53 protein-coding genes are annotated in these 56940 nt (G+C 70.5%); 26 read left to right on the top strand and 27 right to left on the bottom strand.

The features are described from left to right. Positions 1 to 201 precede the first annotated feature (201 nt). From E1288_RS29190 to E1288_RS29175, 4 genes are all read left to right on the top strand, one after another. On the top strand, positions 202 to 645 hold the full coding sequence (locus E1288_RS29190; RefSeq protein ID WP_165968299.1) for a nucleotidyltransferase domain-containing protein: 444 nt from the start codon (positions 202 to 204) through the stop codon (positions 643 to 645). Between the two features lie 350 nt (positions 646 to 995). Further along, positions 996 to 1763 carry a VOC family protein gene (locus E1288_RS29185; RefSeq protein WP_132490584.1) on the top strand — a complete coding sequence of 256 codons (768 nt, stop codon included), beginning with the start codon at positions 996 to 998 and terminating at the stop codon, positions 1761 to 1763. Between the two features lie 197 nt (positions 1764 to 1960). After that, on the top strand, positions 1961 to 2218 hold the full coding sequence (locus E1288_RS29180) for a PLD nuclease N-terminal domain-containing protein (protein WP_132490582.1): 258 nt from the start codon (positions 1961 to 1963) through the stop codon (positions 2216 to 2218). Positions 2219 to 2385: 167 nt separating this feature from the next. After that, the gene (locus E1288_RS29175) at positions 2386 to 3171 is read left to right on the top strand and encodes an IclR family transcriptional regulator (RefSeq protein ID WP_132490580.1); all 786 of its coding nucleotides are present in this window, start codon (positions 2386 to 2388) and stop codon (positions 3169 to 3171) included. Between the two features lie 91 nt (positions 3172 to 3262). On the opposite strand, the gene E1288_RS29170 is transcribed toward E1288_RS29175, so the two are convergent. The 5 genes from E1288_RS29170 to E1288_RS29150 all read right to left on the bottom strand — a co-directional run bounded on the left by E1288_RS29170 (position 3263) and on the right by E1288_RS29150 (position 7524). Next, positions 3263 to 4219 carry a beta/alpha barrel domain-containing protein gene (locus E1288_RS29170; protein ID WP_132490578.1) on the bottom strand — a complete coding sequence of 319 codons (957 nt, stop codon included), beginning with the start codon at positions 4217 to 4219 and terminating at the stop codon, positions 3263 to 3265. After that, positions 4216 to 5433 (bottom strand): CaiB/BaiF CoA transferase family protein, encoded by a 1218-nt coding sequence (locus E1288_RS29165; RefSeq protein WP_132490576.1) that lies wholly within the window; start codon positions 5431 to 5433, stop codon positions 4216 to 4218. Before E1288_RS29165 ends, E1288_RS29170 begins: the two co-directional genes overlap by 4 nt. A 307-nt stretch (positions 5434 to 5740) precedes the next feature. Continuing rightward, the gene (locus tag E1288_RS29160; protein ID WP_132490574.1) at positions 5741 to 6232 is read right to left on the bottom strand and encodes a hypothetical protein; all 492 of its coding nucleotides are present in this window, start codon (positions 6230 to 6232) and stop codon (positions 5741 to 5743) included. Between the two features lie 84 nt (positions 6233 to 6316). Further along, entirely contained in the window at positions 6317 to 6910 is a 594-nt protein-coding gene (locus E1288_RS29155; protein ID WP_132490572.1) for a GNAT family N-acetyltransferase, read from the bottom strand. Then, positions 6907 to 7524, bottom strand: coding sequence for a TetR/AcrR family transcriptional regulator (locus tag E1288_RS29150; RefSeq protein WP_132490570.1), 618 nt, complete (start codon positions 7522 to 7524; stop codon positions 6907 to 6909). Before E1288_RS29150 ends, E1288_RS29155 begins: the two co-directional genes overlap by 4 nt. A 165-nt stretch (positions 7525 to 7689) precedes the next feature. On the opposite strand from E1288_RS29150, the gene E1288_RS29145 reads away from it, so the two are divergent. Together E1288_RS29145 and E1288_RS29140 are read left to right on the top strand one after the other, a co-directional pair. Then, positions 7690 to 8364 (top strand): TetR/AcrR family transcriptional regulator, encoded by a 675-nt coding sequence (locus E1288_RS29145; protein ID WP_132490568.1) that lies wholly within the window; start codon positions 7690 to 7692, stop codon positions 8362 to 8364. Continuing rightward, positions 8361 to 9734, top strand: coding sequence for a phenylacetate--CoA ligase family protein (locus tag E1288_RS29140; protein ID WP_132490567.1), 1374 nt, complete (start codon positions 8361 to 8363; stop codon positions 9732 to 9734). The genes E1288_RS29145 and E1288_RS29140 overlap by 4 nt, the downstream gene beginning before the upstream one ends. A 63-nt stretch (positions 9735 to 9797) precedes the next feature. Here E1288_RS29140 and gndA read toward each other — a convergent pair whose 3' ends face one another. From gndA to E1288_RS29090, 10 genes are all read right to left on the bottom strand, one after another. Further along, on the bottom strand, positions 9798 to 11246 hold the full coding sequence (gndA, locus tag E1288_RS29135) for an NADP-dependent phosphogluconate dehydrogenase (RefSeq protein ID WP_132490565.1): 1449 nt from the start codon (positions 11244 to 11246) through the stop codon (positions 9798 to 9800). 388 nt (positions 11247 to 11634) lie between these two features. Beyond that, the gene (locus E1288_RS29130; protein WP_132490563.1) at positions 11635 to 12390 is read right to left on the bottom strand and encodes a succinate dehydrogenase/fumarate reductase iron-sulfur subunit; all 756 of its coding nucleotides are present in this window, start codon (positions 12388 to 12390) and stop codon (positions 11635 to 11637) included. 15 nt (positions 12391 to 12405) lie between these two features. Then, positions 12406 to 14337: a fumarate reductase/succinate dehydrogenase flavoprotein subunit gene (locus tag E1288_RS29125; protein ID WP_132490561.1), complete on the bottom strand. Its 1932-nt coding sequence runs from the start codon at positions 14335 to 14337 to the stop codon at positions 12406 to 12408. An 8-nt stretch (positions 14338 to 14345) separates the two neighbouring features. Continuing rightward, on the bottom strand, positions 14346 to 15101 hold the full coding sequence (locus E1288_RS29120) for a succinate dehydrogenase cytochrome b subunit (protein ID WP_235883868.1): 756 nt from the start codon (positions 15099 to 15101) through the stop codon (positions 14346 to 14348). A 307-nt stretch (positions 15102 to 15408) separates the two neighbouring features. Then, entirely contained in the window at positions 15409 to 16356 is a 948-nt protein-coding gene (locus E1288_RS29115; RefSeq protein ID WP_132490559.1) for a LysR family transcriptional regulator, read from the bottom strand. 185 nt (positions 16357 to 16541) lie between these two features. After that, complete coding sequence (locus tag E1288_RS29110; protein WP_165968298.1) at positions 16542 to 17348, bottom strand: ABC transporter permease; 807 nt, start codon at positions 17346 to 17348, stop codon at positions 16542 to 16544. 151 nt (positions 17349 to 17499) lie between these two features. Next, complete coding sequence (locus tag E1288_RS29105) at positions 17500 to 18390, bottom strand: ABC transporter permease (protein WP_132490557.1); 891 nt, start codon at positions 18388 to 18390, stop codon at positions 17500 to 17502. A 72-nt stretch (positions 18391 to 18462) separates the two neighbouring features. Next, a complete protein-coding gene (locus E1288_RS29100; RefSeq protein WP_132490555.1) occupies positions 18463 to 19668 on the bottom strand; it encodes an ABC transporter substrate-binding protein in 1206 nt (401 codons plus the stop codon). Positions 19669 to 19694: 26 nt separating this feature from the next. Then, the gene (locus E1288_RS29095) at positions 19695 to 20786 is read right to left on the bottom strand and encodes an ABC transporter ATP-binding protein (RefSeq protein ID WP_132490553.1); all 1092 of its coding nucleotides are present in this window, start codon (positions 20784 to 20786) and stop codon (positions 19695 to 19697) included. 239 nt (positions 20787 to 21025) lie between these two features. Beyond that, complete coding sequence (locus tag E1288_RS29090) at positions 21026 to 22444, bottom strand: gamma-aminobutyraldehyde dehydrogenase (protein ID WP_132490552.1); 1419 nt, start codon at positions 22442 to 22444, stop codon at positions 21026 to 21028. Between the two features lie 127 nt (positions 22445 to 22571). Here E1288_RS29090 and E1288_RS29085 point away from each other — a divergent pair, with 127 nt between their 5' ends. Beyond that, positions 22572 to 23315: a FadR/GntR family transcriptional regulator gene (locus E1288_RS29085; protein WP_132490550.1), complete on the top strand. Its 744-nt coding sequence runs from the start codon at positions 22572 to 22574 to the stop codon at positions 23313 to 23315. A 141-nt stretch (positions 23316 to 23456) separates the two neighbouring features. Continuing rightward, complete coding sequence (locus E1288_RS29080) at positions 23457 to 24203, top strand: cache domain-containing protein (RefSeq protein WP_132490548.1); 747 nt, start codon at positions 23457 to 23459, stop codon at positions 24201 to 24203. An 18-nt stretch (positions 24204 to 24221) separates the two neighbouring features. Here E1288_RS29080 and E1288_RS29075 read toward each other — a convergent pair whose 3' ends face one another. From E1288_RS29075 to E1288_RS29060, 4 genes are all read right to left on the bottom strand, one after another. Continuing rightward, positions 24222 to 26810: a sensor histidine kinase gene (locus E1288_RS29075; RefSeq protein WP_132490546.1), complete on the bottom strand. Its 2589-nt coding sequence runs from the start codon at positions 26808 to 26810 to the stop codon at positions 24222 to 24224. Between the two features lie 77 nt (positions 26811 to 26887). Continuing rightward, the gene (locus E1288_RS29070; protein WP_132490544.1) at positions 26888 to 27400 is read right to left on the bottom strand and encodes a hypothetical protein; all 513 of its coding nucleotides are present in this window, start codon (positions 27398 to 27400) and stop codon (positions 26888 to 26890) included. 154 nt (positions 27401 to 27554) lie between these two features. After that, positions 27555 to 28688, bottom strand: a complete 1134-nt coding sequence (locus E1288_RS29065; RefSeq protein ID WP_235883867.1) for a threonine synthase — start codon at positions 28686 to 28688, stop codon at positions 27555 to 27557. 47 nt (positions 28689 to 28735) lie between these two features. Next, positions 28736 to 29254, bottom strand: a complete 519-nt coding sequence (locus E1288_RS29060; protein WP_132490542.1) for a LysR substrate-binding domain-containing protein — start codon at positions 29252 to 29254, stop codon at positions 28736 to 28738. Positions 29255 to 29740: 486 nt separating this feature from the next. On the opposite strand from E1288_RS29060, the gene E1288_RS29055 reads away from it, so the two are divergent. The 5 genes from E1288_RS29055 to E1288_RS29035 all read left to right on the top strand — a co-directional run bounded on the left by E1288_RS29055 (position 29741) and on the right by E1288_RS29035 (position 34233). Continuing rightward, positions 29741 to 29896 carry an aldo/keto reductase gene (locus tag E1288_RS29055; protein ID WP_408014028.1) on the top strand — a complete coding sequence of 52 codons (156 nt, stop codon included), beginning with the start codon at positions 29741 to 29743 and terminating at the stop codon, positions 29894 to 29896. Between the two features lie 264 nt (positions 29897 to 30160). Continuing rightward, positions 30161 to 30733: a hypothetical protein gene (locus E1288_RS29050; protein WP_207954609.1), complete on the top strand. Its 573-nt coding sequence runs from the start codon at positions 30161 to 30163 to the stop codon at positions 30731 to 30733. Positions 30734 to 30880: 147 nt separating this feature from the next. Then, entirely contained in the window at positions 30881 to 32227 is a 1347-nt protein-coding gene (locus tag E1288_RS29045) for a Dyp-type peroxidase (protein WP_132490540.1), read from the top strand. A gap of 141 nt (positions 32228 to 32368) precedes the next feature. After that, complete coding sequence (locus E1288_RS29040) at positions 32369 to 33490, top strand: catalase family protein (protein ID WP_132490538.1); 1122 nt, start codon at positions 32369 to 32371, stop codon at positions 33488 to 33490. Between the two features lie 86 nt (positions 33491 to 33576). Continuing rightward, positions 33577 to 34233, top strand: coding sequence for a GAP family protein (locus E1288_RS29035; protein ID WP_207954608.1), 657 nt, complete (start codon positions 33577 to 33579; stop codon positions 34231 to 34233). 124 nt (positions 34234 to 34357) lie between these two features. Here E1288_RS29035 and E1288_RS29030 read toward each other — a convergent pair whose 3' ends face one another. Then, the gene (locus E1288_RS29030) at positions 34358 to 35056 is read right to left on the bottom strand and encodes a GntR family transcriptional regulator (RefSeq protein ID WP_207954607.1); all 699 of its coding nucleotides are present in this window, start codon (positions 35054 to 35056) and stop codon (positions 34358 to 34360) included. Positions 35057 to 35144: 88 nt separating this feature from the next. Beyond that, positions 35145 to 36335 carry an alpha/beta hydrolase family protein gene (locus E1288_RS29025; RefSeq protein WP_132490532.1) on the bottom strand — a complete coding sequence of 397 codons (1191 nt, stop codon included), beginning with the start codon at positions 36333 to 36335 and terminating at the stop codon, positions 35145 to 35147. Positions 36336 to 36532: 197 nt separating this feature from the next. Here E1288_RS29025 and E1288_RS29020 point away from each other — a divergent pair, with 197 nt between their 5' ends. Continuing rightward, the gene (locus tag E1288_RS29020; protein WP_132490530.1) at positions 36533 to 37309 is read left to right on the top strand and encodes an SDR family oxidoreductase; all 777 of its coding nucleotides are present in this window, start codon (positions 36533 to 36535) and stop codon (positions 37307 to 37309) included. 259 nt (positions 37310 to 37568) lie between these two features. Here the strand turns inward: E1288_RS29020 and E1288_RS29015 are convergent, their stop codons facing one another. Next, positions 37569 to 39032: an MFS transporter gene (locus E1288_RS29015; RefSeq protein WP_132490528.1), complete on the bottom strand. Its 1464-nt coding sequence runs from the start codon at positions 39030 to 39032 to the stop codon at positions 37569 to 37571. A 299-nt stretch (positions 39033 to 39331) separates the two neighbouring features. Here E1288_RS29015 and E1288_RS29010 point away from each other — a divergent pair, with 299 nt between their 5' ends. Further along, the gene (locus tag E1288_RS29010; protein WP_132490526.1) at positions 39332 to 40081 is read left to right on the top strand and encodes a glucose 1-dehydrogenase; all 750 of its coding nucleotides are present in this window, start codon (positions 39332 to 39334) and stop codon (positions 40079 to 40081) included. Positions 40082 to 40292: 211 nt separating this feature from the next. On the opposite strand, the gene E1288_RS29005 is transcribed toward E1288_RS29010, so the two are convergent. From E1288_RS29005 to E1288_RS28995, 3 genes are read right to left on the bottom strand one after another with little or no spacing between them, the layout of a single operon-like run. Further along, positions 40293 to 40700, bottom strand: a complete 408-nt coding sequence (locus E1288_RS29005; RefSeq protein ID WP_132490524.1) for a nuclear transport factor 2 family protein — start codon at positions 40698 to 40700, stop codon at positions 40293 to 40295. Then, the gene (locus E1288_RS29000) at positions 40697 to 41206 is read right to left on the bottom strand and encodes a nuclear transport factor 2 family protein (protein ID WP_132490522.1); all 510 of its coding nucleotides are present in this window, start codon (positions 41204 to 41206) and stop codon (positions 40697 to 40699) included. The genes E1288_RS29005 and E1288_RS29000 overlap by 4 nt, the downstream gene beginning before the upstream one ends. Positions 41207 to 41221: 15 nt before the next feature. Then, positions 41222 to 42079, bottom strand: coding sequence for a TIGR03619 family F420-dependent LLM class oxidoreductase (locus tag E1288_RS28995; protein ID WP_132490520.1), 858 nt, complete (start codon positions 42077 to 42079; stop codon positions 41222 to 41224). A gap of 229 nt (positions 42080 to 42308) precedes the next feature. On the opposite strand from E1288_RS28995, the gene E1288_RS28990 reads away from it, so the two are divergent. Then, entirely contained in the window at positions 42309 to 43196 is an 888-nt protein-coding gene (locus E1288_RS28990; RefSeq protein WP_207954606.1) for an IclR family transcriptional regulator, read from the top strand. A 65-nt stretch (positions 43197 to 43261) separates the two neighbouring features. On the opposite strand, the gene E1288_RS28985 is transcribed toward E1288_RS28990, so the two are convergent. Then, positions 43262 to 43843, bottom strand: coding sequence for a flavin reductase family protein (locus E1288_RS28985; protein WP_328592498.1), 582 nt, complete (start codon positions 43841 to 43843; stop codon positions 43262 to 43264). Between the two features lie 215 nt (positions 43844 to 44058). Between E1288_RS28985 and E1288_RS28980 the strand changes: the two genes are divergently transcribed. The 9 genes from E1288_RS28980 (at position 44059) to E1288_RS28940 (ending at position 54209) form a co-directional block, all read left to right on the top strand. Beyond that, on the top strand, positions 44059 to 44925 hold the full coding sequence (locus E1288_RS28980; protein WP_132490518.1) for an alpha/beta fold hydrolase: 867 nt from the start codon (positions 44059 to 44061) through the stop codon (positions 44923 to 44925). Continuing rightward, positions 44922 to 46574 (top strand): FAD-binding protein, encoded by a 1653-nt coding sequence (locus E1288_RS28975; protein ID WP_132490516.1) that lies wholly within the window; start codon positions 44922 to 44924, stop codon positions 46572 to 46574. The genes E1288_RS28980 and E1288_RS28975 overlap by 4 nt, the downstream gene beginning before the upstream one ends. Before the next feature lie 13 nt (positions 46575 to 46587). After that, positions 46588 to 47631: a ferredoxin--NADP reductase gene (locus E1288_RS28970; protein WP_132490514.1), complete on the top strand. Its 1044-nt coding sequence runs from the start codon at positions 46588 to 46590 to the stop codon at positions 47629 to 47631. Positions 47632 to 47803: 172 nt separating this feature from the next. Continuing rightward, the gene (locus E1288_RS28965) at positions 47804 to 48589 is read left to right on the top strand and encodes a 2-keto-4-pentenoate hydratase (protein WP_132490512.1); all 786 of its coding nucleotides are present in this window, start codon (positions 47804 to 47806) and stop codon (positions 48587 to 48589) included. An 86-nt stretch (positions 48590 to 48675) separates the two neighbouring features. Beyond that, the gene (locus E1288_RS28960) at positions 48676 to 49527 is read left to right on the top strand and encodes an acetaldehyde dehydrogenase (acetylating) (RefSeq protein WP_397526936.1); all 852 of its coding nucleotides are present in this window, start codon (positions 48676 to 48678) and stop codon (positions 49525 to 49527) included. A 7-nt stretch (positions 49528 to 49534) separates the two neighbouring features. Beyond that, positions 49535 to 50581, top strand: a complete 1047-nt coding sequence (dmpG, locus tag E1288_RS28955) for a 4-hydroxy-2-oxovalerate aldolase (RefSeq protein WP_132490508.1) — start codon at positions 49535 to 49537, stop codon at positions 50579 to 50581. After that, positions 50581 to 51765 carry an acyl-CoA dehydrogenase family protein gene (locus E1288_RS28950; RefSeq protein ID WP_132490506.1) on the top strand — a complete coding sequence of 395 codons (1185 nt, stop codon included), beginning with the start codon at positions 50581 to 50583 and terminating at the stop codon, positions 51763 to 51765. The genes dmpG and E1288_RS28950 overlap by 1 nt, the downstream gene beginning before the upstream one ends. Positions 51766 to 51808: 43 nt before the next feature. Further along, entirely contained in the window at positions 51809 to 52729 is a 921-nt protein-coding gene (locus tag E1288_RS28945; protein WP_132490504.1) for a VOC family protein, read from the top strand. Between the two features lie 7 nt (positions 52730 to 52736). Beyond that, on the top strand, positions 52737 to 54209 hold the full coding sequence (locus E1288_RS28940; RefSeq protein WP_132490502.1) for an FAD-dependent oxidoreductase: 1473 nt from the start codon (positions 52737 to 52739) through the stop codon (positions 54207 to 54209). Positions 54210 to 54508: 299 nt separating this feature from the next. Here the strand turns inward: E1288_RS28940 and E1288_RS28935 are convergent, their stop codons facing one another. Beyond that, positions 54509 to 55441: a helix-turn-helix transcriptional regulator gene (locus tag E1288_RS28935; protein WP_132490500.1), complete on the bottom strand. Its 933-nt coding sequence runs from the start codon at positions 55439 to 55441 to the stop codon at positions 54509 to 54511. Positions 55442 to 55607: 166 nt separating this feature from the next. Here E1288_RS28935 and E1288_RS28930 point away from each other — a divergent pair, with 166 nt between their 5' ends. Continuing rightward, a complete protein-coding gene (locus tag E1288_RS28930; RefSeq protein WP_207954605.1) occupies positions 55608 to 56867 on the top strand; it encodes an MFS transporter in 1260 nt (419 codons plus the stop codon). Positions 56868 to 56940: the final 73 nt, after the last annotated feature.

The raw sequence follows: 56940 nt of genomic DNA, 5'->3' as shown, positions 1-56940 counted from the left end.
GGTCAGGCAGCGGCGGCCTCCTTCCGGTCCACGGTAGTGCCGTTCCGCGACGGCGGTTTCGCGGCGGTGGGAAGGCCCCTGGCCGCCTCAACCGGGATCCCGGTTGACGGTGAGTGGAGAACCGGGTTCGGGCGGTTTGCTTTCCGCATAGGCTGCGCAGTGGCCGGAATGGGTGCCGCATCGGATCTCATGGGAGGTGCCATGGACGACGGCAGCGCCGACCGGAGCGCCCAGGTCGAGGAGGTGACGGCGGAACTGCGGGCCTGGGCTGACGGGCGGATCGATGTCCAGGCGGTCGCCCTAGTGGGCTCGTATGCGCGAGAACCCGGTGCTGCGACTGCGGAGTCGGACGTCGACATCGTCGTGGTGACATCGAAGGTCTCGGACTATCTCGAGAGCACTGACGGTTTCCCGGCAACGCTGGAACTGCCGCCGCTGCGCGCGAAGCAGTGGGGCGTGGTGCACGAACGGCGACTCCGCCATCGCGAAACGGGTCTGGCGGTGGAGTTGAACTTCACGACACCGGAATGGGCTGCCACGACACCCGAGGTGGACAGTGGAACGAAGAAGGTGGTCCTGGACGGGATCCGAGTCCTCCGAGACCCGCACGGCCTGCTGGCACGGCTGATCGACGCCTGCCGGTAAGACGCCGAGCCGGGAGTTCTGGCGCGGCGCGCGCATCAGACGGCGAGTTGGAAGACGTACAGACCGACAGGGCTCGTGACAGCGATGCGCGGTGCGTCCGGGAACCACGCGATCTCGTTCAACGCGGAATCGGTGCGCAAGGCCGTGATGCACCTGGCCGCCGCCGCGCTCCACAGCCGCACGGTTCGATCTGCGGCACCGATGGTCGCAAGTTCGCTGGAAGGCGGGCAGTCGTCCCCGTTTTGGTTCGTCCGCAAGGCGTTTCGGCGGGAGACCGGAGGCCGATCGACGTGCGGCTGTCGGACCCCGTCGTTACCGTCGCTCCACACCGACACGACAGGGGAGCAGTGATGAGCGAGCTGACCACCGCCCAGCCGGCGGGCACGCCGACCTGGATCGACCTCGGCATCCCGGACCTCGATCGGGCGATGGCGTTCTACGGGGCGCTGTTCGGCTGGGAGTTCGAGGTGGGCCCGGAGGAGACCGGCCGGTACACCATGTGCCTGCTGCGCGGCAAGCCCGTCGCGGCGCTCATGCCGAACCCGGATCCCGACGCCGCGGAGTTCTGGTGGAACATGTACTTCGCGACCGATGACTGCGACGCCACGGTCGCCAAGGCGGTCAATGCGGGCGGCTCGGTCCTGGCGGGCCCGATGGACGTGATGGACAAGGGCCGGATGGCGATCATCAGGGACACCACCGGCGCGCAGTTCGGGGTGTGGCAGGCCGGCGCGCACCTCGGTTGCGAGATCGTCAACGAGCCGAATTCCTTGCTGCGCAACGACCTGGTCACCGCGCAGCCGGGGCCCGCGCGAGACTTCTACGCGGCGACCTTCGACTACGTGCTGGACGGCAACCCGGACATGCCGGGCGCCGACTTCACGTTCCTGCGCAGGCCGGATGGCCACGAGATCGGCGGCATCTTCGGCGACCCGAACGCCGGGAAGTCCCGCTGGGCGACCCTGTTCCAGGTGGCGGACGCCGACGCGGCGGCGCGGCGGGCCGTCGAGGCAGGCGGCACCGCGGGCGAGCCCTTCGACATGATCTACGGCCGGCTGGCCAGGATCACGGACCCGTTCGGCGCTGAGTTCGAGGTGGGCTCGCCGAAGGCGAGCTGAACCTGCGGCGGAAGCGGTTCCTACGACTGGGGATTGACGCGGACTACGACCTGCGGACTACCGGAAGACCAGTGCCGGGGATGACGCGGTATTACGCGCCTGCCGAATACGTTCGTCCGTGTTGACCGGTCGCGAGCAGTGCAGGGTCGCGACCTGAGAAGACACGCGCTACGGGCGCGGACAGGAGAAGTCACGTCATGCTCTCAGTCGTTCAGCAGGCCGCCCTCGTCGCCGACAGCGGCCTGTACTCGGTCGGGTTGATCGTCGCCACGCTCGCGGTGCTCGGGTACGTCGTCCTGGTCGTCGGGGCGGTGATCAGCATCCTCGCGTCGCACCAGGGCCTCGGGATGAAGCTGGTCTGGATCGTGCTCGTGTTCATGGCGCCGTTCCTGGGCAGCCTCCTCTGGTTCTTCATCGGCCGCCGGTCCACGCGCTACCCGTACCGGACCGTCTGATCCTGCGGTGCGCCCGCTCCGGCGCCGCGACGGCGACCCGTCGCGGGCGGCCGGGCGGGCCGCGAGAACGCTTGAGCGGCAAGGAGTTCTGGTCATCGGCCGGTTCAGCCGGGCGTGCCGCCGGTGCGGGTGCCGGTGGCGCTCGTGGTTTGCCGTAAGTTCTGGGCATGGCAACCGGTGGAGATTCCGCAGGTGGGGCGCAGCGTCCGCTGCTCGTGCTCGGCAAGATCGCGGAGATCCTGAACGCGTTCACGCTGCGGCAGCCGTCGCTGACGTTGCGGGAGATCCAGCAGGCGACCGGGCTTCCGCAGTCCACCGTGCAGCGGCTCGTGACGAACCTGGTCGCACACGGGTTCCTGGACCGCGCCGACGACCGGTTCCGGCTCGGCGTGCAGATGGCCTACTGGGGCGCTGCCGCGGGCAAGGACCTCGACGTGCTGGGCGTGGTCAACCCCGTGCTGAAGGACCTGCGCGACGCGACCGGCGAGACGGCGTGCTTCTTCCGCGTCGAAGGCGAGCACCGGGTGTGCGTGGCCGTCGCCGAGACCCACCACGCGCTGCGCAGGACGATGTCGGTGGGCGACATCGCGCCGATCACGGTCGGCTCTTCCGGCCGGGTGCTGCTCGCCTGGAACCCGGGCCTGGCCGAGCGCGTGCTCGACGCCGAGCTGCCCAGGCTGACGGAGAGCACGGTGACCGATCGGGACGAGCTGCACCGGCTGATCAGGCAGACGGCGGCCGAGGGGTACGCGATCACGGTGGGCGAACGCGTCGACGGGGCCTCGGGCCTGGCGGCGCCGGTGTTCGATTCGGCCGCCGACCTCCTCGGCGCGGTGATGGTGCACGGGCCGACGCTGCGGATGCCCTACGAGAAGTGCGTGGAGTGGGTCGACGTCCTGGTGGAGCACGCGGAGCGGATCACCCGCGCGCTCGGCGGCCGGCACCCGAGCTGAGCGGGTAGCGCTGCTCGCATGAGAGCAGCCTTGCGCCCGGCTCCTGCTTGCAGAGGCCGAGAGCGTTCGAGATCGGGCGGCTGCGGAGTCGTCACGAGGAACGCGGAGCGGGGTTCTCCTGGCCGTGCACGAGCGCCCAGGGGAAGGCGGTAGCGCTGGAGCGGGCGCCTTGGGCGGCGCGGGACCGGTTGGGTTCGCCGAGTTCGTCGAGGAGTTCGCCGGAGAGCTCGACGATCCGGGCGAAGGTGCTGGGTGTCAGCCAGTCCGGGCGGAGCGCGAAGAGCAGGTCCTCAGTGCTGGTGTTGCCGCCGGCCCCGGGGGCGAACGGGCAGCCGCCGAGGCCGCCTAGCGCGCCGTCGACCTCGGCGGCTCCGGCGGCGATGGCGGCCAGCGAGTTGGCCACGCCGAGCCCCCAGGTGTCGTGCCCGTGGTAGACGATCCGGCGCGGTGGGGCGTGCCCGGCGATCTTGGTGATCAGGCTGGTGACCTGGCCGGGGACGGCCTGGCCGAGGGTGTCGCAGACGACGACGTCGGTGGCGCCTGCCGCGCGCGGGTCGGTGGCGATGTCGAGGACCCGCCGCTCGGGCACGAACCCGTCGAAGGGGCAGGTGAACGCGGTGGCGATGCACAGCTGAATGCGCCCGCCGGCGTCCAGCGCGTGCTCGACGGCCCGGGGCATGGCCGCGAGGCTGTCCTCCGTGGCGCGTCCGATGTTGGCCCGGTTGTGGCTGTCGGAGGCCGACAGGCAGTACTGGAAGTTGACGGCCCCGGCCTCGGCGGCGCGTTGCACGTGGCGCGGGGTGGCCACCCAGACCCAGCAGCGGGCGAGCTCGTCGGGGCTGAGCCGCTCGACGACTTCGAGTGTGTTCGCCATGGCGGGCACCAGGTCGGCGCGGGCGAGCGAGCCGACCTCGACGGCGGGCACGCCGAGGCGCAGCAGTTCCCTGACCACGGCCACCTTGCGTTCGGTCGGCAACCGCTTGCCGGTCAGCTGCAGGCCATCGCGCAACGTCACGTCGCGGAGCGCGGCCCGGGGCTCGCCGGTCACTTCCGCTCCTCGTCGGCGTGCTGGCCCAGCAGCGCGCCGAGCACCTCGTCGGTGTGCGCGCCGAGTTCCGGTCCGGGCGCGCGAACCGGGAGCGACGTCGGGCCGATGACCGGGACGACACCGGGGAATCCGACCTCGACGGGCTCGCCCGCGCCGGTGTCGACCGCGAGTTCCTGGATCATCCCGCGTGCGCGGTACTGCTCGTCGGCGCAGATGTCGGCGGCCGTGTAGATCGGCCCGGCCGGGACTCCGGCGGCGTCCAGCGCGGCCAGGACTTCCGCGCGGGTGTGCGCGCCCGTCCACTCCTCGATGGCGTCGTCGAGCTCGTCCCGCCGCTCCCAGCGCCCCGCGTTGGTCTGCAGTTCCGGGTCGTCGGCGAGGTCGGGGCGGCCGATCGCCTGCATGTAGCGGCGGAAGATCGAGTCCCCGTTGCCCGCGATGACCACGCTGCTGCCGTCGCGGCAGGCGTAGGCGTTGGTCGGTGCGATGCCCTCCATCCGGCCCCCGACGCGGCGGCGCTGGACGCCGTGCGCGAGGTAGTCGGGCACCAGGGATTCCATCACCGAGAAGACCGCTTCGTGCAGCGCGACGTCGACGACGCGATCGGCGAGCGGTGGCCGCTCGGCGTCGCGCGCCGTCGAGTGTTGCAGGAGCGAGGCGACGATGCCGAAGGCCGCGTGCAGCCCGGCGATCGAGTCCCCGATGGACACCCCCACGCGGGACGGCGGCCGGTCGGCTTCGCCGACCAGGTCGCGCAGCCCGCCCATCGCCTCCGCCACCGCGGCGAAGCCGGGCCGGTCGGCCAGCGGCCCGGTCTGGCCGAAGCCCGAGATGCGGGCCAGGACCACGTCCGGGTTGGCGGCTTCCAGCACGTCCGGCCCCAGGCCCCACTTCTCCAGCGTGCCCGGCCGGAAGTTCTCGATGACGACGTCGCAGTGCCGCACCAGCTCCAGCACAGCGTCGCGGCCGCGCTGGGTCTTCAGGTCCAGCACGACCGACTTCTTGCCGCGGTTGATGGTGTGGAACAGCATCGACGTCGAACCGGCGTGGAGCCGCCAGCCCCGGAGCTCGTCGCCGGTGCCGGGCCGCTCCACCTTGATGACCTCGGCGCCGAAGTCGGCGAGCATCCGCCCGGCGGTGGGGGCGGCGATGTAGTTGCCGAGTTCGAGGACGCGCACGCCCGCCAGCGGGAACCGGCTGCTGTCGTTGTGCATTTCTCCCTTTCCGCGAACGGGCTTCCGATCGCCGGACGAGGCGGAGCGCGCGGACCGGCGCCGCCCCGACGTCATCCGCATTATGGACATAAACCCACGATGTGAGTCAACCATTGAGTCGGCTTGCGTGCCGAGCGATGCGCCGCCAGTGCTGCCCGGGGCCGCATGCGAGTTCGCCGGGCCGAAGCCCCGGGAGGCGGCGCAACGCGCTCGCGGCGGCCGGCGTCGCGAGCGCGTTGCGCGGATCAGGGCGCCGCCTCGGCGGCTGACGGTCAGGTGTTTCCGTTGCGTCGCTTGGGGAAGCTGGTCACTGGTACCGGACGTCGGTGCTCAGGTAGGACACAGCGTCCTGCAGCCGGTCCAGGGCTTCCTTGCGGGTGCTCTCCATCCATTCGGGGTCGTTGTCGTCGCTGCGCCACACGCCCCACAGGCTGATCAGGTACAGCATTGCGACCGCGGCGTGGTTGGAGGCGTTGAGGATCTGCGCGCCGGCGTCATCGGGATTGGTGTGCTCGGCGATGGTGACGAGCTGGTGCTGGAGCAGCAGGACGCGCCGGTGCAGCAGTTCCAGGGACTCGCCGGGATCCCCGTCGGTCGCCAGGATCCAGCCCTGGACGACGTCGTCGTTGTGGTCGCCGATCTGCTCGGCGACGAGGCGTTCGACGTGGGTCAGCAGCGCGCCGAGCAGGAACGGCATGTCGCCCGGGCCGGTGCCCTCGTCGGGGGTCTGGATCTCGGCGCCGAGGTTGCCCATGGCCCGGACGACGGAGTGCGGAGTGGGTGGTTCGATCTGCGTCATGATCGTGATCATGTAAAGCGCGTTCACCCGTTTGGCGTTTTATGCGTGATTCCGCATGAATCGTCGTCCGGGGCCCGGATCGCGCTATGCCTGCGTGAGGCGCATCGAGACGTACGCGTTGATCCCGGTCCGCTTGGTGTGCCGCACCTTCTCGCGCTTGAACTCGCGGAAGCCGAGCTTCTCGTAGAGGCCGAGCGCGGGCGCGTTGGTGTCGGCGATGTCTTCGAGCACGTACGTCTTGAACTGGGGAAAGGCGAGCATGTGCCGCAGCAGCGCGGTCGCCACTCCGCGCCCCCGGAAAGCCGCGGCCGTCGCCACGAACTCGATCGACGCCGTTCCCGGTTCGGCCCGCGCCCACGACTGCTTGAACTCCCGCCGGAAGCCGATATCGGCGATCGTTCCCTTGATCAGCCCCAGATGCTTGCGCAGCACGCGAGCGTCGTGCCTGGTCGAGACCTCGACGCCGTCGGTGCAGGCGGCGATCGCGGCCGGGCGGCCGTCGACGAGCGCGACGTGGAACAGGTCGAGCACGAGCATGTGCTCGAAGGTCTCGACGAGCTTGCGGCGATCCTTCGAGAAGTACTCCAGGTGTTCGCCGAACCCGTCGACGTAGACCTCGGCGATCGCCGTCCGGTACTCCTCGCCCAGCTCGCTCCCGCGCCTGACTTCTATCGTCACCGGTCCTCCTTGATCAACAGTGCTGTCACGACGGACGGGTCCGGGGGAGTGAAGTCCGCGCCCAGCACGAACTTCATCGACGCGAGCCCGTCGAGCAGGGCGAAGAAGCACGTCGTCAGATCGCCGGCGGCGCCGTCGGCGAACTCGCCGCGGCGCTGGCCCCGCTCGATGAGCTCGGTCGTGCGCGCGGCCAGCGCCCGGTGCTGTTCCGCCAGTCGCTTCGCGTGCGGCAGCCGGTCGGGCATCACCAGCGCCTGGCTCATGATCAGGGAGAACTCGGCGAACCCGTTGTCGGCCGCGAGATCCGCGGCGAACTCGCGCACGAACTCCCGGATCGGCTCCGCCGGCGGCGCTTCCTGCTCGATGGCCCGCTCGAATGCCGCCGTCACCCTGGCCAGGCCGTCCGCGGCCTGGGCGACCAGGTCGTCGAACAGCGCTTCCTTTGTCGCGTAGTGCCGGTACATCAGGCCCGTGCTGATCTCGGCCGCCTGCGCGATGTCCCGCACGGACGTGGCGGCGAAGCCCTTCCGTGCGAACAGGCCGATCGCGGCGGCCTGGATCTTCTCGTGCGTCCCGGAGCGCATCGCCGCGTACTGCTCGGCCGTCCTCGGCATTCCCGCCTCCACCGCCTGTTTTTGAATGAACTGATGTTCACTCTACTGAGGCCGGTCGCCCGGGTGCAACCCGTCCATGGGCCGCGGCTGATCTGCATTTCACCGCTTCTGCGCCGGTGGGCCCGGCGCTGTCCAAATTTTCCAGTTGATGGAAGATTCCATCGGATGTACCTTGGCGTCGTGGAGGAGTCGCGGCGCGAGCGGAAGAAGCAGCTGACCAGACGCCGGATCGTCATGGCGGCCGTCAGGTTGTTCGAGGAGCAGGGGTACGAGCAGACCACGGTGGCGGAGATCGCCGCCGTGGCGGATGTCGACCCCAAGACGTTCTTCAACTACTTCCGCAGCAAGGACGAGGTGCTGTTCAACGACGTCGAACGGGACTTCGACGTGCTGTTCGGGGCGATCGCGGAACGCCGGCCGGAGGAGGGCCCGGGCGAGGTGCTGGCGCGGGCGGTCCAGACCTACGCCGCTCATCGCCGGCCCAAGGTTCCCCGCCGGGAGCCCGCGGAGCTGTCGGCGGCGGCCCGGCTGGCGCTGACCACGCCGGCGCTGCAGGCCAAGGGGCTCTACCTGCTGTCGGACCTGCAGCGGCGGATCGCCGCGGAACTGCTGGCGGCGTTCCCCGGTCGGCTCGACCAGATCACGGCGGCGGCGATGACCGGCGCCGTGATCGGCGCCATCCAGCAGGCGAGTCTCGCGAGCGTCCAATTGGGACGGTCGCAGGACGAGCTGTGGGAGGCCGCCCGTCGCGGTCTCGACGTCGCCCTGCACGGCTTGGTTTCGGTGCGACCGCCCGCGGAAAGCCCGGATCCGTCCGGAGAGAGGACCAGCTCATCATGACCGAAAGCGTCCGGCGCCTCGCCCGCGAGGCACGACGGGACATGCGGCAAGGCCCCGCCGCCATCGCGCGGCGGCAACGCGCCCGCCTTGCCGAGGCGGTGGCCCACGCCCGCGCGAACTCGCCGTACTACCGCGAGCTGTACCGCGACCTGCCCGCCGCGGTCGACGACCCGGCGCTGCTCCCGGTCACCGACAAGAAGACGCTGATGGGCCACTTCGACGACTGGGTCACCGACCGCCGGGTGACCCGCGAGCGGGTCGAGGCGTTCATCGCGGACCCGGACCTCGTCGGGGCGCGGTTCCAGGACCGGTACCTGGTGGCCACCACCTCCGGCACCAGCGGTCTGCGCGGGCTGTTCGTGCTGGACGAGCGGAACCTCGCCGTGCCGTCCGCACTCGCGTCACGCACCCGCGGCCTGCTGGGATTCCGCGACGTCGTCCGCATGCTCGCCCGCGGCGGCCGCACCGCCGTCGTCGCCGCACCCAGCGGCCACTTCTACACCGTCGCCTCGGCGGAGCGGTTCCGCCGCGACCACCCGCGGCTCGGCCGGATCATGCGGTCCTTCCCGATCGATCAGCCGCTGCCGACCCTGGTCGACGAGCTGAACCGGTACGACCCCGCCAACCTCGCCGGTTTCCTGAGCACGCTCGCGCAGCTGGCCGAGGAGCAAGAGGCCGGCCGCTTGCACCTCCGCCCGTCGGTCGTCATGCCGGGCGGTGAGACGCTGGCGGTCGACGTCCGGGACCGGATCGCGGCCGCGTTCCACGCCAAGGTCCGCGCCGCCTACGCCGCCACCGAATGCGACTTCCTGAGCGTCGGCTGCGCGCAAGGTTGGTACCACGTCAACAGCGACTGGGTCGTGGTCGAGCCGGTCGACGCAGACCACCGGGCGGTCCCGGCGGGGCAGCCGTCGCACACGGTCCTGATCAGCAACCTCGCCAACCGGGTCCAGCCGTTCCTGCGCTACGACCTCGGCGACAGCGTCCTGCTCCGCCCCGACCCCTGCCCCTGCGGCAACCCGCTGCCGGCCATCCGGGTAGCGGGTCGCGCCGCCGACGTGCTCACCTTCCCCGCCGGCAACGGCGGGCACGTCAGCATCTCGCCGATGCTCTTCGGCACCGTGCTGGATCGCGCTCCCGGCGTCGACCGGTTCCAGATCGTCCAGACCACGCCCACCACGCTGCGCGTGCGTCTGCAGCCCAGGGACGGCGCCGACGCCGACCGCGTATGGCAGGCGGTGCGCGACGAGATCGGCCACCTGCTCGCGGAGCGCGAAGCCGACCACGTGACGCTGGAACGCGCCGAGGAGCCGCCGCAGCGGTCATCCGGTGGCAAGTACCGCCGGGTCATCCCGCTCGCCACGTCATGAGCGGTGGCGAGGATTCCCCACACCCGGCGGGAAAGTGCTTGTCCTGACCGGACTTCCGGCTTGCTAGTGGCCGGGGACTTCGACCTCGGCGCGGTCGCCGGACCAGAGGGTGTGGAAGGTGCCGGGCTTGTCGACGCGCTTGTAGGTGTGCGCGCCGAAGAAGTCGCGCTGGCCTTGCACCAGCGCGGCGGGGAGCCGCTTCACCGCCAGCGAGTCGTAGTAGCTGAGCGCGGAGCTGAATCCCGGGACCGGCACGCCGGAGAGGGCGGCGGTCGCGACGACGCGGCGCCAGGCCGCCTCGCCGTCGGCGACGGCCTGCGCGAAGTAGGGCGCTTCGAGCAGGGTCGCGATGTCCGGGTTCTCGTCGTAGGCCTCGGCGATGCGGTTGAGGAACTGGGCGCGGATGATGCAGCCGCCGCGCCAGATCTTGGCGATCCGGTCCTTGTGGATGTCCCAGCCGTACTTCTCGGCCCCGGCGATGATGGCGTCGAAGCCTTGCGCGTACGCGACGACCTTGGAGGCGTAGAGCGCCTTGGCGACGTCGTCGGCGAAGGAGGTGCCGGCCTCCTGCACCGTCGGCCGCGAGTTCACGATCCGCTGCACCGCCGCGCGCTGCGCCGGCTTCGAGGAGACGGCGCGGGCGAACACGGCCTCGCCGATACCGCCCACCGGGACGCCGAGGTCGAGCGCGTTCTGCACGGTCCACACGCCGGTGCCCTTCGAACCGGCCTGGTCGAGCACGATGTCGACGAAGGGCCGGCCGGTGGCGGGATCGACCTGGCGCAGCACCTCGGCGGTGATCTCGATCAGGTAGGACTCCAGCGGGCCCTCGTTCCACCCCGCGAAGACGTCGGCGATGGCCGCGGGCTGGAGGCCGCCGACGGTGCGCAGCAGGTCGTACGCCTCGGCGATCAGCTGCATGTCGGCGTACTCGATGCCGTTGTGGATCATCTTCACGAAGTGGCCCGCGCCGTCGGTGCCGACGTGGGTGACGCAGGGCTCGCCCTCGGCGACGGCCGCGATCGAGGCGAGGATCGGCCCGAGGGTCTCGTAGGACTCCGCCGAGCCGCCCGGCATGATCGACGGGCCGTGGAGCGCGCCCTCCTCGCCACCGGAGATGCCGGCACCGACGAAGTGGATGCCGGTGGGGGCGATCCGCTGCTCCCGGGCGATGGTGTCGTGGAAGTTCGCGTTGCCGCCGTCGACGATGATGTCGCCGGGTTCGAAGCGCTCGACGAGCTGGTCGATCACCGCGTCCGTGCCCGCCCCGGCCTGCACCATGATGATCGCGGTGCGCGGCTTCGCCAGCGACGCGACGAAGTCGTCGATCGTCTCGCTCGCCACGAAACCGGCCTCGGGGTGCTCGGCGAGGAGCTCCTCGGTGCGCGCGTACGTGCGGTTGTAGACGGCGACGGTGTTGCCTTCGCGCGAGGCGAGGTTGCGGGCCAGGTTCGAACCCATCACCGCCAGACCGACGACGCCGATGTTCGCGGTTGCTGTCCTGGTGTCCATGTGGACCTCTCTGGTTCGGATAGTGCGTGCAGCTTTCGGGCCGTGGGGTCCGCGGTGTACCGCCTGCCATCTTCTCGGCTCCGGTGACCGGGTGCAGGCCGTCGTCGTCCGGGTCAGAAGACGAGCAGCACGTGCCGCCAGTAGTGCAGGTCGGACCCGTGGGCGACGACAGCGGTGGTGGCGCTGCTTGCCATGAACACTCCCGTTCTCAGCGAACGACCGTCATGCCGCCGACCAAGATGACCCGGCCGCCGACCGGCTGTCGAGCGACAGCCAGACAGCCGGCTGGGGAAGAGCGTTCACCATGGCTCCGCCGCGTCGATCAGCAAGTTCGGGTGCACGATCCCGGCAACGCCGACACCGACGACGTTGTTCCCCGAACAGGAGTTCAGCTCGCCGCGGTGTCGCGGAAGGATGCCTTCAGGACGTCGCGGTTGAACCGGGCGATCGTTTCGAGGGGGATGCCCACCGGGCACACCACCGTGCACTCGCCGGTGTTGGTGCAGCCGCCGAAACCCAGGTCGTCATGGGTTTCCAGCATGTTCTCCGCGCGGCTCAGCCGTTCCGGCTGGCCCTGCGGGAGGCTGCCGAGGTGGGTCGCCTTCGCCGCCGTGAACAGCATCCCGGAGCCGTTCGGGCAGGTTGCCACGCAGGCGCCGCAGCCGATGCAGGCCGCGGCCTCGAACGCGCGGTCCGCGTCGCGCTTGCGCACCTGGACCGCGTGCGCGTCCGGCGCGCTGCCGGTCGGCGCGCTGATGTAGCCGCCGGACTCGATGATCCGGTCGAACGCGCTCCGGTCCACCACTAGGTCGCGCACGACCGGGAACGGCTTCGCCCGCCACGGCTCGATCGTGATCGGCTTTCCCTCGTCGAAGTGCCGCATGTAGAGCTGGCAGGTGGTGGTCTCCCGCTGCGGGCCGTGCGCGATCCCGTCGATCATCATCCCGCACATGCCGCAGATTCCTTCGCGGCAGTCGTGGTCGAACGCGACCGGCTGCTCGCCGTCGGCGGCGAGCCGCTCGTTGAGCACGTCGAGCATTTCCAGGAAGGACATGTCCGGCAGCACGTCGTCCACGACGTACTCGACGAGCCGCCCGTCCGAGTCCTGGCTGTCCTGGCGCCAGATGCGCAGGGTGAAACGCATGATCGCCTCCGCTGATCACTGGTAGCTTCGCCGGCTCGGCCGGACTTCGTGGAACTGCAGGTGCTCGCGGTGCAGCACGGGGGAGTTGCCGGTGAACTCCCAGGCCGCCACGTAGTCGAAGTTCTCGTCGTCGCGCAGCGCCTCGCCGTCCTCGGTCTGGTGCTCCGCGCGGAAGTGCCCGCCGCAGGACTCCTCGCGGTGCAGCGCGTCGACGCACATCAGCTCGGCGAGTTCGAGGAAGTCGGCCACCCGGCCGGCTCGCTCCAGCGACTGGTTCAGCTCGGCGCCGGTGCCGGGGACCCGGAGGTCGCGCCAGAATTCCCCGCGCAGCGCGGAGATCTGGTCGATCGCCGAGCGGAGCCCGGCCGCGTTGCGCTCCATCCCGCAGTGCTCCCACAGGATGCCGCCGAGTTCGCGGTGGAAGGAGTCGGCGGTGCGATCGCCGCCGACCGCGAGCAGCCGATCGATGCGCTCGCGGACGTCACCGGCCACCGCGACGGCGTCCGGGTGGCTGTCGGTGATCGTCTCGGCAGGACAGTCGGCGAGGTAGTCGCCGATCGTGCTCGGGAGCACGAAGTAGCCGTCGGCGAGGCCCTGCATCAGGGCGCTCGCCCCGAGCCGGTTCGCGCCGTGGTCGGAGAAGTTCGCTTCACCGATCACGAACAGCCCCGGGATCGTGCTGCGCAGGTCGTAGTCGACCCAGAGGCCGCCCATCGTGTAGTGCACGGCCGGATAGATCCGCATCGGCACCCGGTACGGATCCTCGTTGGTGATCCGCTCGTACATCTCGAAGAGGTTGCCGTACTTGGCCTTCACCGCGGGTGCGCCGAGCCGCTCGATCGCGTCGGCGAAGTCGAGGTACACGCCGCGCCCGCCGGGACCGACCCCGCGGCCCTCGTCGCAGACGTTCTTGGCCGCCCGCGAGGCGATGTCCCTCGGCACCAGGTTGCCGAAGCTGGGGTAGATTCGTTCGAGGTAGTAGTCGCGCTCGGCCTCGGGGATCCGCTCCGGCGGGCGGGTGTCGCCGCGCGCCTGCGGCACCCACACCCTGCCGTCGTTGCGCAGCGACTCGCTCATCAGGGTCAGCTTGGACTGGTGTTCCCCGCTGACCGGGATGCACGTGGGATGGATCTGGGTGAAGCACGGGTTGGCGAACAGCGCTCCGCGGCGGTGCGCGCGCCAGATCGCGGTGGCGTTGCAGCCCTTCGCGTTGGTGGACAGGTAGAACGCGTTCCCGTAGCCGCCGGTCGCGAGCACCACCGCATCCGCGAGGTGGGTGGACACCCGGCCGCTGACCAGGTCGCGGACCACCACGCCGCGGGCGCGCCCGTCGATCACGACCAGGTCGAGCATCTCGGTCCGCGGGTGCATGGTCACCGTCCCCGCGGAGATCTGGCGGGCGAGCGCCTGGTAAGCGCCGAGCAGCAGCTGCTGCCCGGTCTGGCCGCGCGCGTAGAAGGTGCGGGAAACCTGCGCACCGCCGAAGGATCTTGTGTCCAGCAGCCCGCCGTACTCGCGCGCGAACGGGACGCCCTGCGCGACGCACTGGTCGATGATCTGGGTGCTGATCTCGGCCAGCCGGTACACATTGGACTCCCGGGCGCGGAAGTCACCGCCCTTGATGGTGTCGTGGAAGAGCCGGTACACGCTGTCGCCGTCGCCGGCGTAGTTCTTCGCCGCGTTGATCCCGCCCTGCGCGGCGATGCTGTGCGCCCGGCGGGGGCTGTCCTGGTAGCAGAACGATGAGACCTGATAGCCCAGCTCGCCGAGCGTGGCCGCGGCCGAACCGCCGGCGAGCCCGGTGCCGACGACGATCACCGTGCGCTTGCGCTTGTTGTTGGGGCTCAGCAACCGCGCGGAGAACCGGCGCTGCTCCCAGCGGCGGGCGATCGGCCCGTCCGGTGCCTTGCCGTCCGCGATCGGCTCGCCCTCGGTGTACAGCGGCATCGTTGCCCTCATTTCAGAATCCCGGTCACCACGGCGAACGGCACGGAGAGGAACCCGGCGGTGATGGCGATCGCGACCACGAGCGCGGTCAGCTTCGCGGCTCGTTGCCGCGCGGCGGTCATCGCCCCGAGGCTCTGCATGGCGCTCCACAACCCGTGCCGGATGTGCAGGCCGAGGGAGCAGACCGCCAGCGCGTAGAACAGCGCGATGTACCAGCGCTGGAAGCTGGCCACCACGTTCCGGTAGACCTCGCCGTGCACGCCGTGCGGGTTGACGTGGCCGGTCGTGAGGTCGAGCAGGTGGTAGACGACGAAGAAGACGAGGATCACGCCGCCCCACCGCATGGTGCGCACCGCGTACCCCGCCTGCACCTTCGGGCGGCGCCGGTAGCCGACCGGCCGGGCCGCCTTCGCCCGACGCGCCAGCTGGTAGGCGGCGGTCGCGTGCACGAGCACGGCGGCCAGCAGCACGAACCGCACGACCCACACGAAACCCTCGTACCCCAGCAGGCCGTCGAACAGACTGCGGAGCCACACCGCGTACGCGTCGATGCTGGCCGGGGAGATGAAGACCTTGAGGTTGGACAGCATGTGCGCTACCACGTACAGCAGCAGGATGGCACCCGACGCCGCCATGACGATCTTCTTGCCGGCCGTCGACGACCACAGCCTGCCGATCGACGTCCGGCGGCGCTCGCGCCCGGCCGCGGGCCTTCGATCGCGAGCAGGGAGCGCGGGTTCGACTCGTTCGTCTTGGAGAGTCACGAAAGCAAGCTAGGCACGGCACTCCGGCACTGTCCAATATGGTGAGACGCTGGGCTCGATAGCCCGAGGCGATCGCCGCTCGTGAGGGGTCTCGCGGCGCCGCAGGTGTGTCCCAGGTCTCGGCACCGGCTGGTCCGGATGTCACATCGGCCCGCCGTCATCCTCAGTTCTCCGGGACGCGATGGGAGAGGGGCGACCATGGCACTGGCCCACGGGATCGGCGGGCGGGTCGGATCCATCCGCACCGCTCTGGCTTGCGCTCTACACGGGCACCGGCATCGTGCTGGTCTCCGCCGGGTGACTCCGGTCAGTCCGGTCTGCCGCCGATGAACTCGACTCCGCTGGGCAGGTCGCCGGTGGCCGCCGCGCTGCGCAGGAAGTCCAGTAGCGCGGTTTCGAACGCGCGCACCGCGTTCGTCGGCGCCGTGTCGGTCCTGCGCGCGAGGCCGATCGTGCGGCGAAGGCCCGGGCGCGCGAGCCGGGTGCCGCGCAGGCCGGGGCGCCCGGAAAGCACCATCCTCGGCACGATCGCCGCGCCCAGCCCGGCCTCGACGAAGCACAGCACGGCATCCATCTCGCCGCCCTCGACGGCCAGCTTCGGGGTGAAGCCGGCCTCCGCGCACGCGCGCAGGGTCGTCTCCCGCAGGTCGTAGCCCTCGCGGAACAGCACCATCTGCCGGTCGCGCAGCGCCTCGATCGGGATCGGCGCGCTCGGCCGCGTGGTGCCGGTGGCGGCCGTTGCGACGACGAGCTCCTCGGTCAGCAGCGGCGTGATCGACAGCGAGGGCTGGTCGCTGACGCCGCCGGTCGGCAGGACGACGAGGGCGAGGTCCAGCTGACCGTGGAGGAGCGCGCTCGCCAGGTCGCGCGATCCGTTCTCCCGCACGGAAAGCCGCACGCCCAGGTGCTCGCGGTGGAAGGCGCGCAGGGCGTCGGCGAGGACCGTCACGCACAGGCTCGGAGGCGCGCCGAGGCGGACCAGCCCGCCGTGCACACCGACCACGTCGGCCACTTCGCGCTTGGCGACGTCCGCGTCTGCCAGCATCCGGGTCGCGATCGGCAGCAGCGCCTCCCCGGCGGGCGTGAGGAGCACTTCGCCGCGGGCGCGGATGAACAGCTCCGCGCCCAGTTCTGCCTCCAGAGCCCGGATCTGGTTGCTCAGCGAGGACTGCGCGACCTTGACCGCCTCGGCCGCCTTGGTGAAATGCAGGGCGCGCGCGACGGCGAGGAAGTAGCGAAGCTGCTGCAAGGTCACCTGGCACCACCCCGAGTCCACCACCAGGATCCGCTCGGCCGCGGACCTGGTCCGTTGCGTAGAGCATGCCTGACAACGGGCGCGCCTTCCCCGCGGTCCCGCACGCCTGGGCGCGATGTCACAAGCGGACCGCTCGTCATGCCGGGGGGATCTGCTGGGGGTGGACTCGGTGGGGCGAACGCGGCTCAGAGGCGGCCGCCGGCGTTGGTGTCGCCGGAGAGCCGTTGCGCCAGGTACACCGGGACCGTCGAGAACACGATCAGCACGGCCGCCACGACGTTGACGATCGGGGCCTGGTTGGGGCGGAACAGGTTGTTGAGGATCCAGATCGGCAGCGTTTCCATGCCGGTGCCGAGCGTGAAGGTGGTGACGATGATCTCGTCGAAGGACAGCGCGAACGCCAGCAGTCCGCCCGCCAGCAGCGCGGAGCGCAGCATCGGGAACGTCACCAGGCGGAAGGTGGTGGCTCCGCCTGCGCCGAGGTCCATCGACGCCTCCTCCAGGTTGCCGCCCATCCGCCGCAGCCGGGCCACGACGTTGTTGAACACCACCACGATGCTGAACGTCGCGTGCGCGACGATGACCGTGAACAGGCCGAGGTCGATGCCCAGGATGGTGCGGAAGGCGTTGTTGAGCGCGATGCCGGTGACGATCCCCGGCAGCGCGATCGGCAGGATGATCAGCAACGACACCTGGTCGCGGCCGAAGAACCGGAACCGCTGCAGGGCGAATGCGGCCATCGTGCCGAGGACCAGCGCGATCGCGGTCGAGGCCACGCCGACCAGCGCGCTCGTCGCCAGGGCGTCGAGGGCGCCCTGGTTGCCGAGCGCCCGGTGCCACCACTCAAAGGTGAAGGACGACGGCGGCCAGGCGAACGTGGTGTCGGCGTTGACCGAGTTGAGCAGCACGACCAGCAGCGGGAAGTAGATCACCGCCAGTCCGAGAACGAGCGCGCCCAGCAGCACCAGCCGGGTCGTTCGGGAAGCACTCATCGCAGCGGCTCCTAGAGGGGCTGTTTCGGGAGTGGGCCAGGGTCTGGTCTTCGAAGCGAGTTCCCGGGTCCGCAATTTCCATTGAAATCGAAGGTTCGATTTCAATGGAAATTGCGGGGAACGCGGTCGGAACACGGTTGCGAAGCGGGGTTCAGAGGTTGTCGAGGGCGCCGGTCCGGCGGACCGCCGCCAGGTAGCAGAGCATGATCACGACGGGGACGGTGGCCACCGTCGCGGCGAAGGGCAGGTTGTTGGCGGCGCCGATGTTGTCGTAAACGACGTTGCCCAGCATCTGGTTGGTGCCGCCGACGATCTTGACCGCGATGTAGTCGCCCAGCGACAGCGAGAACGTGAAGATCGAGCCCGCCACGATCGCCGGGAAGACCAGCGGCAGCACCACCGACCGGAAGCTGCGCCAGGGCTTGGCACCCAGATCGCTGGAAGCGTCCACAAGGGAGTCCGGAAGGCGTTCCAGGCCCGCGTAGATCGGCAGGATCATGTACGGCAACCACAGGTAGGACAGCGTGATCACGGTGGCGAGCAGTCCGTAGCCGGGGGCGTCCAGGCCCAGCGGGCTCAGCAGCCAGTGCACCACGCCGTTGCCGGAGAGCATGACCCGCCACGCGTAGGCCTTGACCAGGTAGCTGGCCCACAGCGGGGTCATGATCGCGATGACCAGCAGCCGTTGCGCCCTGGGCGAGGCGAACTTGGCCATGTAGTAGGCCATCGGGAACGCGATCACCGCGTCCACGACGGTGACCAGCAGGGCGATTCCGACCGTGCGCAGCGTGACGGTCCGGTAGACCTCGTCGGTGAGCAGCGTCGCGAAGTTGTCCAGCGACCACTCGATCACCACCTGGCCGGTGAACGGGTCGGTGCTCCAGAACGCGGTGATGAACAGGGCGGCCAGGGCACCGAGGTAGGCCAGCCCCAGCCACAGCATCGGCGCGGACAGCAGCAGTCCCAGCCGAAGCCGCGGTCTGCGGTACAGCAAGCTCGACGACCGGCGCGGAGCGCGCTCGGCGGAGGCCGTGGTTGTCATCTCTCTCGATCCTCGCTCGTCGGGGGTGGGCGGCCGGTGGACGCCCCTCGCACCCACCGGCCGCGGTTCGCGTCAGCCCTTGATCTCGGTCCAGGCGCGAGTCCACTCGCCGTAGTCCTTGCACTTCACGTCGGTGCGCCCGTCGAGGCACTGCTCGATCGGCGTCGTCCAGTACCAGATCTGCGACGCGTAGCCGGCGTCCCCGGCGTGGTAGGTCGTGCAGTGGTTGCGGTCCTCGGTCAGCTCGCACGCCTTCGGGTTGGCCGGGGATTCCCCGAAGTACTCGGCGACTTTGGCGTTGGCCTGCGGGCTCACGATGTGGTTCAGCCACTTGTAGGCGCAGGTCTTGTGCTTCGACTTCGCCGAGACCATCCAGGTGTCCGACCAGCCGGTGGCGCCTTCGGTGGGCAGCGTGGCGGCGACCGGGGCGCCCTCGGACTGGGTCAGGTTCACCGTGACCTGCCAGGCGGTTCCGACGTGGGCGTCGCCGTTCTTGAGGGCCTGGCTCTCCTTGAGGTAGTCCGACCAGTACTCGCTGACCATCGGCCGCTGCTGCTTGAGCAGGTCGACGGCGGCCTGGAACTGCTTGTCGTCGAGCGCGTAGGGGTTGGTGATGCCCAGCTCGGGCCGGTGCTTCATCAGGTAGAGGGCGGCATCCGCGATGTAGATCGGCGAGTCGTAGGCGATGACCTTGCCCTTCTGCGGCGAGTTCGGGTCGAACATCACCGACCACGAGTCCGGGGCGGGCTGGACCTTGTCCGTGCGGTAGGCCAGCAGGTTCGCGCCCCAGCCGTGCGGCACGCCGTACGAGGTGCCGTCGACGCTGTTCCACGGCTTGTCCTTCAGGAACGGGAACACGTCGTTGTAGTTGGGGACCAGTGCGGTGTTGACCGGTTCGACGTCGCCCGCCGCCACCAGCCGCAGCGAGGCGTCACCCGATGCGGAGATCACGTCGTACTGGCCGGTCTTCATCAGGTTCACGGCCTCGTCGGAGGTGCCGAACGGCTTGACGTTGACCTGGCAGCCGGTTTCCTGCTCGAACGGCGTCACCCAGTCCACCGCGGGGTCGTTGGACCCGTCCTCGGCGTAGCCGGGCCAGGCGAGAACGTTGAGCTCGCCCTCGGGCTGGCCGAGCGCGTCGAGGGCGGGCAGCGCGGGCGGTTTGAAGCCGTGGCCGCCGGGCGCCGGGTTCGAGGAGCCGGCCGTGCCGCAGGCGGCGACCGCGGTGGTGGCGGCCAGCACGCCCGCGAGCAGGCTCATCTTCTTGCGGTTGCGCATCGGGTTTCTCCTGTTCCTCGGAGGGATCAGCGATCGGCTTCGGTGAGTTGGAAACTGTGCTCGTCGCGCCAGACGAGGCGGACCTTGCTGCCCGCGGGGTGGTCGAGGTCGGCGGTGCCGGAGTTGGGGCGCACCACGGAAAGCCGCGCGCCCGCGTCCAGCGACACCTCGTAGCGCACCGACGCACCGGCGTAGACGGCGTCGGTCACCGTGCCGGCGGCGCTGGTTTCGCCCAGTGCCGTGCCGCGGTCGAGGTCGGCGTCGATGCGGATCTTCTCGGGCCGGATGCTGTAGACGCCCGTCCTGCCGATGACCGCTTCCGCGCTGGAACCGCTGAGCAGGTTCGAGGTGCCGACGAATCCGGCGACGAACGGGCTGGCGGGCCGTTCGTAGACGTCCGCCGGGGTGCCGACCTGCTCGATGCGGCCCTGGTTGAACACCGCGATGCGGTCGCTCATCGTCAGCGCTTCGTCCTGGTCGTGGGTGACGAAGATGAACGTGATGCCCACCTCGCGCTGGATCTGCTTGAGCTCCAACTGCATCTCCTGGCGGAGCTTGAGGTCCAGCGCGCCCAGCGGTTCGTCCAGCAGCAGCACCTTGGGCCGGTTGACCAGCGCTCGTGCCAGCGCCACGCGTTGGCGCTGGCCGCCGGAGAGCTGCGAGGGCTTGCGGTCCCCGTGCTCGCCCAGCCGCACGCTGCGCAGCGCCTGCAGGGCGCGCTCGCGGCGCTCCGCCTTCGGCACCCGCTTGACCCGCAGCCCGTACTCCACGTTGCCCAGCACGGTCATGTGCGGGAACAGGGCGTAGTCCTGGAAGACCGTGTTGACGTCGCGTTGGAACGGTGCCGCCCGGCTGACGTCCCGGCCGTCGAGTTCCACGGTGCCGCTGGTGGGCAGCTGGAATCCGGCGATCATGCGCAGCACCGTCGTCTTGCCCGATCCCGACGGCCCGAGCATGGAGAAGAACTCCCCGCCGGCGATGTCGAGGTCGACCCCGTCGACGGCGTGCACCTGGCCGAAGGACTTGCGCAGATCGCGCAGTCGCACGGCGGGCTCCGCCCCGCTCGCCGCCGCGGCCGGCGGACTGCCGACCAGCGGTGAAGTTGAATTCGGCGACATCGTCTGCCTTTCCTGCCGTACCGGCTGCAATTTCAATGGAAGTTGCGGTCCTCCGGCGTGTCGGGCCACGACACGCCGGAGGGTGTGGACAACTCCCGCAATTTCAATGGAAATCGGACCTTCGATTTCCATTGAAATTGCGGGACCGACACCCACCCGGGTGAGGCAGCGGCCGCAACTCCCGCGGGGGGCCGCTACCCGCACTGCCACAAAACGAGTGTGGAAACAGCGTTTCTGCTCTAGAAAGCGCTCATGACGTGCTTGATGCGCGTGTAGTCCTCCATGCCGTACAGCGAGAGGTCCTTGCCGTAGCCCGATTTCTTGAAGCCGCCGTGCGGCATCTCGGCCACCAGCGGGATGTGGGTGTTGATCCACACGCAGCCGAAGTCCAGCTCGCGGGAAACCCGCATGGCGCGCCCGTGGTCGGCGGTCCACACCGAGGAGGCGAGGGCGTAGTCGACGCCGTTGGCGTTGGCCAGCGCTTCGTCCTCGTCGGCGAAGCGCTGCACGGTGATCACCGGGCCGAAGACCTCGTTCTGCACGATCTCGTCGTCCTGGCGCACATCGGAGATCACGGTCGGGTCGAAGAAGTAGCCCTGGTCGCCGACGCGCTTCCCGCCGCTGCGGACGACAGCGTGGTCGGGCAGTCGCTCGACGAAACCGGATACCCGTTGCAGCTGGGTGGCGTTGTTCAGCGGGCCGTAGGCCGCATCGTCGTCATCGGGCTTGCCGGTCCGGGTCGCGCCGGCCTGCTCGACGAGCGCGGCGACGAACTCGTCGTGCACCGATTCGTGCACCAGCACCCTGGTGGCGGCGGTGCAGTCCTGCCCGGCGTTGAAGAACCCGGCGGCAGCGATGCCTTCCGCGGCGGCGGCGAGATCGGCGTCGGCGAAGACCAGCACCGGCGCCTTGCCGCCGAGTTCCAGGTGCACGCGCTTGAGGTCGGTGGCCGCGGCCCCGGCGACCTCGATGCCGGCGCGCACCGAGCCGGTGATCGAGGCCATCGCCGGGATCGGGTGCGTCACGAGCTCGCGGCCGGTGTCGCGGTCGCCGCAGAGCACGTTGAACACGCCCGGCGGCAGGAATTCGGCGCAGATCTCGGCCAGCAGCAGCGTCGACGCCGGGGTGGTATCGGCGGGTTTGAGGACCACGGTGTTGCCGGCGGCCAGCGCGGGCGCGATCTTCCAGATCGCCATCAGCAGCGGGTAGTTCCACGGCGTCACCTGCGCGCACACGCCGACGGGTTCGCGGCGAACGTAGGAGGTGTGCCCGGCCAGGTACTCGCCCGCGGCCTTGCCTTCGAGCACCCGGGCCGCGCCGGCGAAGAAGCGCACCTGGTCGAGCACCATCGGGATTTCCTCGGCGTGTGTGAGCGCGAGGGGCTTGCCGGTGTCGGCGGATTCGACGCGCACGATCTCGTCGGCGCGGGCCTCGATCGCGTCGGCGATGCGGGTCAGCGCGAGCTGGCGTTCGGCGGGGGTGGTGTCGCGCCACTTCCGGAACGCCGCCGACGCGGTCCGCATCGCGTGGTCCACGTCCTGGGCGCCGGCGACGGGCGCGGTGCAGTAGGGCCGGCCGGTGACCGGATCGATGATCTCGGCCACCCGGTCCGCGCGGGGTTCGGTGTACTCGCCGCCCACGAAGTGCTTGAGCTCCACTGGATAGCTCCCTAGTCAAGAGGGGCAGGGGGGCTCGGTGGGACGAAAACATATAAGACCATATGTAATAGAACAAGAGTTTCCGGCAAGATTGGTCCCGTAGGACCGAGAGGAGCCGGGGAAGCGCATGGGCGAACGGGTGCCGCATCGCGCGCGATCAGCGATGTTCGCGCCGCTGGACCAGACCGGCCGCGTGGAGGCGGTGACCAGGCGGCTGGTCGACGCCATCACGCTGGGTCTGCTCGCCGACGAGGAGCAGCTGCCGAGCGAAGCGGAGCTGGCCGGCCAGCTCGGGGTCTCGACGGTCACCATCCGCGAAGCGCTCATGGCCCTGCGGCAGCAGGGGCTGGTGGAGACCCGGCGCGGGCGCAGCGGCGGCAGCTTCGTGCGGGCCCCGCGCGACCACGGCGGCGAGTTCTGGCGCGAGCGGCTGCGCGAGGTGAGCCTCGGCGAGCTGCGCGACCTCGGCGACCACTACGCGGCCATCGCCGGGGCGGCCGCCCGCCTCGCGGCCGAGCGCAGCTCGCCGGAGGACCTCGAACGGCTCGAGCAGGCCGCCGACGACGTGCGCGGGACCAGCGGGAACGGCACCGCCCGCGCGGAGCGGCAGTTCCACCTCGAAGTCGCCGCCGCGGCCCAGTCGAGCAGGCTGACCCAGCAGGAGGTCCAGCTGCAGGGCGAGCTCGGCGCGGTGCTGTGGCTGTCGGCCGGATGTGGCGGGGGAGCCGACCGCTCCCACTCCGAGCACCGCGCGATCGCGGAGGCGATAGCGCGCGCCGATGGCCCACTGGCCAGAACGCTCACGGAGAAGCACATCCTCGCGGCCGTGGATCGGGCGGCCGAAGTCCACCTGGAGCTGACCCGGCAGTAGTGCATTCCGGGCACCCGGCACATGCGCCGCGAAACGGCCTGGCGCAATGGGCGCACCGGCGAGCGGCATGCCGCTACTCTGTCCCAACCCCAACATCGGCAGCCGGCGACGCAATCGGCACGTGCATGAGGTGGTCGCAACGTGAAGGACACGCGCACACTGGTCGGAGACGAGGTCATCGACCACGTTTCGACGCTGGTGGAGGACGTCTTCGCGCGCTTGGCAACGATCCGCAGCGGTGCCGAAACCCTGCTCGCCGAGGATTCGTTACGGGCCCGCGACCTGGCCCGGCTGCGGCCGGAGGTGGTCGGCGCCCTCGGCGAGCTGGTGAACGGAGCGGGTTTCATCACCGCGCCGAACCTGCTGGTCGACCAGGAACTGGGCTTCCAGTGGTGGACCCTGACGCCGGGCGAGGAGCCCGCACAGCTCCTCATCAGCCTGGACCCGGCCAGCGAGCACTTCCTGGACTACACGCGGCAGCCCTGGTTCACCATCCCGCGCGACACCGCGCAGCGCCACATCACCGGCCCTTACGTCGACTACCTGTGCAGCGACGAGTACGCACTGACCTTCACCGTGCCGCTGAACGTCCGGCAGGGCTTCGCCGGAGTCGTCGGCGCGGACGTGTTCGTGAAGGACTTCGAGCGCGCGGTGTTCCCGCACCTGCGCGAACTCCGCGGCCGAGCCGCGCTGGTCAACTCCCAGGGAAGGTTCATCGTCTCCAACAACGTCGGGCAGGCGACGGGCGCGCTCGCCCGCGAACTGGACGTGCCGGCGTGGTGGAACGCAGGCGCGACCCCGCGCGCCGAGAACGGCGTGGTGCTCAGGCGCTGCGGCGAAACGCCGATCGCCCTCGTGGTCGACCGAACCGGACCCGCTGCGTCCTGACGCGGTCCCGAGCCCGGGTCACCGGATGGTCCCGCGATGTGGTGCGGGCCGCTCGGCCGAGGATTGTTCCGGTATCGCGGGAGATTCGGCCGTCGGCAGGGCCAGGACCATGGTGAGGCCGCCGCCCGGGGTTTCGTCCGGGGTGAGCGTGCCGTGCATGGCTTCGGTGAGGCCGCGGGCGAGGGCGAGCCCGAGCCCGACGCCGGTGTCCTTGTCGCGGTCGCCGAGGCGCTGGAACGGCAGGAAGATCTTCTCGTGGTCCTCGGGCCGGACGCCCGGGCCGCGGTCGATGATGCGGACCTCGACGTGGTCGGCGAGCGCGCTGGCGGTCACGAGCACCGGCCGGCCGGGCGGGTTGTAGTGCAGGGCGTTGCCGATGAGGTTGGCCAGGACTCGTTCGAGCAGACCGGGATCGGCGAGGACGTCGGGCAGCGCCTCCGGAATCTGGATCCGCACCCGGCCATCCGCGTCCAGGCCGTCGAGCGACTGCGGCACGGCATCGGCGACCGCCAGCTGCCGGGTGACGATGCCGAGCGTGCCCGCCTGCAGGCGGCTCATGTCCAGCAGGTTGGCGACCAGCCGGTCCAGCCGGACCAGCGATTGGTAGGCGGTGTCGAGGAGTTCGGCCTCGTCCTCCTCGCTCCAGGCGACGTCGTCGCTGAGGAGGCTCTCGACGGCGGCGGTGGCCGACGCCAGCGGGGTGCGCAGGTCGTGGCTGACGGCGGCGAGCAGCGCGGTGCGCATCTGGTTCGCCGCGGTGAGCTGCCGGGCTTGCTCGGCCTGCTCGGCCAGCCGGTGCTGGTGGAGCGCGACGGCGGCCTGGGTGGCGAAGGCTTCGAGCACGCGGCGGTCGGCGGCCGGGAGGGTGGGGCCGCGCAGGGCCAGCGCGAGGTCGTCGCCGACGGCGATGTGCGTGTCGCCCGCGTCCGGGCTGGGGCACGGCGGCGCACCGGCGGCGTCCACGACGTGCCAGGCCCGCGGATCGTGCTGTTCCTCCGGTGTGCGGCCGGATTCTGGCCGCCGCTCCAACATGGTCGCGGAGTCCTGCCCGAAGGTTTCGCGGAGCCGGGACAGCAGCGCGGACAGGGGGTGTTCGCCGCGCAGGACGCTGCCGGCGAGGTTGGACAGGACTGCGGCTTCGGCTCTCGCGCGGGCGGCTTCGCGGGCGCGGCGGGCCGCGAGGTCGACGACCGCGCTGACCGCGATCGCCACGACCGCGAAGACGATCAGCGCGAGGAGGTTGTCGGGATCGGCGATCGTCCACACGTACAGCGGCGGGGTGAAGAAGTAGTTCAGCACCAGGAATGCGGCCAGCGCGGCGGAGATCGCGGGCCAGCACCCGCCGACGAGCGCGATGCCGACGACCAGCACGAGGAACAGCAGGATCTCGCTGGGCAGCGAAAGGTCGTTGCGCGCGAGCTCCAGGAGCGCGGTCAGCAGGGGAATTCCGAGCGCTGCCAAGGCGAAACCGGCGATGCGACGCCGCCGGCCGACGCCCGGCGCGAAGGTGGGCAGCCACTGCCGGTGGCCGACGTGCTCGTGGGTGACCATGTGCACGTCGATGGGGCCGGAGCGGGCGGTGGTCGTGACCCCCACGCCACGGGAGAACAGCTGCGCCAGTCGGCCCCGGCGGGAAGCGCCGAGCACGAGCTGGGTGGCGTTGACGCCGCGCGCGAAGTCCAGCAGTGCGCTGGGGATGTCCTCGCCGACGACCTGGTGGTAGGTGCCGCCGAGGTCCTCGATCAGGGCGCGCTGCCGCGCCAGGTGCGCGGGGCTGGCGTCGGAAAGCCCGTCGCCGCGCACGACGTGCACCGCGAGGAGGTCCGCGCCGCGGGCGCGTTCGGCGATTCGGGCGGCCCGGCGGATCAGCGTGTCGCCTTCGGCGCCGCCGGTGAGCGCGACGACGACGCGTTCGCGGGCCTCCCAGGTGCCGGTGATGTCGTGTGCCGCCCGGTAGCGGTCGAGCTGTTCGTCGACCTTGTCGGCCAGCCACAGCAGCGCGAGTTCGCGCAGCGCCGTGAGGTTGCCGACGCGGAAGTAGTTGCTCAGCGCCGCGTCGATCTTCTCGGGCGGGTAGACGTTGCCGTGGGCCATCCGGCGGCGCAGGGCCTCGGCGGTCATGTCGACGAGTTCGACCTGCTCGGCGCGGCGCACCACCTCGTCGGGCACGGTTTCGCGCTGCGGGATGCCGGTGATGTGCTCGACGACGTCGTTGAGCGATTCGAGGTGCTGGACGTTCACCGTGGAGATCACGTCGATGCCCGCGTCGAGGACCTCCTCGATGTCCTGCCATCGCTTGGTGTTGCGGGAGCCGGGCACGTTGGTGTGGGCGAGCTCGTCGATCAGCGCGACCTGCGGGCGGCGGGCGAGGACGGCGTCCACGTCGAGCTCGGTGAACGTCGTGCCGCGGTAGCCGAGGGCCTGGCGGGGTAGGACCTCCAGGCCGTCGAGGAGTTCGGTGGTGCGGGGGCGGTCGTAGGTTTCGACGAAGCCCACGACCACTTCGGTGCCCCGGGCCTGGCGGCGGTGGCCCTCGCAGAGCATGGCGTAGGTCTTGCCGACACCGGGCGCGACACCGAGGTAGACGCGCAGTCGTCCGCGTGGCATCCGCCCCACCTCCACGGCTCGGATCGGCGCACAGCCGTTCGGGGTGCTCACGACCAGTGTGCGCACCCGTTTCCGGCTCACGCCACGGGCCGAGACGCCCGCGCCGGTGGAACCGCGACCTCGGGTGAGGAAGCGCTCTTCGCGAGTTCCTCCCTCGGCTGTCGGTCGCCCGCAGGCTGCTCGACTCTGGGGGCCGGGGTGGTCTCCACGACCACCGGCCGCTCAAGGCGGGTGGCCCGGACATTGCCGAGGAGCGCGCCGAGCAGCGCCGCACCCGTCAGCGCGGCCAGTCGAACGGTGTCGCCGGAGCCGTTCCAGCCGAGGTCGCCGTGGGAGTGCACGACGAAGCCGTTGAACAACATCCAGCCCAGCACCGCGGTGACCAGCGCGCCGGTGGCGTTGCGGACGGCGAAGCCGTAGCCGCCGGCCACGAGGCACAGCACGACCAACCCGGCCACCTGCCCGCCCGACCACCAGACCGCCACGGCCGTCGGCACCATCCCCGCCACGACCGCGAAGAAACCGACCGCGGATGATGTCGCGGGCCCGGCCACCGACCGGCGAACCAGGCCACGCCGGAACACGACCATCAAGACGCCCCCGGACCTGATGAGCACCGTCTTCCATCGGCGGTGACCCGTTCAGTGAAGCTCGCCGGGCGGCTCCCGGACGGGCTCTTGACGCGATCCCTACAGGTGGCGGGCGGACCTTGACGGCGGGATGACCGTCTTCCCGCGAACGGCGTCAGTATTCCAGCAGCCGGGCCATCGCGGTGCTCGCCTTGAGACCCGAGCCGGTCAGCACCGCTACGACGACGTCGTCGCCGGTGAGGTGGCCGTCGCGCACGAACCGTTCGAGGGCGGGCACCACCTGGGCGCTCGTGGGCTCGGCGTAGAGACCTGTCTTCGCCAGGGCCAGCGTCGCCGGGCGCAGTTCTTCCTCGGGCACCGCGGTCATCGCGCCTCCGCTGGCGCGGATCGCGCGCAGCACCTCCTGGTCGCGCACGGGGTGTGCGATGGAGGTGCCCTCGGCGAGCGTTGGGGCCCATTCGGCCGGTTCGACGCCGTCCGCACCGGAGTCGAACGCCCGCACCAGCGGGCTGCACCGCTCCGGCTGGCTGACCAGCAAGCGTGGGATCCGGTCGATCTCGCCTGCCCGGTGCAGCTCGCCGAAGCCCGCGGCGCATCCCAGCACGAGGCTCCCGGCACCGGCCGGGACGACCACCGCGGACGGGGCGGTGAAACCGAGGTCCTCCCAGATCTCGTAGGCGATGAGCTTGATGCCGTCGAGGAAGTGGGGGTGCCAGTTGTGACTGGCGTAGAAGCGTCCGGCCGACCGGCGGAGCGCCTCGTCGGCGGTGTCCTGCCTGCTGCCGGGCACGAGTTCGACCGACGCGCCGTGGATCCGGCTCTGCAGGATCTTGGCCGGGGAGGTCGCCTCGGGGGCGAGGATCTGCGCGTCGATCCCCGCCGCCGCGCAGTAGGCGGCGACCGACGAGCCGCCGTTGCCGCTGGAGTCCTCCAGCACCGCGGAGACGCCCTGCGCGCGCAGGGTGCTGATCATCACCGAGGTGCCGCGGTCCTTGAAGCTGGCCGTCGGGTTGGCCGATTCGGCCTTGACCGCGACGTCGAGCCCCGCCAGCCGGCGGTGCAGCAACGGGGTCAGCCCCTCGCCGAGGCTGACCGCCGGGGTGTCGGGCAGCGCGAGCGCGGCGGCGTAGCGCCATTGCGAGCGCACGCCCAAGTCGATGCGCTCGCGGGTGATGCCGGGCAGCGGCTCGATCAGCAGGGGAGATCCGTCGTCGCCGCACCAGCGCGGCTCGTCGATCGGGTAGCGGCGGCTGGTGCGGTCGACCAGCTCGGGTTCGCCAGTGCTCACGATGTCTCCTCGGCTCGGGCGGACGTTATGGAAAGGGAGCGCGAAAGTCATTGCCCCGCAGGGATATCCAGGCGCCCGGTGAGGCCCTCGGTGATGTGGTCGATCGCGAGCTTCGCGCGCCGGGTCAGGTTCTGGGCGGAGTCGTGGACGGCGTAGATGTTCGCGCTGGGGGTGGGGAGGTCGCCGAGCAGCTGGACCAGCGCGCCGGTGCGCAGCATCGGGGCGACGTGCCACCGGGAGCGCATGAGCAGCCCGTGGCCTTCCACGCACCACTGCGTCGCGACGTCGCCGTCGTTGCTGACCATGGAACCGGGGACCTTCACCGCGGTCTCCTCCGATTCGGTGCCGAATCTCCAGACGGCGTAGTCGGAATCGTTCTCCCGGATCACGATGCAGTCGTGCTCAAGGAGCTCGTGGATCGACCGCGGCGGGTTCCGGTTCGCGAGGTACTTCGGGGCGGCGCACACGATGCGCGGCACGCCCCACTGCCGCGCCGCCTGGGTCAGGGTCTCCGAGCGGGCGACACCGTCGCAGAACTGCAGATCGTCGAGCTCCGGCAGATCCACGGCGTCCTTCTTTCGTCTTGCGCAACACTGTTGTGCCGAATCAGGTCTTTTGGGTCCACTTCGTGCGTCCTACGCTACATGGAAATCGCCCGCGGGACGCGAGTCGAGGTCGGCCCGATCCGCCGAACAAAGCCGATTTCGACCGCGCTGCAAGGAAAATGCGGCCACCGGAGGAATTCCAAGCTCCTGTCCGGTCGATCGGCTCCCGGATTCGCCGCCGCCCGGAAATCGATTGGTCGGTCGCGCCGTTTTCCGCGCAACTCTCAGAAGGATCTCAACGAGGAGCACATCCGCAGAATTCGCGACGAGCAGGACAACAGGCCGGGGCAGGAGCTGGAATCCGCTCAAGGCCACGGTCGGAGGCGTTCCCCTCGTCGTGCCGGTCCTCCTGGTCGCCTTGGTCGTCGTTGATCGACACCGCGTACCTGTACGGCGGGGGAGGCAACGAGGAACTCCTGGCCGAAGCGCTGCACCCCTATCCGGCAGGTGGCGCTGGCCTGGCTCCTCAGCCGTTCGCCGGTCGTCCTCCCGATCCCGGGCACCGCCCGGATCGATCACCTGGAGGAGAACCTCGCCGCGGAACGGCTCCACCTGACCGAGGCCCAACGCGACCGCCTCGACCACCTGCCCGAGGCGCCGTAGGCCGTCCCCACATTGGTCCACAAGGGACAGAGGTCGGCAAGAGCTGTGCGGGTGTCGGCGGTGTGGCTGGTGGGGCTCATCGGGGCGTGCGGTGGGTCAGAGGCGCTCAGGGCCATCTCGGTCGTGCTGCGGTGCTCGTCAGCGAGGCGGGAGGAGGGCTTTCGGCTCTTGCTCGGTCACAACGCCTACCCAAGCCTGGAGCACGAGGGCGCATGGCTGCTTGCGGGCACCAGGCTCCCTGATGAGCACAGAGGAGGGACTCCGATGACGGAAGCGACTCAGCCGGAGCGGCCGGGTATGGCGGATGGAGTGTGCAGCGAGTTCACCGTTTTCACGAAGATCAAGCCGGGCCATGCGGATGCGCTGCGCAAGGACCTCGCCGAATTGACGAGCGGGTCGTCTGCGGAGGGGGGTCGCGCAGCGCTGAAAGAGATCGGCACACTGCACGACGCGCGGCATGTGATCTTCGACGACGATACCCGGCACATGTTCGCCAGTGTTTTCGACGGGTCCTGGGACACCTACATCGACGACTTCGCCAGGACGGCCGTCGGGGCGAGATTCGAGAAGGTCTTCTCGCACACGGAAGGATTCCCCGGCATCGCCGATCCCCACGTGAAGGACTGGTTTATCGCCCACCAGGCGCCCGCGGGCGTCTTCGTCAGCTCCTACCCGGATCTCACCGTCCAGCAGATCTGGAAGAACCAACGCGTGAACGAGGCGTTCCAGGCGGTGCTCGACACCCCCGAGTTCCGGGCGGCGCTCGACGATCCGGCCAACGCGGCGCTGCTGGCCACGCCGGCCTTCCAGAAGCTGCTCGACGAAGCCGCGGGCTAGCGCCGAGTCGATCACAGGTGCTCATCGGGTGATGCCGGTCGGCGGGTCGAGGCCCGAAGGCCCCTGCGGTCGACCGGGGCGGGGATTCGTGCCGGTCGCGCCGGGTTATCCGGGTTGTGTGGAGACCTGATACGGGGGCACGTCATCATGGACGCAGCGGCAAGCAGCGACGCACCGAGCGTCGAGATCGACGATATCCAGAGTGGAGCGCTTCGCCCCCGGCCGGTGCCGTACGTCGGCAGGTTCTTCTTCCTGCGCGTTGACGACCGCCAAGCCGGGCGTGCCTTGCTGCGGCGGCTGCTCCCGGCGATCGATGCCGGGCTCCCCAGCGCCGATCCGAGTCAAGGTGCCTGGGCGGCCGTGGCCTTCACCTACCAGGGACTACGAGCCCTCGGGGTTCCCCAGGAGTCGCTCGACAGTTTCCCGATCCCGTTCCGGCAGGGCATGGCGGCGCGGGCGGCTGTGATCGGCGACGTCGGCGAGAGTGATCCGGCCCAGTGGGAGCCGCCGTTCGGAACCCCCGACGTTCATATCGCGGTGAGCGCGCTCGCGCCCGATGCGGCGAGTCTGGAGAAGGCGCTGGAGCGAGAACGCGCCGCCCTCCGGGAGACGCCCGGTGTCGAGGTGATCTGGCAGCAGGAGGTCCAGCAGCTCCCCACCGGCCGTACCTCCTTCGGCTTTCGCGACGGCATCAGCCATCCGAGCATCGAGGGGGTCGGGATTCCCGGCTCCAATCCTCACGAAGTCCCCCTCAAGGCCGGTGAGTTCATCCTCGGCTACCCCGATGAGACCGGAAACCTGCCGCCCATGCCGCGGCCCGAGGTCCTGGGGCGCAACGGGACCTACCTGGCCGTGCGCAAGCTTCACACCAAGGTGGCGGCCTGGCGGCAGTACCTGCGCGCGAACACCTCAAGTCCCGAGGAGGAGGCGTTGCTGGGGGCGAAGATGATCGGACGCTGGCCGAGCGGGGCTCCGCTGACCCTCTCCCCGGAGCACGATGATGCGGAGTTGGCCGCGGATCCGCGCCGCGTCAATGACTTCCAATACCGGGAAGACGACGATCGTGGCTTCAAGTGTCCCGCTGGCGCGCATATCCGGCGGGTGAACCCGCGCGATGCCAACATCATCGGGGTGGCGCGGATGCACCGCATCATCCGTCGCGGTACCAGCTACGGCCCGCCGCTGCCGGAAGGCGTGCTCGAGGATGATGGCGCCGATCGTGGACTCGTCGGGGTCTTCATCTGCGCCCACCTGGACCGGCAGTTCGAGTTCATCAAGTCCGAGTGGGTCAACGATGGCAACTTCATCGGGTTCCCGGGGGAGAAGGATCCGGTGGCCGGGCACCACGGCGGAACGGGCAGCGTCACCATCCCGGGGAAGCCGGTCCGGCGCCGCCTGCAGAACTTGCCGAGCTTCGTCGTCACTCGCGGTGGGGAGTACTGCTTCCTTCCCGGCCTACGCGCCCTGCGCTGGCTCTCCGAGCTGGAGAACTGAGTGCCAGGACCGATTCGCTTCCTCGGTCCGCGCCCCCGCCGATCTTTGGGCCGACATCCCCGCCGGTACGCGCTCTCGTCGCCGACCCCGCAGTACTGGCCGACCCGTTCATCGACCGCATGACGAAGGAAGGCCGAGATCATGGCAACAGGGTTCATCCCATACACGCGGGACGTCGAAGTCGCTGATCCCCAGTTCGACCAGAACCTGCAGACGGTGATCGGGAAGACGGAGCGGTACATTGCCGATTCGGTCGAATCCGAGGGCACCGGCCGGGCTGTCCGCGACGCACATGCCAAGGGATATGGGCTGGTCCGGGCGGAGGTCGAGATCCTGGGCGGGCTGCCCACCGAGTACGCGCAGGGTGTCTATGCCGCACCGGGAAGGCATGAGGCGCTCATCCGCTTCTCCAATGGTTCGCCCCACGCCGGGGCCGACGCGCGGCTCGGCACGGCGGCCGGACTGGCGCTGAAGATCTTCGGCATCGACGGTCCGATTTTGCTGGAGGACGAGCGTGACACGCGCACTTTCGACTACGCCAACATCAATGCGCCGATCTTCTTCTGCAACACGGTCGAGCACTACCTGTTCATCCAGGACCTTTTCCTCCAGGCCCCGGCCTACTTCGCGGAAGGTCGCCCTGGAGTGCATCGTTTCTACCGGGATTTCGTGACCGGCAAGGGAACGCTCGACCAGGAGGATTGGGCCTGGGACGAGTTCCTGGCATTCCTCCGCCTGTCGCAGCTGCCCAAGGTGAATGTGTTGCTGTCGAGCTATTGGACGATGGGCGCGGTCCGGCACGGCGACTACATCGCCAAGGTGCGTTTCGCCCCGGACCCCGTCTCCGCCGACGGGGTGGTCCGGCGCGCCATGGATATCGCCTCGGCGCCGGAGGTCTTCCGGCCGGCTTTGGTGGCCGAGCTGGGGGAGCGCCCCTACGCGTTCGACATCCAGGTCCAGCTGTGCACCGATCTGGAGCGGATGCCGGTCGAAGACCTCACCGTGGAGTGGCCGGAAAAGCTCTCACCGTTCGTCACGGTGGCCAAGCTGCGGATCCCGCAGCAGGACATCTCGGGCGAAGACAACCTGGAGAAGATGGATGCGCTGTCCTTCACACCTTGGCGGGTCACGGCTGAACACGCGCCCCTGGGCAACATCATGCGGGCACGCAAGGAGGTTTACCGCCGCTCCTCCATACTGCGTCACAAGCTCAACCAGCAGCAGCGCGAAGAGCCCCGCAGCGCCGACGAATTGCTGCCATAGCGCCCAGTGGTCGGCTCGGTGGAGCCAGTCAGCCTGATCGTCCCTGATCCCGCCCGGAGGCCGCTTTGGATAAAGCTCTCGGTGATGTGCTGGGCCTGGCGGCCGGTGTCGCCGTCAGCCCACTCCCGATCGTCGCGATCATCCTCGTCCTGGCCACGCCGCGGGGACGTCTCAACGGGCCGCTGTTCGCAATCGGCTGGATCGTCGGGCTTTCGGCGCTGGGCGCCGTGATGCTGGCGATCGGCGGGCCGGCCGGTGCCTCCACCCACCAGCAGCCGGCCACCTGGGTGGGGGGCCTCAAGCTCGCGCTGGGGGTGCTTCTCGTCCTCCTCGGCGCCCGGCAGTGGCGCCGACGGCCTGTCGACGCCTCGCAGGCGCAGCTGCCGACGTGGATGGCTGCGATCGACCGCTTCACACCGATCAAGATCTTCGGGCTTGGACTGGCACTGGCGGCGGCCAATCTCAAGAACGCACCGCTGACCCTCGCCGCGGGTGCGTCGATAAGCTCGGCCGGGCTTCCCGTCGGGCAGCAGATCGCGTCGCTGGCGGTGTTCGTGATCATTGGTTCGCTGGGACTTCTGGCTCCGCTCGGGGTCGTCCTGTTCATGGGAGAGCCGGCGAAGAACGTGCTCGGTGGGTGGAAAGATTGGGCCGTGCGGCACAACACCGCCGTGATGGCGGTGTTGTTCTTCGTGCTCGGCTTGAAGCTGTTCGGCGACGGTCTCGGCATCCTCGTCTCGTGAAGACGAAGCGGTCACGGCCGCTAAGCCTGGATCGACGGCAGGACGCGCTGTTCTCGGATGCGCGATCAGCGCCGCTTGCACGACCGCGTTACGCCCGGCCGGCGCGGCGGAAGCCCGCTGATCTTCAGGATTCCGGTTCCTCGTCTTCCCAGAGACCGGTCTTCTCGAGCATCTCGATCACGTGGTCGGCGCCCTCGGCGACGTGTTCTTCCATGAGCGTCCGCGCCTTCCGGGCGCTGCGCTTGCGCAGGGCCTCGACCAGGAGGGCGTGCTGTTCCCTGGTCAGCTCGACGCGGGATTCCAGCGAGGCGTAGAAGCGGTTCGGCAGGTGCCGCACGACGCCCGCGAGCAGCAGCGCGAGCCGGTGCGAGTCCGCGGCGAGGTTGATCTCGCGGTGGAAGGCGTGCCCGAGATCGGCGATGCGGTCCTTGTCTCCGGCCGCGATGGCCTCGTCGAGCTGCTCGATGACCGACTTGAGCCGGTCGATCTGCTCCGGGGTGATCTTCTTCGCGGCGCGCGCGGCGAGCTCACCGGCCAGCCTCGCCTGCGCCCAGAACAGGTCCCGCACGTCCTGCCGCGTGAAGGGGGCCACGACGAAACCGCGGCGGGGGACCAGCTGCACGAAGCCCTCGCTGTGCAGCGTCAGCAGGCCCTCGCGGACGGGGGTGTTGCTGACGCCGACGGCCTCGGCGATGGGCTCCATGCGGAGGAAGTCGCCCGGCTTGAAGCGCCCGGACATGATCTGCTCGCGGACGTAGCTCGCCACCTCGTCGGGCAGCTGCCTCCGCTCGTTGCCGCGGACCGCGCCGTAAGCCACCGACACCCCACTCCACGATCCCGAAAGCCTCCCGATCATCATATCCCGGGGCCGGGTTCATCCGTGCCCGCTGCGGATCGGACGGCGGCCCGGTTCACGGCAGGGAGCAGGCGCTCGCCGGTTGTCGGTTCGCGAGGAGATCTTCGGTGAACCGCTGCGCCGCGGGCTGGGACGCCGCGAGGACCTGGCGGTGATCCGCGCCGTCGTACGCCTCGTAGGCGATCGAGGGGGAGCGTTCGCACAGGGACTTCACCAGCTGGTCGGTTCCCCGCTTGCTCACGAGCACGTCCGTCGTGCCCTGCAGGACCAGGGTCGGGACGCGGAGCGCCAGGCCCTCCGGTTCCTGCGACTTCAGGTACGCCGTCAGCCGGTCGAGATCCGCGCCCTCGCGGAAGACCCGCTCCGCCCGCACCGTCGAGGCGGCCTCCCGAATCCCGTCCTGGCAGGTCGTGCGCGCCACGTCCAGCACCGGGCGGACCTCGTCGGCGAGCAGCTGTTCGGGCACGATTCCGGGATCGACCGCAGCCGCCCCGATGAGCATCGTGGGGAGGAACGGCAGCGCTGCGCGGACGCCCTGCTCGCCCGTTCGCTGCTGGAAGTACGCCGTCGTCTGGCTCGTCTGGAAGCCGCCCGGCGCGATGGACACGGCACCGCGCAGCGACAGCCCGGCGGCTTGCTGGTCCGCTGCCGCGGTGAACAGCGCGGCGTGGCCGCCCTGGCTGTGCCCCACCGCGAACCAGTCCGATCCGACGCCGGGGTCGACCTGGTGCGCGGCGCGGACGATGTCGGTGACCGCGTTCGCCGCGCTGGGCCCGTTGAGGTAGGGGTGCTCTCCGGGCGTGCCGAGCCCCTCGTAGTCGGTTTGCACCACGACGTAGCCGGCGGCGACCCACCGGTCCAGCGTCTGGTCGACGAGCCCGACGTAGGAGTGCGCCGGGCCGCCCGGCCGGTCGGCGGACGGCGCGCAGACGTCGGCCGTGCCGGTGGTGCCGTGCGCCCAGCTGATCACCGGCCAGCCCGCCTGCGGAGGGCGAGACTTGGGCACCGAGACCGTTCCCGAGACCGTGATCGGCTTCCCGCCGGCGTCCGCGGAGGTGTAGGAGATCAGCCATTCGCCCTGCGCGCTGGGCAGGCGCCGGTGGTCCAGCGGGACCGAGCTCGACAGGGTGCCGCGTTCCGATGGCGCCGGCTGCGGGGTGTCGCCGGTGCCTGCGGAGCAACCGGACGCGACCAGTCCGGCCGCGAGCAGCGCGGTCAGCGAGGTGGTTGGGGACAGCCGGTTCACGGGCGTTCCTCCCGGGCGGTCGGGTTCGAAGTCCCGCAGAGACAACCTCGTCGGCACCCGGCGGGAGTCCGCCGATCCCACTCACCGGTACTACCGGATCCCGCGGGGCGGTGAACTCCGATAGGCATGCGGTGATGGCCGCCGACCCGGATTTTCCCAGGCGAGGCCGAACGAACTGGTGTGAGGAGCACGAGGACATGACACGCCGCATCGCCGTGACCGGCTCGGCATCGGGCATCGGCAAGGCCCTGGTCGAGATGCTGAGGGCGCAGGGGGACACCGTGATCGGTGTCGATCGGGACACCGCGGACGTCCGCGCCGACCTGTCCACCGACGAAGGGCGGACCCGGGCGGTGGCGGAGGTGGCCGACCTCGGCGCGGGACGCCTGGACGGCGTGGTCGCGTGCGCCGGCGTCTCGCTGCCCGATCCGATCGCCGTGGGCGTCAACTACTTCGGCGTCGTGCGGCTGCTGGAGGGGCTTCGGCCGCTGCTCGCGGCCGCCCCGCAGCCGCGAGCAGCGGTGGTCGGTTCCATCGCCGGCACGCAGCCGGTCGACCAGGCCGTGATCGACGCGTGCCTGCGGGACGACGAGCAGGCGGCGCTGGAACGCGCGCGGGCGGCGGTCGAGGGCGGGGCCGGTTTCCGGTTGTACCCGTCGTCGAAATCGGCCCTCGCGCAGTGGCTGCGCCGCGCGGCGGTGACCGCGGACTGGGCGGGTGCGGGCATCCCGCTCAACGCCGTGGCACCGGGAGTGGTGCTCAGCCCGATGGCGGCGCCGCTCCTCGAGGACGAGGCGATGAAGAAGGTCGTGGACGAGGCGGTGCCGATGCCGCTGAACGGATACGCGGAACCGGGCGTGATCGCCGCGGCACTGGGCTGGCTGATCAGCACGGGGAACACGCACATGACCGGGCAGGTGATCTATGTGGACGGTGGCGCCGAAGCCACCCTGCGGGGCCCGGAAGTCTTCTAGCGGTCGAGAACGGGGCTGCGGTGCGCGACCGCAGCCCCGTTCTCGACGCGCAGTGGCGAACCAAGGCGCCCACCGACCCTGGGCGCCTATCGAGGTGAACGGCCTGTTCGCTCCGCTCCGGTGGTGCGTGCTGGTGTTGGATGGATGAAGTGAACGGCCTGTTTGCCTCGCCTATTGAGGCGAACAGGCCGTTCACGCCACACCAGCCGGGCGAGTCGTGCCACCTCGCCGGATGGGTACGGTTCCGCCGGGACAGCCCCTACAACTCGTGCTGGCTGCGGAGGGGGCCGGTGGAGAGGGCGCTGATCAGGGCGATGGCGCCGCACACCGCAGTTGCGAGGAAGGCCAGCACGAAGCCCGATTCGGCGTAGTGCACCTCGGTGCCGAGATAGGTCGCGCCCGGCAGCAGTAGCAGCACCACCAGCACCTGAGATCCGAGCGAACTTCCGAAACTGCCCACCAGGTTCAGCATTCCGCCGCTGACCCCCTGCACGTCGGCGGGCACCGCGTGCATGATGACGTTCGGGAGCGAGGCCGAGGCGGCCCCGATGCCGAGCCCGAAGATCAGCTGCGACAGCAGGACGATCCCTGTGGTGTCGTGGACGAACGCGATCAGGGTCGCGCCGATGGTCAGCGCCGAGGCGCCGAAGGCCATGCCGGCGCGGGGCCCGAAACGCCGCGAGACCAGCCCGCTGACCGGGCCCGCGATCATCCCGGATACTCCTGACGCGGCGACGAATCCGGCCACCTCGAGCGCCGACGAGCCGAACCCGAAGCCGCCTTCCGGCGACGACATCACGAACATCGGCACCAGCATCGAGTTGCCGACCAGCGCGAACTGCACGCAGGCGTTGGCGATCATGGGCAGACCGACCCTGCGCCGCGTGAGGAGGCCGATGTGGACGAGCGGATCGGCGGCACGCCGCTCGTAGGCGACCCATCCCGCGATGAGCAGCACGCCCGCGATGATCCCGCCCAGCGTCGGCACCGAGACCCAGCCCGCCTTCTTGGCCATCCCGACACCGGCGAGGAAGGCCAGCGCGCCGAGTCCCAGCAGCGCCGCCCCGGTCCAGTCCACGCCGACCTTGGCGCGCAGCCCGCTCTCGGGGATCAATCGCCACACCAGCAGGCCCACCACGACCGCGTAGCAGAGCTGGAACCAGAAGACGCCGCGGAAGGAGAACGTGCCGAGCAGGATTCCGCTGATGAACGGGCCGATGATCGTGCTGGCCCCCATCCCCGTGCCGATGAAGCCCAGCGCGATCGGGATCAGCCGCTTCGGCAGCACGTCCCGGACCAGCCCGTACGTCAGCGACAGGACGGCCAGGCCGAAGCCCTGCAGCGCGCGACCGGCGATCATCAGCGGCAGCACCGGAGCCGTCGCGCACAGCGCGGTGCCGACGGCGAACACGGCGGTGCAGGCCAGCGCGACCTTCTTCTTGCCGTAGATGTCGCCCAGCTTCCCGCACACCGCGAACGCGATCGCGCCCACCAGGGTGACGGCGGTGATGATCCAGGAGATGTCCGGCGATCGGTACGCGGCGGCGATGTTCGACAGCACCGGCGTCACCATCGTGTAGGTGAGCCCGGTGATCTCCACCAGCAGGACGAGAAGCGCGATGATCGCGTAGTTCTGCGCGGTGGACCGCTCCTGGCGAACGGATTCGCCGTCGGCGTCCGGTCCGGTGGGCGCAGATCTTTGCGGCAGCGATGCCTGATCCATTCTGGACTCCTCGCTGAGTCGGATTGGCTGCGGTGCTCATCGAATTCGGGCTGGCGGAGCGGAGTTCTGGCCAGCCGCGCGGCGCCCGGGGCAGGCCGTGGCGGATGCCCGGAGCGGGCGTGCCAGCGGACGCTAGCGACTCGACCAGGGGGCAACCGAAGAGGTCTCGGTCACCGAGACGGATGCGGAACCGGTGCGCGCCGGCGGCGGAGCTGCTCACTCAGCGGGATCGGGCCGGTGCGCCGCGCGCTCCGCCACCATGCTGCCCCCACGCACGACGGACGTGGAGGAGCGGGTCGATGGGCAAGCTGGACGGCAAGGTCGCACTGGTCACCGGAGGCGCGCGGGGCATGGGCTCAGCCCACGTCCGCACCTTCGCGGCGGAAGGAGCCCGGGTCGTCTTCGGCGACGTCCTGGCCGACGAGGGCCGGCGGCTGGCGGGGGAACTCGGCGACGACTGCCGCTTCTTCCCGCACGACGTGACCGAGACCGACGACTGGTCGGCGATCGTCGACCACACCGTTTCGGCGTTCGGCGGGCTCGACGTCCTGGTCAACAACGCGGGCATCCTGCGGTTCCAGTCCTACGCCGACGCGAACGTCGAGGACTTCCGGCAAATCCTCGAGGCCAACCTGGTTTCGCAGTGGCTCGGCATCAAGCACGCCGCGCCGGTCATGCGGGAAGGCGGCTCGATCGTGAACATCTCGTCGGTCAACGGGCTGGTCGGGGGAGCGGGCTTCGCCGGTTACAGCGCCAGCAAGTTCGGCATCCGGGGCCTGACGAGGTCCGCAGCGCTGGAGCTCGGGCCGCGCGGGATCCGGGTCAACTCCGTGCACCCCGGCAGCGTGGCCACGCCGATGACCGGCAGGGAGGAGGACGAGCTGGAGGACCGGACCGGCGAGCTGATTCGCCGGCTGCCCATTCCCCGCTACGCCAGATCGCAGGAGATCAGCAACGTGGTGCTGTTCCTCGCCTCCGACGAGTCGAGCTATTGCACGGGAGCGGAGTTCGTCGTCGACGGGGGAATGACCGCCGGAGCCGGGTTCTGAGGGCGTTCCAGACTGCGGTGCGGGCACGCGTGAGGCGTGATCGCCTGGCACGCAGGGCGTCGTTTTCGCGCGAAAACGGCGTTCCGCGTGAGGGCGGGCGTCGTTTTCGCGCGAAACCGCCGCCTCCTCGGGTCTCAGACGCCTTGCCGATGAGCCTTCATGAAACGATTCCTGAGGCGGGTCGTGTCCTATTAGGACGTGGCTGTGGCGGTCAGGCCGGGCGGAGCACGGCGAAGTCGCCGAGGACGATCCGCATGTCGAACGTGCGCGACGACAGCCGCCATCCGCCGGGCGTGCGCACCCAGCGGTCGTCGTACTCGCCCATGCACTCGAAGAAGCGCCCGGCCATCGGCCCGGCCCCGACGTGGTGCACGCGCGCGTAGGTGAGCGACCGCGCGGTGTCGCCGTCCACCGCCACCCGGTGGTTGCCGAGCAGGTGCTGCGTCGGCCCGCACCCGTCGAGGTGATCGCGCATCTGCCGCACGATCGCCTCGACGCCGTCCCTGCTGTACCCGTGGGCATCCGGGAGGAAGGCGGCCGCGACCGCCGTCCAGTCCCGCGCGTCGATCGCGGTCGCCAGCTCGGCGAGCCGCTCCACGATCTCCTCCCGGGCGGTCATTCCGCCTCCACCGCACCGGGATCGAGCGCGGCGAGCAGTCGCGGCGACTCCCCGCGGCCGTCGAGGACCCGGCCCGTGCGGCGGGTGACGCGCCAGCCCGCCGGTCCGCGCCGCAGCTGCCAGCGGTTGGCGGTGGCGCGGCGCACGGCGAACTCCCCGCCGTTGTGCACCACCATCAGCGAGTGGCCCACGGCGACGGCCTCGTCGCCTTCGACGGTGATGTGCGCGGGGCCGAGGAAGTGGGCGCAGCCGCCCTCGATCCAGCCCTGGTGCGTCGCGCCGGTGACCATCGCGACGATCTCGGCGCGGCCGTTCATCGACCACCCGTCGACCTCGTACGTGCCGTCGGGTTCCCAGCGGTCCGCCACCGCCTCGGCGCTCCCGCTGTCGACCAGCGGGCCGTAGCTCGCGATGAGCCGGGCGATCTCCTGCTGGTCTTCGAGCTGCCGCAGGCGCTCCTCCAATGCGGCGAACCGCTCGGCAAGATCGGTGGATTCCTCAGCCATCGGTACCTCATCCCGTCAATCGATGCCGGCCGCGATGCCGGCCAGGGCTTCGAGCTGCTCGCAGTAGTGGTCGGCGGATCGCGCCCGCAGCTGGGCGCCGATGAGCGTGGCGCCCGCTTCGCGCACCTGTGCCAGCGCCGCCTCGGCCGCCTCCGGTCGTCCCATCGGGTCCAGCGCGCGGCCCGCCGAGAGCACGACCTCGAAGTCCGCCGGCAGGTCGACCTTGGCCAGCATCTCCCGCAGCTGAGCCGTGTCGAGGCCGAAGGGCACCCAGCCGTCGCCGTGCTTCGCCGCGCGGCGGAGGGAGCGCAGCGTCCGGCCGCCGATCCACATCGGCACGCGGGCCTGCACGGCGTGCGGCTCCACGACGAAGCCCGCGTAGTCGTAGTGCTCGCCGTGGTACTCCGGTTCCCGCTGCGACAGGCTGGCCCGCAAGGCGGCGAGGGCGTCGTCGGCTCGCGAGCCCCGCCCCTCGAACTGCGCGCCGATCAGCGCGAACTCCTCTTCCAGGCTGCCCACGCCGAGCCCGAGCACCAGGCGGCCGCCCGACACGCGGTCGAGGGTGCCGTAGCGCTTGGCGATCTCCAGCGGGTGGTGGTAGCCGAGCACCAGGACCTGCGTGGCGAGGCGGATCCGCGTGGTGCGCGCGGCCAGGTATCCGAGCGTGGCCAGCGGGTCCCAGTAGGTCGCGCCGCGCTGCTCGGCGACCTCCCGGGGAATGCCCACGTGCTCGCTGCACGTCAGGTGGTGGAAACCCAACCGGTCGGCGGTCTCGGCGATCCTGCCGAGCTCTTCGATGCCCGCCGTGCGCTCCCACTCCGAATGCACGCCGGGCACCTGCGTCACCACCGGGCTTGCGATGCCGACTCTCATCTGCAGACCTTTCCTCGCGCGGCGCCGGTTTCACCGGGCCGTCGACAAGGTTTAGCCCAGCCGCCTCGCGAACTCCCGGCTCATCCCGGTCACCGGGAGCCGGCGGCGCCCGGAACACGGCGAAACCCCGGCGGGGCACTTCCGCAGCTCGCGCGCCGCTGCTACCGTTCCCGGCAAGGTGGAATTCATTTCAGTTTTACTTCCGGTACGCCGGGCCGAGGGGAGAACCATGACTGTCCCTTTCGCTCGCGAGAACGCTGACTCCCCGCGCCGCGAGCTGCCGCCGTCGATGGTGGAACGGATGACGCTGATCCTCGACTCGTTCGAGCGCTGCTCCGCTCGGCTCACCCTGGAAGACGTGGCTCGGCGCACGCATCTTCCCAGGTCGACCGCGCATCGGATCCTCGATCAGCTGGTCCGGCTCGACTGGCTCCGGCACAGCGCCGCCGGCTACTCGCTCGGGCGCCGCGCGCTCAGCCTCGGCGGCCAGGCCAACGCCCACGACGAGCTCCGCGGCGCCGCCGCACCGCTGCTGCACGACCTCCAGATGAAAACTGGAATGGTCGTTCACCTCGGGGTGCTGGAGGGCGGCGAGATCCACTACCTCGACAAGGTGGGCGGCCGGTTCGCCGCGTCGGTGCCCTCGTGCGTCGGCGGCCGGGCCCCGGCGCACTCGACCGCCCTGGGCAAGGCGATCCTGGCCGGGCTCGCGCCCGAGACCGTGGACGAGCTGCTCGGCGACCGCATCGGGCGGCTGACGGACCGGACCATCGGCGACATCGGCACCCTGCACCAGGAGCTCAACCGCATCCGGCGCCGCCACGGCCTCGCCTTCGAACGGGGCGAGTGCATTCCCTCGCTCGCCTGCGCGGCGGCCGCCGTCCGCGGCCCGGAGGGACCGGTGGGCAGCATCTCCTTGGTGGGCTACGTCAAGGCGCCGTTGGAGAAGGTGGCGCCGCTGGTTGTGGACGCCGCCAGGACGGTGTCGGGCGTGCTCTACCCGGCCGCGGCGAAACCGCGCTCCTGCCGCAAGATGAGCGTGGTCGCGCCCGAGAAGACCTGGTCGACCGCGACACTCGACCGGATGATGGCGGCCGGATCCGGCGACTGGCTCTGACCGCCGCGCGCCGGATTCCGGCCGTGCACCGCGGAAATCCCGCGCGACCCGGTGGGCGCGGCGGCTCAGGCCCAGGCGTCGCCCCAGCCCCAGGCGTCCGGCATGACGAGCTCCGGCTCCGGGGCGATCCCGAACCTGCCCCGGAAGAAGACCATCGGCGGCGCGTCGACGGGCGTCTCCAGCTCCAGCACCCGGCCGATCACCACGTCGTGGTCGCCGGCGGCGTGCACGTCGTGCACCTCCGCGTGCACCCGCAGGAGCACGCCGGGCAGCGCCGGGCTGCCCCACCGGGACAGCTGCCAGGGCAGTCCCTCGAACTTGGTTCCCCGGCTGGAACCGAACCGGTCGCACAGGTCGGTCTGCCGCTCGGCGAGCACGTTCACGCAGAAGCGCCCGGCGTCGCGGATCCGCGGCCAGGACCGGCCCCGGTGGTCGGCGCAGAACAGCACGAGCGGCGGTTCCAGGGACACCGAGGCGAAGGACTGGCAGGCGAAGCCCACCGGCTCGCCGTCGTACCCGGTCACCACCGTGACGCCGCTGGCGAAGGTACCCATCGCCCGCCGCATCTCCAGCGGCGTGGGCGCCACCGCCGCGGGGGCGCCGTCCACCGTCACCTGAGGATCTTCCGCTGCACGCTGGGTGTTCACGGGACCGACGTTATGCGCGCGGTTGCGGCGTTCTCGCCGCGTCGTCCCGTTGAGCGGGAGGCACCACCGGGAAGCGGAATCCGCGCGCGGTCGCGATCCCGTTGGCCGGGAGCCCGTGATCCCGCTGATCGGGAGTTCGCGACGCCCGACCGGGGCACCCGCGCCTAACGTGCAGCGGCGAAACCCCTGAAAGTCCTCGAGAGCTTGGGCGTGAGATGACGGAACTGAGCTACGAGTCCACGCTGCGCGAGCTGCAGACGGACCGCGGTGTCCTGCGCTACCACGAAGCCGGCGACGGGCCGCCCCTGCTGATGCTGCACGGGTCCGGACCCGGCGTCACCGGGTGGCGGAACTTCCGCGGCAACCTGCCGGTCTTCGCCGAGCACTTCCGCTGCCTGGTCCTGGAATTCCCCGGGTTCGGTGTCAGCGACCCGACCGACGAGCACCCCATGGTCGCCGCCCCCGACGCCGTCCGGCGATTCCTGGACGGCCTCGGCCTCCAGCAGGTGGACGTGATCGGCAATTCCATGGGCGGCATCGTCGCGACCCGGTTCGCCATCGACCAGCCGGACCGCGTGCGCCGGCTCGTCACCATCGGCGGGATCGGCCGCAACGTCTTCAGCCCCTCGCCGGGCGAAGGCATCAACCTGCTGATGGAGTTCACCGAGGAACCCACGCGGGAACGGCTCGTGGCGTGGCTGAACTCCATGGTGTACGACCGGGCGCTGGTGACCGAGGAGCTGATCGAGGAGCGCTGGGCGCACGCCACCGATCCGAGCACCCTCGCCAGCGCGCGGAAGATGTACGGCCGCAAGGCTTTCGAGGCCGTCGCCGCCGCGGCGGCGAAGTCCGACGAGCCGCCGTACTGGGCGATGCTGCACAAGATCCGGGCCAGGACGCTGATCACGTGGGGACGCGACGACCGGGTCAGCCCGGTCGACATGGCGCTGGTCCCGATGCGCACGATTCCCGACGCCGAACTGCACATCTTCCCCGACTGCGGGCACTGGACGATGATCGAGCAGAAGGAAGCCTGGGAGAGTGCGGTGCTGGCGTTCCTGACGCGGAAGGACGCGCCGTGACCGCGTCCTGGGACCACGAGTTCGACTTCGTCGTCGTCGGGTCCGGCGGCGGCGGGATGACCGCCGCGCTCACCGCCACCGACGCCGGCCTGTCGACGGTGGTCGTCGAGAAGGCCGGGAAGTACGGCGGCAGCACCGGGATGTCCGGCGGCGGCATCTGGATCCCCAACAACCCCGTGCTGCGGGCGAAGGGCCACGACGACAGCCGCGAGTCGATCCGCCGGTACCTGGACCTGCTCACCGAGGGCAAGGTGCCGGCCGCCCGCCTCGACGCCTACGTCGACCACGGCCCCGCGGCGATGGAACTGCTGTGCCGCAGCAGGTGGATGCGGTTCTACTGGACCAAGGGCTACGCCGACTACCACCCGGAGTACGAGGGCGGCCGGCCGATGGGGCGATCCGTCGAGCCGCTGCCGTTCGACACGCGGAAGCTCGGCGCGGACGAGGAGTTCCAGCGCCCCAACAGCATGAAGGGCCCGCTGGGCCTGTGGGTCACCGGCAAGGACTACCACGACCTGGCCATGGTCAAGCGCACCTGGCGGGGCCGCTGGGCGTCGGTGATCGCCGCCTGGCGGGTGTCCTCCAACGTCGTCCGGCGGCGGCACATGTCCATCGGCGGCCGGGCACTGGTCGCGCGGATGCGGATGGCGCTCAAGGACGCCGGAATCCCGCTGTGGCTGCGGGCTCCGATGACCGACCTGGTGGTCGAGGACGGTCGCGTGGCGGGTGTCGTGGTGCGTCGCGAGGGCGAGCAGCAGCGCATCCGCGCGCGCCGCGGCGTGCTGCTCGCGACCGGCGGCTTCGACCACAACAGCGAGATGCGAGCGGAATACCTGCCCGAGGGCGGGCAGGAGAACCACAGCCTCGGCGCGGTGGAGAACGTCGGGGACGGCATCGCGGCGGGCCGGAAGCTGGGCGCTGCCCTGGACTTCATGGACGACGCCTGGTGGATGCCCTCGGTCGAACATCCCTCGGGAGCCACGATCCCGCTGGTCTCCGAGCGCGCCATCCCGGGCCAGATCATCGTGTCGGCGGACGGGAAGCGGTTCACCAACGAGTCGGCCCCGTACACGAACTTCGTGCACGCCCAGTTGGCGGGCAAGCACCGGCCGATCTGGTTCATCCTGGACGCGAGGGCGCGCGCGAGGTACCCGTTCGCGCAGATCCTGCCCGGCATGCCGTTCCCGCAGAGCTTCTACGACGCCGGCATCGTGCACCGGGCCGGCACGATCGCGGAACTCGCGGAACGCATCGACATCCCGGCGGACGCGCTGCGGTGGACCGTCGACCGGTTCAACGGCTTCGCCCGCGCGGGCAAGGACGCGGACTACGGCCGTGGCGACAGCGCCTACGACCGCTACTACGGCGATCCCACGCTGAAGAACCCGAACCTGGACGTGATCGACAAGGCGCCGTTCTACGCGGTGCGGATCGAGGCGGGTGATCTCGGCACGAAGGGCGGCCTGGTCACCGACGAGAGCGGCCGGGTCCTGCGCGCGGACGACTCGGCGATCGAGGGCCTCTACGCCACCGGCAACACCACCGCGTCGGTCATGGCCAACGAGTACGCGGGCCCCGGCGCCACCATCGGCCCGTCCATCGTCTTCGGCTACATCGCGGCGAAGCACGCCGCAGGAGTTCTCGGATGAGGCGGGAGGAAACATGACGCCGCCAACGGTGTGGAAGCTTCGCGTCGTCGAGGTGATCCGGGAGACCGCCGACGCGCACACCCTCGTCCTGGAGCACTCCGAGCAGCCGGGCGAGCCATTCGGCTACCTGCCCGGCCAGTTCCTGACCATCCGGATCCCCTCGGACCGGCCGGGCGGCGCCGCCCGCTGCTATTCGCTGTGCAGTTCCCCGGTCTGCGACGAGAAGCTGAAGGTCACGGTCAAGCGCACCAAGGACGGCTACGGCTCGAACTGGATCTGCGACAACGTCGTCGCGGGCGACGTGCTCGACGTGCTGAGCCCGTCGGGCACGTTCACACCCGCGTCGCTGGACACCGATCTGCTGCTCGTCGCCGCCGGCAGCGGGATCACCCCGGTGCTCTCGATCCTCAAGTCCGCCCTCCGCGCGGGCAGGGGCCGGATCACCTTGCTCTACGCCAACCGGGACGAGAACTCGGTGATATTCCGCGACGAACTGCAGACGCTCGGGCTCGACGAGCACGGCGACCGGCTCACCGTGCTGCACTGGCTGGAATCGGTGCAGGGGCTGCCGACCGCCGCGGGCCTGCGGGAGCTGCTGCGGCCCTACGCCGACCGCGAGACTTTCGTCTGCGGGCCCAAGGTCTTCATGGACATGGTGCTCGAATCGCTGACCGCGCTCGGCGGGCCGCCGAAGCGAGTGCACATCGAACGCTTCACCTCGCTGACCGGCGATCCGTTCGCCGCCAACGAGAATCCGCCGGAGATCAGCCAGGACGGGCCGGTGAGCGAGGTCGAGGTGACCCTCGACGGGGAAACGCGCACCGTGTCGTGGCCCCGGAGCAGCAAGCTGCTCGACGTGCTCCTGGCCGCGGGCCTGGACGCGCCTTACTCCTGCCGGGAAGGCGCCTGCAGCGCTTGCGCCTGCGTGCTGCTCGAAGGCGAGGTCGACCTCGAGCGCAACGAAGTGCTCGACGACACCGACCGAGCCGAGGGCATCATCCTCGGCTGCCAGGCCGTGCCGCTCACCGACCGGCTGAAGTTGACCTACGACTACTGACCGGACGGGGTCCCGGTGAGCGGGCGGGAGAACCCGCGGTGCGAGCGCGCAGAACGCCCGCACCGCGGGTTTTCGCTTGTCCGGAAGGAGTTCTGCGATGACCTCACGGGGGTGGTCCCGGTGAGCGGGAGAGGAATCCCAGCTGCGCGGGATCGGCTGGCACCGTTCAGGCATGCTCGATGCGACAACTCGACAGGCTGCCGCCGACGTCCTCCGGGCCGCGCAGTCCGATCGCGCGCCGATCGATCCGCTCACCGAGCGGTTCCCCGGCATCGACGTGGTCGACGCCTACGAGATCCAGCTGCTGAACATCCGCCGGCAGCTCGCCGCCGGTGCGGTGGTGCGCGGTCACAAGGTCGGGCTGTCGTCCCCCGTGATGCAGCGGATGATGGGCGTCGACGAGCCCGACTACGGCCACCTCCTCGACACGATGTTCCTGGCGGAGGACCGCGCGGTGGAAACCGCGCGCTACTGCTACCCGCGCATCGAGGTCGAGATCGGCTACGTCCTGGGCGATTCGCTGCCGGGCGAGGGGTGCACGGAGGAGGACGTGCTCGCCGCCACCGAGTACGTCGTCCCGAGCCTGGAGCTGATCGACAGCCGGATCCGGGACTGGCGGATCGGCCTCGCCGACACCATCGCCGACAACGCCTCCTCCGCGGGCGTCATCCTCGGCTCCGCCCGGGCCAAGCCCGGCGAGCTGGACCTCGCCGACATCGAAGCGGTGCTGTTCTCCGGCGGCACCGAGATCACCCGCGGGAACACCAGCGCGGTGCTCGGGAACCCCACCACCGCGGTGGCCTGGCTGGCCCGCAAGGTCGCCACCTTCGGCGTCCGGCTCGAAGCGGGGCACGTGATCCTGCCGGGCTCGTGCACCAGGGCCGTCGACGTCGCGCCGGGCGAGGAGTACCGCGCGGACTTCACCGGCCTCGGGTCGGTCACGGCCCGGTTCGCGTGAGGCGCACCGGGAACCTGAAAGGAAATGGAACAGTGACCAAGGCGACCGCTGCCATCGTGGGCTCCGGCAACATCGGCACCGACCTGATGTACAAGCTGCTGCGCTCCGAAACCATCGAGCCGCGCTGGATGATCGGCGTGGACCCCGACAGCCCCGGCCTCAAGCGCGCGCACGGCGAGGGGCTGATCAGCTCCGCCGCGGGCGTCGACTGGCTGCTGGCGCAGGACGAACAGCCGGACATCGTGTTCGAGGCAACCTCGGCCTACGTGCACCGGGAGAACGCGCCGAAGTACGCCGAGCGGGGCATCCAGGCGATCGACCTGACCCCGGCCGCGCTGGGGCCCGCGGTCGTGCCCGCGGTCAACCTCGGCGAGCACCTCGACGCGCCGAACGTCAACCTGATCACCTGCGGTGGCCAGGCCACCATCCCGATCGTGCACGCCGTCTCGCGCGTGGTGGAGGTCGCCTACGCCGAGATCGTGGCCAGCGTCGCCTCGCCGTCGGCCGGGCCCGGCACCCGGGCGAACATCGACGAGTTCACCATCACGACCTCGCGCGGCATCGAGGAGATCGGCGGTGCCCGGCGGGGCAAGGCGATCATCATCCTGAACCCGGCCGAGCCGCCGATGCTGATGCGCGACACCGTGTTCTGCGCGATCCCGGAGGACTGCGACCGGGAGGCGATCGCCCGGTCCGTCCACGAGGTCGTCGCGGCCGTCGCGGGCTACGTGCCGGGCTACCGCCTGCGCGCGGAGCCGCAGTTCGACGATCCGTCCACTGTGAACGGTGGTATGGCCCGCGTCGCGGTGTTCCTCGAAGTGGAGGGCGCCGGCGACTTCCTCCCGCCGTACTCCGGGAACCTCGACATCATGACCGCCGCCGCAGCCGGCGTCGGCGCGGGCTTCGCCCGGCGGATCCGCGCGCAGAAGGGGCAGTGAGAAACCCATGGCCTACAGCACCGATCTCGACATCAGGATCACCGATTCCTCGCTGCGCGACGGCTCGCACGCCAAGCAGCACCAGTTCACCGCCGAGCACGTGCGCGACATCGTGGCCGCCCTCGACGGCGCCGGGGTCCCGGTCATCGAGGTGACCCACGGCGACGGCCTCGGCGGCTCGTCGTTCAACTACGGCTTCAGCCACACCCCCGAGCAGGAGCTGATCAAGACCGCGGTGGCCACGGCCAAGCGCGCCAAGATCGCCTTCCTGATGCTCCCCGGCGTCGGGGTGAAGGACGACATCCGCGCGGCGGCCGACAACGGGGCGGCCATCTGCCGGATCGCCACGCACTGCACGGAGGCCGACGTCTCCGTCCAGCACTTCGGGCTCGCCCGCGAGCTGGGCCTGGAGACGGTGGGCTTCCTGATGATGTCGCACAGCCAGCCGCCGGAGGTGCTGGCGCAGCAGGCCCGGATCATGTCCGACGCGGGCTGCCAGTGCGTCTACGTCGTGGACTCCGCGGGCGCCCTCGTGCTGGAGGACACCAGCGAGCGGATCGCGGCGCTGGTCGCGGAGCTCGGCGACGACGCCCAGGTCGGCTTCCACGGCCACGAGAACCTGGGTCTCGGCGTGGCCAACTCGGTGCTCGCCGTGCGCGCCGGGGCGACCCAGGTGGACGGCTCCACCCGGCGTTTCGGCGCCGGCGCCGGGAACACCCCGGTCGAGGCGTTCGTCGCGGTCGCCGAGAAGCTCGGCATCCGTACGGGCGTCGACACCCTGAAGATCATCGACGCCGCCGAGGACGTGGTCCGGCCGGTGATGGACGGCGAGTGCCTGCTCGACCGGCTCTCGCTGACCATGGGCTACGCGGGCGTCTACTCCAGCTTCCTCAAGCACGCCGATCGCGCCGCGGCGAAGTACGGCGTCTCCGGCGCCGAAATCCTCGTCGAGGCGGGCAAGCGCAAGCTGATCGGCGGCCAGGAGGACCAGCTGATCGAACTCGCCGTGGGCCTCGCCGCTCGCGGCTCCGACACCGAAGCGAGGGCCAGCTGATGTCCAACCCGGTTCTGACGGCGGTCGAAGAGCGCGCCGAGGAGATCGCCGCGGCCGCCGCCTCGAACGAGCGGCTCGGCAGGCTCGACGACCGAGCGGCCAAGGTGCTCCGCGAGACCGGTGTGATCAAGATGCTGCAGCCCGCCCGGTACGGCGGAGCCGAGGCGCATCCGGCCGAGTTCGCCGAGACGGTGATGAAGGTCGCGAGCCACGACGGCTCCACCGGCTGGGTCGCCGGCATCGTCGGGGTCCACCCGTGGGAGATGGCGATGGCCGACCCCCGGGTGCAGGAGGAGATCTGGGGCGAGGACACCGACACGTGGATCGCCTCGCCGTACGCCCCGCTCGGCGTGCTCAAGCCGGTCGACGGCGGTTACACCTTCAACGGGCACTGGCAGTTCTCGTCCGGGACCGACCACTGCGACTGGATCTTCCTCGGCGCCTTCATGGGCGACGAGGAGGGCAACGTGGCCCAGCCGCCGGTGTCCTACCACGTGATCCTGCCGCGGTCCGACTACGAGATCGTCGAGGACTCCTGGGACGTCGTGGGCCTGCGCGGCACCGGCAGCAAGGACGTCATCGTCAAGGACGCGTTCGTCCCGTCGTACCGGGTGATCCCGTTCAGCACGATGCTCGACGGGTCGGCGCCCAGGGACGCCGGGCTGGACAACCCGACCTACCACGTCCCGTTCACCACGGCCTTCCCGCTGGGCATCACCTCCGCGGTGATCGGCATCTGCGAGGGCGCCCTCGCGCACCACATGGCCTACCAGCAGAAGCGCGTGCAGATCACCGGCACCAAGATCAAGGACGATCTCTACGTGCTGTTCGCGATCAGCGAGGCCGCGGCCGAGATCCACGCCTCCCGCGTCGCGTTGCTCGACAACGTGTCCCGGATCTACGACAAGGTGGCCGCGGGCGTGGAGATCGGCTTCGGGGAGCGCGCGGTCAGCCGCCGCACCCAGGTCGCCGCGGCGTGGCGCGCCGTCCGCGCGATGGACGAGGTCGTCGCCCGCTCCGGCGGCAACGGCCTGCGCATGGACAACCCGATCCAGCGCTTCTGGCGGGACGGCCACATGGGCATGGTGCACGCCATCCACGTCCCGGGCGCCGTCTTCCACGTGTCCGCGCTGACCGAACTCGGCATCGAGCCGCCGCCGGGCCCGATGCGCTCGATGATCTGACCGCCCGTCACGATCCCGCCGCACAGAGATAGGAAGAACGCACATGCCCCAGATCCGCGGTCTCGGATACCTCACAGTGCAGACCCGGGACATCGACCGCTGGCGCGAGCTCACGGTCGACGCCCTCGGGCTCCAGGAGACCACCGGTCCCCACTCCGACGGGCTCTACCTGCGCATGGACGAGCGGGCCGCCCGGCTGATCGTGCTGCCCGGCGACACCGACAAGGTGCTCGCCGTCGGCTGGGAGGTGCGCGACCAGTTCGGGCTCGCGGCCGTCGGTCGCGACGTGGAGGCGGCAGGCACGGCGGTCAAGGCGCTGTCGCAGGCCGAATGCGACGAGCGGCGCATCGAGGCCGGGATCACCTTCGAGGACCCGACCGGCACTCCCGTCGAGGTGTTCTTCGGGCCGGTGCTCGACCACAGCCCGGTCGTCACCAAGCACGCCCACCGGTTCGTCACCGGGGATCAGGGCATGGGCCACGTGGTGCTGCCGACGAACTGTCCACAGGAGACGGTCGAGTTCTACACCGAGGTGCTCGGCTTCCTGCCGCGCGGCGCCATCCGCATCGGCGGCGGAACCCCGGACGCCCCGCCGCGCCGGGTGCGGTTCATGGGCGTGAACCAGCGCCACCACAGCCTCGCGGTCTGCCCGGCCCCGCACGGCGAGCCGCCGGGCCTGGTGCACCTGATGGTCGAGGTCGAGGAGATCGACACCGTGGGCCGGGCCCTCGACGAGGTCAACCGGCGCGGCTTCTCGCTGTCGTCGACCCTGGGCAGGCACACCAACGACAAGGCGATCTCCTTCTACGTCCGCGCGCCCGGCGGCTGGGACATCGAGTACGGCTGCGACGGCCTGCTCGTCGACGAGACGTACTACACGGCCGAGGAGATCACCGCGGACAGCTACTGGGGCCACGACTGGTCCGGTTCCGAACCGCTCGCGGCGTTCAGCCAGGAAGGGTGAGCGGCCGATGAGCCCCCGGCCGGTGCACCCGGTGCCGCTGTCGCAGGTGGGAGCGTTCGACCACGAAGCCGACGTCCTCGTCGTCGGCTTCGGGTGCGCCGGCGCGGCGGCCGCTTTCGAGGCGGCGTCCGCCGGCGCCGACGTCATCGTCCTGGAACGCGCCGGGGGCCCTGGCGGGTCCTCGGCGATGTCCGGCGGCGAGCTGTACCTCGGCGGCGGAACGCGCGTCCAGCGGGCATGCGGTTTCGACGACACGCCGGACGAGATGTTCGCCTACCTGGAAGCGGCCCTCGGCCCGCACGCCGACGCGGAGAAGCTGCGGCTGTACTGCGACGAGAGCGTCGAGCACTTCGAGTGGTTCTGCGCCCGCGGACTGGCCTTCGAGGAGTCGATGTACGACGCCCCGAGTTGGATGCCACCGACGCGCGACGGCCTGATGTGGCTGGGGGAGAACGCCTGGCCCTACAACACCATCGCGCGGCCGGTCCCGCGCGGCCACCGGCCCGCCGCGGAGAACTTCGGCGGCTGGCTGATCATGGAGCGCCTCGCGTCGGCCGCGCACGAGGCCGGGGCGCGGACGCACGCCGACACGCTCGCCACCGCGCTCGTCGTCGACGAGTCCGGGCGGGTCGCCGGGGTGGCGGCGACCAACTACGGCAAGACCGTCCACTACCGCGCCCGCCGCGGTGTGGTGCTCACCACCGGCGGTTTCGTGGACGACGAGGAGATGCTCGCCGACCACGCGCCGGTGCTGCTCGGGCACGGCAAGGTCAGCGACGGCCTCGACGACGGCAGCGGGATCCGGATGGCCGCCGCCCTCGGCGCGGCCACCCGGCGGATGGCGCAGGTGGAGGCGGCGCTGACCGCGCTGCCGGCGATGGTCTGCCGCGGCATGCTCGTCAACGCGCGGGGCCAGCGGTTCATCAACGAGGACGTGTACCCGGGCATGTTCAGCCACGCCGCGCTGCACCACCCGGCGCCGTGGTGGGTGATCATCGACGAGGAGGGCTACGACGCCATTCCCGAGCGCGACCTCTGGGGCGTGCGACCGCAGCACGTCGCCGAAACCCTCGCAGAGCTGGAAGAAGAGCTCGGCATGCCGGCAGGTGCGCTCGAAACGACCGTGGCGACGTACAACCGGCACGCCATCGAGGGCGACGACCCCCACTTCCACAAGAACCCGGCGTGGCTGCGCGAGCTCAAACCGCCGTTCGCGGCGGTGAACCCGGCGCTCGGCTTCAACCCGGGGGACGGCGAAGCCGCGCCGCCGGGCACGGGCATCGCCGGTTTCACGCTCGGCGGCCTGCACACCACAGTGGACGGTGTAGTGCTCGACGTCTCCGGCAACCCGATCGCGGGGCTCTTCGCGGCGGGGCGGGCGAGTTCCGGGATCCACGGCGGAGGCTACGTGAGCGGCACATCACTGGGCGACGGAACGTTCTTCGGGCGCCGAGCAGGCCGCGCCGCGGCACGGGCGTAGGCAGGTGCCATCCCGGCGCGCCTACCTGGAAACCCGCGCAACTCCTCGCTCCCCCGGCAAGAGGACCCTTCCGAACGGCTCTGCCCGGCTGATCTGAAGGCGCCCGGTGCCTGTGGCCGTCCCGTCTTGGTGAGTGTGGCGTTTTCGCGCGAAAACGGCGCCCGGTCCTCACGCGGAGCGCCGGTTTCGCGCGAAAACGGCGCCCCGCGACTCGGGCGGACACGTCCTACGCGTGCCCTCGCACCACTCTGGAAACGGAGCCCGAGGCCGCTGCGGACATCGCGGCGAGGAGCAGGACCTCAGTGCTCGGGGTGCTGGGATGGCGACCGCTCGGCTTGGTCTTCGGCCGCGGAGGCAGCTTCGCCGAGGTGGGTGGCGGCCCAGGTGGCCAGGAGGGTCATGGCGTCGGCCGAAGGGCTGCCGGGCTCGGGGCTGTAGATGGTGAGGACCAGGCCGGGGTCGGCGGGCAGCGGCATCGTTTCGTAGGTGACCGTGATGTCGCCGACGACGGGGTGGTGGAAGGTCTTGGTGCCGGTGTAGTGCAGGCGCACGTTGTGCTTGGCCCAGCGCACCCGGAATTCCTCGCTGCGGGTGGACAGTTCGCCGACCAGATCGGAGATGCCCCGGTCGTAGGGGTCGCGGCCGGCGTCGGTGCGCAGCAGGTTGACCGCGCTGTCGGCCATCCACTCCCAGTCGGGGTAGAAGTCCCGCGCCCGGGGGTCGAGGAAGCAGAACCGGACGAAGTTGACCGGCTGGCCGGGGTCGGGGTGCAGCGGGTCGGGGTAGAGCGGGGAGTAGAAGGCGTAGGCCAGCTGGTTGCCGCAGACGAAGTCGTGGCGGGCGTTGCGCACGAACGCCGGCACCGTCATGGAGTCCACCAGGCGCTGCACCATCGGCCGGATGGTCTTCGTGCGGCGGGGCCGGGGCCGCTGCGGGCTGGTGGTGGCGCTGCGGTGCAGGTCGAACAGGTGGGAGCGTTCGGCCTCGTCGAGCTGCAGGGCGCGGGCGATCGCGTCGAGCACGGCTTCGGAGATGCCGTTGACCTTCCCGCGCTCGATCTGCGTGTAGTAGTCGACCGAAAGCCCGGCCAGGGTGGCGACCTCTTGGCGGCGCAGTCCGGGCACGCGGCGCTTGGCGGCGTCGTAGACCGGCAGCCCGACCTGTTCAGGGGTGATCCCGGCCCGCCTCGACGCCAGGAACTCACCGATCTCCGCGTGGTGCTGCTTGCCCATGCGGCCGACGCTACGACGCCCGGCCCACAGCTGCCAGGTTCTGCGAGGGGGGTGCTGCCGGCACCCCCCTGAACGCCGCCTCCCACGTCCGCGACGTGCCGCGTTTCCTGGTCATCGGGAACCGCAGGACGGACCCGATGAAGAGCCACCTGGAGGGACGGAGACGTTGAGCACATCGCTGCGGGGTGCCACGAGCAGCACGCGGACGCCGGGACTGGTCTACGTGATCGCGGCGGGCATCTTCCTGATGGGCACCACCGAGTTCATGATCGCGGGGCTGCTGCCCGAAGCGGCCGCCGCCCTGGGCGTGGACGTCGCACGAGCGGGGCTTCTGGTGTCGGCGTTCGCGGTCGGGATGATCGTCGGGCCGCCGGTGATGGCGTTGGCCACGCTGCGCCTGCCCCAGCGGGCGACGTTGGTGCTGTCGTTGGCGGTGTTCGCGGTGGGGCACGTCGTGGCGGCGTTGAGCGGCTCGTTCGCCGTGGTGACGGTCTCGCGGGTGGTCACCGCGCTGGCCACCGGGACGTTCTGGGCGGTCGGTGCCGTGGTGGCCACCACGGCCGCCGGTCCGGGGGCGAGTGCCCGGGCGCTGTCGGTGATGTCGGGCGGGCTGAGCCTGGCCGTGGTCGCCGGTGTGCCGTTGGGCACCTTCGTCGGGCAGTACACCGGTTGGCGGGGCCCGTTCTGGATGTTGGCCGGCCTGGCGCTGCTGGCAATCGTGGCGGTGCTGCGATTCATGCCGGCCGCCACCGGCACCCAGCGCGCGGAGGTCACGGTGCGCGGGGAGCTGGCCACGCTGCGGCCGTGGCGGTTGTGGGTGGTGCTGGGTGCGATCGGGCTCGCCCAGGCCGGGTTCCTCGGTGCCTACAGCTACATCAGCCCGCTGCTCACCGACGGCGCAGGCATCCCGGTCGAGTTCGTGCCCCTGGTGCTGGTCGGGTTCGGGATCGGCGCGCTGGTGGGCACGGCCGTGGGCGGTCGTCTCGGCGACCGCCGTCCGCTCGCGACAGTCGCCGGAGCGTTCGCGCTGACGTCGTTGTTGCTGGTGCTGATCGTGTTCAGCTCGACCTGGTCGACGGTCGTGGTCGCGCTGGTCGTCCTGCTCGGGGCGTCGGGACTCGGGGCCAACCCGGTGCTGATCGCCCAGACGCTGCGCCACGCGGGCAGCGGTTCGACGCTGGCGTCCTCGCTGGCGACCGCGGCGTTCAACCTGGGCACCGCCGTCGGCGCCGCGGTGGCCGGGGCCACCCTGTCGACCTCGTGGGGTCTGGTCGGGCCTGCCGCGCTAGGCGCTGTCGTGACTGGCGTCGCGCTGCTGCCGATCGGACTGCTCGCGGCTGCCACGACTCGACGCGCCCAGGGCGATGCGCCCGGAAGCCGCCGCGAAAGCGAAAACGAGACGCCTGTTCCCGCCCCGGTGAGCTGAACCCACCGCCAGTTCGGCCGTATCCGCGGCTGCGGGGCCCGGTAGCCGCGGATACGGCCGAACTGGCGGTGGG

This window comes from Saccharopolyspora elongata, from assembly GCF_004348985.1.
Lineage (GTDB): Bacteria > Actinomycetota > Actinomycetes > Mycobacteriales > Pseudonocardiaceae > Saccharopolyspora > Saccharopolyspora elongata.
Note: the sequence above shows the minus strand (reverse complement) of the source record. Positions and strands in the feature narration are given on the sequence as shown.

Bases quoted from the DNA above. Each gene is read 5' to 3' on its own strand.
- E1288_RS29000 (WP_132490522.1), bottom strand. From the start codon at position 41,206: ATGGCTGAGGAATCCACCGATCTTGCCGAGCGGTTCGCCGCATTGGAG.
- E1288_RS28935 (WP_132490500.1), bottom strand. From the start codon at position 55,441: ATGGGCAAGCAGCACCACGCGGAGATCGGTGAGTTCCTGGCGTCGAGG.
- gndA (WP_132490565.1), bottom strand. From the start codon at position 11,246: ATGGACACCAGGACAGCAACCGCGAACATCGGCGTCGTCGGTCTGGCG.
- E1288_RS29160 (WP_132490574.1), bottom strand. From the start codon at position 6,232: ATGACGCAGATCGAACCACCCACTCCGCACTCCGTCGTCCGGGCCATG.
- E1288_RS29075 (WP_132490546.1), bottom strand. From the start codon at position 26,810: ATGCCACGCGGACGACTGCGCGTCTACCTCGGTGTCGCGCCCGGTGTC.
- E1288_RS28970 (WP_132490514.1), top strand. From the start codon at position 46,588: ATGACGCCGCCAACGGTGTGGAAGCTTCGCGTCGTCGAGGTGATCCGG.
- E1288_RS29100 (WP_132490555.1), bottom strand. From the start codon at position 19,668: ATGCGCAACCGCAAGAAGATGAGCCTGCTCGCGGGCGTGCTGGCCGCC.
- E1288_RS29005 (WP_132490524.1), bottom strand. From the start codon at position 40,700: ATGACCGCCCGGGAGGAGATCGTGGAGCGGCTCGCCGAGCTGGCGACC.
- E1288_RS29020 (WP_132490530.1), top strand. From the start codon at position 36,533: ATGACACGCCGCATCGCCGTGACCGGCTCGGCATCGGGCATCGGCAAG.
- E1288_RS29150 (WP_132490570.1), bottom strand. From the start codon at position 7,524: ATGCCGAGGACGGCCGAGCAGTACGCGGCGATGCGCTCCGGGACGCAC.
- E1288_RS28945 (WP_132490504.1), top strand. From the start codon at position 51,809: ATGCCCCAGATCCGCGGTCTCGGATACCTCACAGTGCAGACCCGGGAC.
- E1288_RS29180 (WP_132490582.1), top strand. From the start codon at position 1,961: ATGCTCTCAGTCGTTCAGCAGGCCGCCCTCGTCGCCGACAGCGGCCTG.
- E1288_RS29050 (WP_207954609.1), top strand. From the start codon at position 30,161: ATGACGGAAGCGACTCAGCCGGAGCGGCCGGGTATGGCGGATGGAGTG.
- E1288_RS29095 (WP_132490553.1), bottom strand. From the start codon at position 20,786: ATGTCGCCGAATTCAACTTCACCGCTGGTCGGCAGTCCGCCGGCCGCG.
- E1288_RS29015 (WP_132490528.1), bottom strand. From the start codon at position 39,032: ATGGATCAGGCATCGCTGCCGCAAAGATCTGCGCCCACCGGACCGGAC.
- E1288_RS29085 (WP_132490550.1), top strand. From the start codon at position 22,572: ATGGGCGAACGGGTGCCGCATCGCGCGCGATCAGCGATGTTCGCGCCG.
- E1288_RS28965 (WP_132490512.1), top strand. From the start codon at position 47,804: ATGCTCGATGCGACAACTCGACAGGCTGCCGCCGACGTCCTCCGGGCC.
- E1288_RS29110 (WP_165968298.1), bottom strand. From the start codon at position 17,348: ATGAGTGCTTCCCGAACGACCCGGCTGGTGCTGCTGGGCGCGCTCGTT.
- E1288_RS28980 (WP_132490518.1), top strand. From the start codon at position 44,059: ATGACGGAACTGAGCTACGAGTCCACGCTGCGCGAGCTGCAGACGGAC.
- E1288_RS28950 (WP_132490506.1), top strand. From the start codon at position 50,581: ATGTCCAACCCGGTTCTGACGGCGGTCGAAGAGCGCGCCGAGGAGATC.
- E1288_RS29125 (WP_132490561.1), bottom strand. From the start codon at position 14,337: ATGCCGCTGTACACCGAGGGCGAGCCGATCGCGGACGGCAAGGCACCG.
- E1288_RS28995 (WP_132490520.1), bottom strand. From the start codon at position 42,079: ATGAGAGTCGGCATCGCAAGCCCGGTGGTGACGCAGGTGCCCGGCGTG.
- E1288_RS29185 (WP_132490584.1), top strand. From the start codon at position 996: ATGAGCGAGCTGACCACCGCCCAGCCGGCGGGCACGCCGACCTGGATC.
- E1288_RS28990 (WP_207954606.1), top strand. From the start codon at position 42,309: ATGACTGTCCCTTTCGCTCGCGAGAACGCTGACTCCCCGCGCCGCGAG.
- E1288_RS29070 (WP_132490544.1), bottom strand. From the start codon at position 27,400: ATGGTCGTGTTCCGGCGTGGCCTGGTTCGCCGGTCGGTGGCCGGGCCC.
- E1288_RS29190 (WP_165968299.1), top strand. From the start codon at position 202: ATGGACGACGGCAGCGCCGACCGGAGCGCCCAGGTCGAGGAGGTGACG.
- E1288_RS29175 (WP_132490580.1), top strand. From the start codon at position 2,386: ATGGCAACCGGTGGAGATTCCGCAGGTGGGGCGCAGCGTCCGCTGCTC.
- E1288_RS29165 (WP_132490576.1), bottom strand. From the start codon at position 5,433: ATGCACAACGACAGCAGCCGGTTCCCGCTGGCGGGCGTGCGCGTCCTC.
- E1288_RS28960 (WP_397526936.1), top strand. From the start codon at position 48,676: ATGTACAAGCTGCTGCGCTCCGAAACCATCGAGCCGCGCTGGATGATC.
- E1288_RS29105 (WP_132490557.1), bottom strand. From the start codon at position 18,390: ATGACAACCACGGCCTCCGCCGAGCGCGCTCCGCGCCGGTCGTCGAGC.
- dmpG (WP_132490508.1), top strand. From the start codon at position 49,535: ATGGCCTACAGCACCGATCTCGACATCAGGATCACCGATTCCTCGCTG.
- E1288_RS29140 (WP_132490567.1), top strand. From the start codon at position 8,361: ATGACCGAAAGCGTCCGGCGCCTCGCCCGCGAGGCACGACGGGACATG.
- E1288_RS29145 (WP_132490568.1), top strand. From the start codon at position 7,690: ATGTACCTTGGCGTCGTGGAGGAGTCGCGGCGCGAGCGGAAGAAGCAG.
- E1288_RS29045 (WP_132490540.1), top strand. From the start codon at position 30,881: ATGGACGCAGCGGCAAGCAGCGACGCACCGAGCGTCGAGATCGACGAT.
- E1288_RS29040 (WP_132490538.1), top strand. From the start codon at position 32,369: ATGGCAACAGGGTTCATCCCATACACGCGGGACGTCGAAGTCGCTGAT.
- E1288_RS29010 (WP_132490526.1), top strand. From the start codon at position 39,332: ATGGGCAAGCTGGACGGCAAGGTCGCACTGGTCACCGGAGGCGCGCGG.
- E1288_RS28940 (WP_132490502.1), top strand. From the start codon at position 52,737: ATGAGCCCCCGGCCGGTGCACCCGGTGCCGCTGTCGCAGGTGGGAGCG.
- E1288_RS29130 (WP_132490563.1), bottom strand. From the start codon at position 12,390: ATGCGTTTCACCCTGCGCATCTGGCGCCAGGACAGCCAGGACTCGGAC.